The 41,392-nt window shown below is 56.7% G+C and carries 47 protein-coding genes and 7 tRNA genes; 33 read left to right on the top strand and 21 right to left on the bottom strand.

Annotated features, from left to right (window positions below; all coding sequences use genetic code 11):
- From T370_RS0112465 to T370_RS0112435, 7 genes are all read right to left on the bottom strand, one after another.
- Positions 1-1,631, bottom strand: a 1,631-nt coding sequence (locus T370_RS0112465; RefSeq protein WP_029435912.1) for a terminase large subunit, incomplete at its 3' end; no start/stop codon positions are given.
- A gap of 8 nt (positions 1,632-1,639) precedes the next feature.
- Positions 1,640-2,101: a phage terminase small subunit P27 family gene (locus tag T370_RS0112460; RefSeq protein ID WP_029435911.1), complete on the bottom strand. Its 462-nt coding sequence runs from the start codon at positions 2,099-2,101 to the stop codon at positions 1,640-1,642.
- Between the two features lie 95 nt (positions 2,102-2,196).
- A complete protein-coding gene (locus T370_RS0112455) occupies positions 2,197-2,583 on the bottom strand; it encodes an HNH endonuclease (RefSeq protein WP_029435910.1) in 387 nt (128 codons plus the stop codon).
- Positions 2,573-3,073, bottom strand: coding sequence for a phage holin family protein (locus T370_RS0112450; protein WP_034506397.1), 501 nt, complete (start codon positions 3,071-3,073; stop codon positions 2,573-2,575). Before T370_RS0112450 ends, T370_RS0112455 begins: the two co-directional genes overlap by 11 nt.
- A 2-nt stretch (positions 3,074-3,075) precedes the next feature.
- Positions 3,076-3,336 (bottom strand): Rz1-like lysis system protein LysC, encoded by a 261-nt coding sequence (gene lysC, locus T370_RS0112445; protein ID WP_051643834.1) that lies wholly within the window; start codon positions 3,334-3,336, stop codon positions 3,076-3,078.
- Positions 3,269-3,628, bottom strand: a complete 360-nt coding sequence (locus T370_RS0112440; RefSeq protein WP_029435907.1) for a DUF2570 domain-containing protein — start codon at positions 3,626-3,628, stop codon at positions 3,269-3,271. The genes lysC and T370_RS0112440 overlap by 68 nt, the downstream gene beginning before the upstream one ends.
- Positions 3,625-4,200 carry a glycoside hydrolase family 108 protein gene (locus T370_RS0112435; RefSeq protein ID WP_051643833.1) on the bottom strand — a complete coding sequence of 192 codons (576 nt, stop codon included), beginning with the start codon at positions 4,198-4,200 and terminating at the stop codon, positions 3,625-3,627. Before T370_RS0112435 ends, T370_RS0112440 begins: the two co-directional genes overlap by 4 nt.
- A 204-nt stretch (positions 4,201-4,404) precedes the next feature.
- Between T370_RS0112435 and T370_RS0112430 the strand changes: the two genes are divergently transcribed.
- Both T370_RS0112430 and T370_RS0112425 read left to right on the top strand, forming a co-directional pair.
- The gene (locus T370_RS0112430) at positions 4,405-4,593 is read left to right on the top strand and encodes a type II toxin-antitoxin system HicA family toxin (protein WP_029435905.1); all 189 of its coding nucleotides are present in this window, start codon (positions 4,405-4,407) and stop codon (positions 4,591-4,593) included.
- 59 nt (positions 4,594-4,652) lie between these two features.
- A complete protein-coding gene (locus tag T370_RS0112425; protein ID WP_029435904.1) occupies positions 4,653-5,093 on the top strand; it encodes a type II toxin-antitoxin system HicB family antitoxin in 441 nt (146 codons plus the stop codon).
- Positions 5,094-5,105: 12 nt separating this feature from the next.
- On the opposite strand, the gene T370_RS0112420 is transcribed toward T370_RS0112425, so the two are convergent.
- From T370_RS0112420 to T370_RS0112395, 6 genes are all read right to left on the bottom strand, one after another.
- Positions 5,106-5,348, bottom strand: coding sequence for a hypothetical protein (locus tag T370_RS0112420; protein ID WP_051643832.1), 243 nt, complete (start codon positions 5,346-5,348; stop codon positions 5,106-5,108).
- Positions 5,345-5,473 (bottom strand): hypothetical protein, encoded by a 129-nt coding sequence (locus tag T370_RS26095; RefSeq protein ID WP_282705453.1) that lies wholly within the window; start codon positions 5,471-5,473, stop codon positions 5,345-5,347. The genes T370_RS0112420 and T370_RS26095 overlap by 4 nt, the downstream gene beginning before the upstream one ends.
- 91 nt (positions 5,474-5,564) lie before the next feature.
- Positions 5,565-6,740: a hypothetical protein gene (locus T370_RS23650; RefSeq protein ID WP_156034421.1), complete on the bottom strand. Its 1,176-nt coding sequence runs from the start codon at positions 6,738-6,740 to the stop codon at positions 5,565-5,567.
- Between the two features lie 201 nt (positions 6,741-6,941).
- Entirely contained in the window at positions 6,942-7,136 is a 195-nt protein-coding gene (gene nrdD, locus T370_RS0112405; RefSeq protein WP_029435901.1) for an anaerobic ribonucleoside-triphosphate reductase, read from the bottom strand.
- A 10-nt stretch (positions 7,137-7,146) separates the two neighbouring features.
- The gene (locus T370_RS0112400) at positions 7,147-7,497 is read right to left on the bottom strand and encodes a DUF7694 domain-containing protein (RefSeq protein WP_029435900.1); all 351 of its coding nucleotides are present in this window, start codon (positions 7,495-7,497) and stop codon (positions 7,147-7,149) included.
- Positions 7,494-9,155 carry a DNA cytosine methyltransferase gene (locus tag T370_RS0112395; RefSeq protein WP_051643830.1) on the bottom strand — a complete coding sequence of 554 codons (1,662 nt, stop codon included), beginning with the start codon at positions 9,153-9,155 and terminating at the stop codon, positions 7,494-7,496. Before T370_RS0112395 ends, T370_RS0112400 begins: the two co-directional genes overlap by 4 nt.
- Before the next feature lie 339 nt (positions 9,156-9,494).
- On the opposite strand from T370_RS0112395, the gene T370_RS22895 reads away from it, so the two are divergent.
- Together T370_RS22895 and T370_RS0112385 are read left to right on the top strand one after the other, a co-directional pair.
- Entirely contained in the window at positions 9,495-9,878 is a 384-nt protein-coding gene (locus tag T370_RS22895; RefSeq protein ID WP_034506391.1) for a helix-turn-helix domain-containing protein, read from the top strand.
- 110 nt (positions 9,879-9,988) lie between these two features.
- Positions 9,989-10,396 (top strand): hypothetical protein, encoded by a 408-nt coding sequence (locus T370_RS0112385; protein WP_029435898.1) that lies wholly within the window; start codon positions 9,989-9,991, stop codon positions 10,394-10,396.
- On the opposite strand, the gene T370_RS25045 is transcribed toward T370_RS0112385, so the two are convergent.
- Positions 10,375-10,671 carry a hypothetical protein gene (locus T370_RS25045; RefSeq protein ID WP_156034419.1) on the bottom strand — a complete coding sequence of 99 codons (297 nt, stop codon included), beginning with the start codon at positions 10,669-10,671 and terminating at the stop codon, positions 10,375-10,377. The two genes, T370_RS0112385 and T370_RS25045, sit on opposite strands and share 22 nt — an antisense overlap.
- Before the next feature lie 444 nt (positions 10,672-11,115).
- On the opposite strand from T370_RS25045, the gene T370_RS25040 reads away from it, so the two are divergent.
- From T370_RS25040 to T370_RS0112360, 5 genes are all read left to right on the top strand, one after another.
- On the top strand, positions 11,116-11,280 hold the full coding sequence (locus T370_RS25040; protein ID WP_156034418.1) for a hypothetical protein: 165 nt from the start codon (positions 11,116-11,118) through the stop codon (positions 11,278-11,280).
- Between the two features lie 6 nt (positions 11,281-11,286).
- Complete coding sequence (locus T370_RS0112375) at positions 11,287-11,532, top strand: hypothetical protein (RefSeq protein ID WP_156034417.1); 246 nt, start codon at positions 11,287-11,289, stop codon at positions 11,530-11,532.
- A complete protein-coding gene (locus T370_RS25530) occupies positions 11,529-11,693 on the top strand; it encodes a hypothetical protein (RefSeq protein ID WP_169739151.1) in 165 nt (54 codons plus the stop codon). The genes T370_RS0112375 and T370_RS25530 overlap by 4 nt, the downstream gene beginning before the upstream one ends.
- 202 nt (positions 11,694-11,895) lie before the next feature.
- A complete protein-coding gene (locus T370_RS0112365) occupies positions 11,896-12,090 on the top strand; it encodes a hypothetical protein (protein WP_029435896.1) in 195 nt (64 codons plus the stop codon).
- Positions 12,090-12,380, top strand: a complete 291-nt coding sequence (locus tag T370_RS0112360) for a hypothetical protein (RefSeq protein WP_029435895.1) — start codon at positions 12,090-12,092, stop codon at positions 12,378-12,380. The genes T370_RS0112365 and T370_RS0112360 overlap by 1 nt, the downstream gene beginning before the upstream one ends.
- A 357-nt stretch (positions 12,381-12,737) precedes the next feature.
- Here T370_RS0112360 and T370_RS0112350 read toward each other — a convergent pair.
- A tRNA-Sec gene (locus tag T370_RS0112350) sits at positions 12,738-12,831 on the bottom strand.
- Positions 12,832-13,989: 1,158 nt separating this feature from the next.
- On the opposite strand from T370_RS0112350, the gene T370_RS0112345 reads away from it, so the two are divergent.
- Positions 13,990-14,778, top strand: coding sequence for a hypothetical protein (locus T370_RS0112345; protein ID WP_005027623.1), 789 nt, complete (start codon positions 13,990-13,992; stop codon positions 14,776-14,778).
- A 78-nt stretch (positions 14,779-14,856) separates the two neighbouring features.
- Here the strand turns inward: T370_RS0112345 and T370_RS0112340 are convergent, their stop codons facing one another.
- The gene (locus tag T370_RS0112340) at positions 14,857-15,327 is read right to left on the bottom strand and encodes a YbaK/EbsC family protein (protein WP_005027624.1); all 471 of its coding nucleotides are present in this window, start codon (positions 15,325-15,327) and stop codon (positions 14,857-14,859) included.
- A gap of 159 nt (positions 15,328-15,486) precedes the next feature.
- On the opposite strand from T370_RS0112340, the gene T370_RS0112335 reads away from it, so the two are divergent.
- The 10 genes from T370_RS0112335 to T370_RS0112285 all read left to right on the top strand — a co-directional run bounded on the left by T370_RS0112335 (position 15,487) and on the right by T370_RS0112285 (position 28,234).
- Positions 15,487-18,885 (top strand): response regulator, encoded by a 3,399-nt coding sequence (locus T370_RS0112335; protein WP_029435893.1) that lies wholly within the window; start codon positions 15,487-15,489, stop codon positions 18,883-18,885.
- Positions 18,872-20,677 (top strand): sigma-54-dependent Fis family transcriptional regulator, encoded by a 1,806-nt coding sequence (locus T370_RS0112330; protein ID WP_029435892.1) that lies wholly within the window; start codon positions 18,872-18,874, stop codon positions 20,675-20,677. Before T370_RS0112335 ends, T370_RS0112330 begins: the two co-directional genes overlap by 14 nt.
- Before the next feature lie 711 nt (positions 20,678-21,388).
- The gene (locus T370_RS0112325; RefSeq protein ID WP_005027630.1) at positions 21,389-22,144 is read left to right on the top strand and encodes an ABC transporter ATP-binding protein; all 756 of its coding nucleotides are present in this window, start codon (positions 21,389-21,391) and stop codon (positions 22,142-22,144) included.
- Between the two features lie 56 nt (positions 22,145-22,200).
- On the top strand, positions 22,201-22,995 hold the full coding sequence (locus T370_RS0112320) for an ABC transporter permease (protein ID WP_005027632.1): 795 nt from the start codon (positions 22,201-22,203) through the stop codon (positions 22,993-22,995).
- Positions 22,996-23,000: 5 nt separating this feature from the next.
- Entirely contained in the window at positions 23,001-23,843 is an 843-nt protein-coding gene (locus T370_RS0112315) for an ABC transporter permease (protein WP_005027634.1), read from the top strand.
- Between the two features lie 23 nt (positions 23,844-23,866).
- Complete coding sequence (locus T370_RS0112310; protein ID WP_005027636.1) at positions 23,867-24,646, top strand: ABC transporter ATP-binding protein; 780 nt, start codon at positions 23,867-23,869, stop codon at positions 24,644-24,646.
- A 1-nt stretch (position 24,647) separates the two neighbouring features.
- Positions 24,648-25,034 carry a hypothetical protein gene (locus tag T370_RS0112305; RefSeq protein WP_029435891.1) on the top strand — a complete coding sequence of 129 codons (387 nt, stop codon included), beginning with the start codon at positions 24,648-24,650 and terminating at the stop codon, positions 25,032-25,034.
- Positions 25,035-25,127: 93 nt separating this feature from the next.
- Positions 25,128-26,207, top strand: a complete 1,080-nt coding sequence (locus tag T370_RS0112300; protein WP_005027639.1) for an ABC transporter substrate-binding protein — start codon at positions 25,128-25,130, stop codon at positions 26,205-26,207.
- A gap of 104 nt (positions 26,208-26,311) precedes the next feature.
- Positions 26,312-27,391 carry an ABC transporter substrate-binding protein gene (locus tag T370_RS0112295; protein ID WP_005027641.1) on the top strand — a complete coding sequence of 360 codons (1,080 nt, stop codon included), beginning with the start codon at positions 26,312-26,314 and terminating at the stop codon, positions 27,389-27,391.
- A gap of 303 nt (positions 27,392-27,694) precedes the next feature.
- On the top strand, positions 27,695-28,234 hold the full coding sequence (locus T370_RS0112285; RefSeq protein ID WP_005027644.1) for a hypothetical protein: 540 nt from the start codon (positions 27,695-27,697) through the stop codon (positions 28,232-28,234).
- A gap of 61 nt (positions 28,235-28,295) precedes the next feature.
- On the opposite strand, the gene T370_RS0112280 is transcribed toward T370_RS0112285, so the two are convergent.
- Complete coding sequence (locus T370_RS0112280) at positions 28,296-29,231, bottom strand: rhodanese-like domain-containing protein (protein WP_005027646.1); 936 nt, start codon at positions 29,229-29,231, stop codon at positions 28,296-28,298.
- A 290-nt stretch (positions 29,232-29,521) separates the two neighbouring features.
- Here T370_RS0112280 and T370_RS0112275 point away from each other — a divergent pair.
- The 5 genes from T370_RS0112275 to T370_RS0112255 all read left to right on the top strand — a co-directional run bounded on the left by T370_RS0112275 (position 29,522) and on the right by T370_RS0112255 (position 32,080).
- A tRNA-Gly gene (locus T370_RS0112275) sits at positions 29,522-29,596 on the top strand.
- Positions 29,597-29,610: 14 nt separating this feature from the next.
- A tRNA-Cys gene (locus tag T370_RS0112270) sits at positions 29,611-29,685 on the top strand.
- A 5-nt stretch (positions 29,686-29,690) separates the two neighbouring features.
- Positions 29,691-29,765: transfer RNA gene (locus tag T370_RS0112265), tRNA-Gly, on the top strand.
- Positions 29,766-29,784: 19 nt separating this feature from the next.
- Positions 29,785-29,859: transfer RNA gene (locus tag T370_RS0112260), tRNA-Gly, on the top strand.
- A gap of 436 nt (positions 29,860-30,295) precedes the next feature.
- Positions 30,296-32,080: a DEAD/DEAH box helicase gene (locus T370_RS0112255; protein ID WP_029435890.1), complete on the top strand. Its 1,785-nt coding sequence runs from the start codon at positions 30,296-30,298 to the stop codon at positions 32,078-32,080.
- Between the two features lie 469 nt (positions 32,081-32,549).
- On the opposite strand, the gene T370_RS0112250 is transcribed toward T370_RS0112255, so the two are convergent.
- The 4 genes from T370_RS0112250 to T370_RS0112230 all read right to left on the bottom strand — a co-directional run bounded on the left by T370_RS0112250 (position 32,550) and on the right by T370_RS0112230 (position 37,868).
- Positions 32,550-32,795 carry a hypothetical protein gene (locus T370_RS0112250; RefSeq protein WP_005027651.1) on the bottom strand — a complete coding sequence of 82 codons (246 nt, stop codon included), beginning with the start codon at positions 32,793-32,795 and terminating at the stop codon, positions 32,550-32,552.
- A gap of 277 nt (positions 32,796-33,072) precedes the next feature.
- Positions 33,073-34,641 (bottom strand): helix-turn-helix transcriptional regulator, encoded by a 1,569-nt coding sequence (locus tag T370_RS0112240; RefSeq protein ID WP_029435888.1) that lies wholly within the window; start codon positions 34,639-34,641, stop codon positions 33,073-33,075.
- 356 nt (positions 34,642-34,997) lie between these two features.
- On the bottom strand, positions 34,998-36,032 hold the full coding sequence (locus T370_RS0112235) for a TRAP transporter substrate-binding protein (RefSeq protein WP_029435887.1): 1,035 nt from the start codon (positions 36,030-36,032) through the stop codon (positions 34,998-35,000).
- A gap of 255 nt (positions 36,033-36,287) precedes the next feature.
- Complete coding sequence (locus T370_RS0112230; protein ID WP_029435886.1) at positions 36,288-37,868, bottom strand: TerC family protein; 1,581 nt, start codon at positions 37,866-37,868, stop codon at positions 36,288-36,290.
- A gap of 753 nt (positions 37,869-38,621) precedes the next feature.
- Here T370_RS0112230 and T370_RS0112225 point away from each other — a divergent pair.
- The 8 genes from T370_RS0112225 to T370_RS22890 form a co-directional block, all read left to right on the top strand.
- Positions 38,622-38,696 (top strand) — tRNA-Gln (locus T370_RS0112225).
- A gap of 14 nt (positions 38,697-38,710) precedes the next feature.
- A tRNA-Glu gene (locus T370_RS0112220) sits at positions 38,711-38,787 on the top strand.
- Positions 38,788-38,979: 192 nt separating this feature from the next.
- The gene (locus T370_RS25035) at positions 38,980-39,378 is read left to right on the top strand and encodes a hypothetical protein (RefSeq protein WP_156034416.1); all 399 of its coding nucleotides are present in this window, start codon (positions 38,980-38,982) and stop codon (positions 39,376-39,378) included.
- Positions 39,371-39,916 carry a hypothetical protein gene (locus T370_RS0112210; protein ID WP_029435884.1) on the top strand — a complete coding sequence of 182 codons (546 nt, stop codon included), beginning with the start codon at positions 39,371-39,373 and terminating at the stop codon, positions 39,914-39,916. The genes T370_RS25035 and T370_RS0112210 overlap by 8 nt, the downstream gene beginning before the upstream one ends.
- 18 nt (positions 39,917-39,934) lie before the next feature.
- Positions 39,935-40,447 (top strand): hypothetical protein, encoded by a 513-nt coding sequence (locus T370_RS0112205; protein ID WP_029435883.1) that lies wholly within the window; start codon positions 39,935-39,937, stop codon positions 40,445-40,447.
- 185 nt (positions 40,448-40,632) lie between these two features.
- Positions 40,633-40,800 carry a hypothetical protein gene (locus tag T370_RS25030; RefSeq protein WP_156034415.1) on the top strand — a complete coding sequence of 56 codons (168 nt, stop codon included), beginning with the start codon at positions 40,633-40,635 and terminating at the stop codon, positions 40,798-40,800.
- 21 nt (positions 40,801-40,821) lie between these two features.
- Complete coding sequence (locus T370_RS25025; protein WP_156034414.1) at positions 40,822-40,998, top strand: hypothetical protein; 177 nt, start codon at positions 40,822-40,824, stop codon at positions 40,996-40,998.
- Positions 40,999-41,091: 93 nt separating this feature from the next.
- The coding region (locus tag T370_RS22890) for a hypothetical protein (RefSeq protein WP_034506386.1) at positions 41,092-41,392 on the top strand (301 nt) is incomplete at its 3' end.

Here is a 41,392-nt window from a genome sequence, read left to right as displayed (position 1 = left end):
CCAAGCGCCATGATCGCGGCCACCGCGCCGTCGATCTTGTATTCGTAACGGTCTTTCCGGGGATAGATGTTGTCCTTGGCGTCCGTGAAACAGACCGTGTTGGACATGCACCATGTCAGGACGGGATTTCCGTCATGGCGGATTTTCCCGGCATCCACCAGCGCGATCAGCGTCTTGAAGGGATCGGAGAAGTTTTTCACCGTGGCGCCGAACTCCACCATCGTCAGGCCTGAATCCGCCAGATGCGTCACAAGCTGCGCCGCCTGATACGGGTCATAGGGGCATTCCCGCACCTCAAAACGCTTGGCCTGCTCAAGGATGTGTTCCTCTATGGCGTCGTAATCGACCATCCCGCCGGGCGTGAGCGTGATCCAGCCTTCGGAAGCCCACCCCCGGTAGATGTCCGCATTCTGGGTGGATTCAAGCGCGTCTTCGGGAAGGAAAAAGTCGGCAAACAGCGCATACGTCCCGCCGTCTTCCGGGAAGAGGTATACAACGGCGTTCAAATCGCCCTTGCTGGCGAGGTCAAGGCCCATGAAACAGGGTTTCCCGGCGAAGCGTCCCCGCGACAGGCCGGGCTCGGCGCACTTCTCCCAGTTCGTCATGTTGAAGGCGGCGGCGCGGGCGTTGCACCAGATGTTCAGGTGCTTGGTCTTGAACGTGTTCTGCTTCGAGGGGTTCTGGATGGCCTTCAACTGCTGCGCCAGCAGGTAGTCTTCCATGACGGAAACACCGAAATTCGGGTTCGCCTTCCGCAGTGCCTCGGGGCTCTTCCAGTCGTCCTCGGCGTCGATGGTGTAGACGACGGCAAACAGTTCCTCATCCTGAAGCGTGCGATCAAGAACCTTCCCGGCGCGGAGCCGCATGTCATAGCAGGGGCCGCCAAGGTTGAAGCCCGCCGTGGTGATGACGATGATCAAAGGCTGGCGGCGTGCGCCCATGCCGGTGATCATGGTGTCGTACAGGCGCGGGCTGTCGTGCTCGTGGTATTCGTCAACGATGGCGCAGTGCGGCGACGCGCCGTCGCCGGGATCACCGATCAACGGCTCGAATCTGGACGCGGAGCCGATGAGGTTCATATTCTTGGCGCGGACGTCCACGCCGTAGTGCTCCATGAAGCCTTCGGCGCGCTTGGCCATGATCTGCGCGGGGCCGTACACTTCCCACGCCTGTTTTTCCGTAGTGGCGCCGGAGTACACTTCCGCGCCCTCTTCGCCGTCCGCAACGAGCATGTAAAGGCCCATCGGGGCCACGAAGCAGGACTTGCCGTTCTTGCGCGGCACTTCAATATAGGCTTCCCGGAATCTCCGCAGCCCGTCCTTGGCGCGCTTCCAGCCGAACAGCGTTGAAAGGATGAACTTCTGCCACGGCTCAAGTTTCAGGGTCATGCGCTTGCGCGCCCATTCCCCTTTGACGTGGGGCATCATCTCCTCAAACTTGATCACCCGCTCGGCTGCGGCGCGGTCAAAGAAATACGGAGCGCCGTCAACGCCGTCCCACCTTCCCAGATCGTCGAGCTGGCGCTTGCAGGCGAGGATCACCCACTGGCACGCCAAAATCCGCCCGGCGACAACATCGCGGGCGTACCGAAGCGCGGCTTCAACGTGGGGATATGTCGGTTCCTTTGCCATGGTGTTTCCTACAAGGCCGCGAAGCCCTTTTTCTCGCCCGTCTTTTTCTTTGCGCTGACACGGGTACGGCTGCTCGGGGACATGCCGAACTCGGTCAAATACTTGTGCATCAGTTCCAGCGACTTGTTGGCGATACCCACCAGAGGGTTCTGGATGATATTGCCGTTTGATGTCGTTTCCGTGAGCTTCATGGTGCCGTCGATGTTGCGGAGTTGCTCTTCCGCCTCAACCCACCGTCCATAGGCCTGGCAGTAGGCCGCCAGTGCCGCCCGGTCGATGGTGGACAGGATGCCGAGTTCATACAGTTCGAGCGCCAGCCGTTCCCATTCCTCCCGCGCTTCCGGCGACAGGTGCGGCGGCGCGTCGGGGATTTCCGGGTCCGGGGTTGGCTCATCCGGGTTCATCCGGCATTTCTGCAGCGTCCCGCGAACCATTTTCAAATGTGTCGGCAACGGCTTACGTCCCGCCATATCCCGGTTGACCCCCTCCCCCCATTTTGCACAAACAAAAATCCACCTGCCCTATGCGGTCTTCCGGTGGTAGCACCAAACATTTGATCCCCCCCTCATCGTGTCACCGCACGCCCGCCGTTCTCCCGGACGGTCTTGCGACTGTGGCAGGCATGGCAGAGGGGTTGCAGGTTGCTCCGGTCGTCCGTCCCGCCGTCGGCTCTGGCCACAATGTGGTCAACGTCCGTCGCCGGCACGATGCACCCGGCCTTGCGGCACTCCCGGCACAACGGTTCATCCATAAGGATCTGCGCCCGCAGCTTCCGCCACCTCGCACCGTACCCGCGCCGATATGCGCTCTCCCGCTGGCTGTCCTGTTCGGCCTTCCACTTCCTCGCCCGCGCTTCCGCCGCGTCCTTGTGCTTCGGGCAGTAGCCGGACGGATCGCGGGTAAGCTCATGGCATCCGGCATGGCGGCACACCTTGAGCGATCTAGGGGGCATCGTCGTCCCCGCCCACGGCCTCATCCACCCGCCGCTCCACCTTCCGCTTGCTGCGGAGAAGCACCCGCCGCAACAGGTCCGGCACGGGGATGCCGAGCCGCTGCATGTGGGCAATGACGGATACGGCGTCCGTAATGATCAGGTAGGCAATGAAAAGGTTCAGCAACGGCATGTCGAACCCGCCGAAAGACCGGGAAAGGCTGGCGTTGACCACGCCGACAATCAGCAAGTAAAGGCAGTAGGCCGGGAACTTGAGCGCCCCGTGCGCCAGCATCCGGCAACGGAAATGCCTGCGTCGCACGGCGTCCGCCAGCCCAAAGGCAAAGTCGGCCACCAGCATGGCCCCAAGCATCCACAACAGATAGGCGTCCCCGCCGAACAGCGAGACGACGCCGGCGACGCACGAACCTATGACGGCCTTCTCAGGCCACAGGGCCAGCAGGCTTTGCGTGTAGTAGGCAAGCCCCTCCATCGGGGCGGGCGGCTGCATCATCATTCCTTCCCGGCTGCGGCCCGTATCGCCGCCTTGTCCGCATTGCACGCGCCGAGCGCGGCTTGCCAGTCAAACACATGCCCCACAAGGTCGAGGTTCGTATCCCCGGCCAGCACGGGCGCGGGCGTCGGCTCGGTCAGATACACGGGTACTTCCTCCCGTATGACCAACGGAACCGCCGCCACTTCCCGCCTACCGGAACAGCCCGAGAACAGCGGGAGGCAAAGGAGTAGAACCCCAATCGCCAGCCTCTTCGTCATTCCGCATTGCCTCCCGCAGCTTGCGCCGCTGTTCGTCCCTGTCCCGCGTGAGCGCCTTGATCGTGGCGTCCCGTTCCGCCGCCGCAGCTTCCGCCGTGGCCTTCTCCGCCGCCAGTTCCCTGACTGCGGATTCTCCGGCCTGCGCTGCGGCCTTCCATGTAGCGGCGTCCTGCCGGGCTTCCTGCGCTTCCGTCCGGGCCGTGTCGCGTTCCGTTCGTAAGGTGAGGACGTACACACCAAGCCCAATAACGAAGAGGCCCAGCGCCCCGGCCAACACCGCCCGCCGGTTCATTCCGCAATCCCCCACCGCGCGGCCAGCCGTTCGACCAGCGCCCGGCAATCAGAAGTACGGTTGAGCCAGCCGCGCAGGAACGCCGCGGACTTCGGCTTCTTCGCCACGAGTCCGCGGTACCACCGCTCACGCTCCAAGAGCATAAAGGATGCCAGCTCGCGCTGATTGCAGGACGCCGCAGCCGTCAGCGTGTTCCGCCCGACGATGCCGTCCACCCCAACGCGCAGGAGCCGTTGCAGCATCCTCGCCGCACGCGGGACACCCGCATTGACGGCGAAGTCATAGAAGCACACCGCGACCAGCGGGGGCATTTCCCCGGCACGCGGCCTGTCCCAGAAGTGACGCTTGAAGATGTCGCGGGCCGTATCCTTGGTGACGGCCAGCACATCGTCCCGATCAATATCCCCGTCGCCGTCAATGTCCCCTTCCCAGAGATCAAGCTCCTTCAGGAACATGAGGCTGACGCCGTACATGGTGACGCCGCCCGGATCATCCGGATGGTCAAAGTATCCTCCCTCCCACTTGGCGACATGGGCATGGGCGGCTTCAAAGACTTCCTGTTGGTTTGGCATAAAAACGCTCCCGCACTGAAAGATGGCAGGAGCGTAGCACGGGCTTTTGTGAAGCCGCTGGCACAAGCAGGCACAAGCAGGGAGAGGCAGGGGAAAAGGGGGTTGACGAAATTTCCCCCCTTGCATGATGAATAATTTTTATATAATTTTTATTGACAAAAGAATAAAAATTACATAATTTATCTTTAACGAAAGGGGGACGGAATGACCAGTAGGGAAATCATCAAACGGCTTGAAGAAGATGGCTGGTATCATGTGAAAACGACAGGAGATCATTACCAGATGAAACACCCTACCAAGCCGGGAAAAGTCACAATCGTCCATCCGGCAAAAGATTTCAGTATCGGGACGTTAAGAAGCATTGAAAAACAAAGTGGGGTGAAATTGAGGTAGCTGAGGGAGGGGGAAAACCTCCCTCCCGCCACAATTTCAACCCGCACAGGAGAAAATATATGTATTATCCGGCCACATTTACACCGCACACTGACGGAACGGGACGCTATGATGTGACCTTTGCCGATTTGCCCGGCTGCGTATCGCAGGGGGCATCCCTTGAGGACGCTATCCGCATGGCGCAGGAAGCCTTGGGGCTTCACATCGGCAGTATGGTTGAAGACGGCGATACGCTTCCTGAACCCTCAAGCCTTGAAGGGGCACGGAGAAAGGACGAACAGGAAGCAAAGGAAGAAGGATACGCAATCCCTGACGGAACCCTGTATCAGTTCGTAGTCGCTGACGTGAAAAAGAAGGAAGCGGCACCGATCAGACTATCCATTTCACTCAAGCCCGTCATCGTCGAGCGTATCGACAGCGTGGCCGCAGAGCTTGGGCTTACCCGTTCCGGGTTGATCGCCGTCGCTACCCGCGAGTATTGCAACCGTATGCAGGCATAAACCGCCCTGCAATCAATAACCGGAATCCCCCGCACTGCCGGGGGATTCTTTGCTTCTGGCCTCCTGCCACAGATAAAGCCGGTTCAATTCCGCCCTGTATCGGGTGATCTCCCCTTTTTCATCACGATCAACGACTATCGGGGCATCCGCCGCAACCCATTTCCGCACCTGCTCACAACCGACGCCGAACGCCCGGCAGATTTCCGACATGCTCCGCAGCACCACGGGGACATAATTGACGGACACCGGAATCACAGGCCGCTCCCGTACTTTTGGCGGTTCATCCCCTGCTCATAAACCTTGAGGCCTTCCTGCATCCCCCACCTGTACGCCGCCACGCCCACGGCAGCCCCGCACAAAAAGACTATCCCGAAAATCATCCTTGCCTCCTCTTCCCCGCCGACGCGCCGCCACTGGCGCATCAAATTGCAGCGACAGCGCCACCATACGCGACTGGCTTCTCAAAATCCATCATGCCGGAACACATACCGCGCCTTCCATGCTCTCGGCCATATCCAGCAAGAACTGCGGGACGGGCAGGCCCCGCGAACGCCGGATTTGGAAAAGCCCTTTCAAACCATCCCGCCACCGGGAATCCTCCTCGGCGGTCATGCGGGAAGTCCGGCGCGTGGGCGGCATGGCTTCAAGCCTTGCCCGTTCCGGCGTTCCGGGCGGGGGTAGAGGCCTCCCTTCCGGTATGGGCGGCGCGGCGGGCACTCTCACCTTTGCGCCCTGCCCCTCATGTCGGACGGTAGCGCACCTCCCGGCATCAGTACGGGCTCTATCCTCGCCGTCCGCAGGCGGCAGGGAAGAAGCCCCACCAGCCTCAAAATCCTCCCACCGCCGCCCTTGTAACCAGTTCTCGGCGTACATGCGTATCCTGCCTTTCACCCTTGCGGCCAATTCTTCATGCTCCGCAGCCGCAGCACTGGCGGCGCGGATGATGACGGGCACCAACTCAGGGGCCTTGCGCGTAGCCGCAAGCCACATATCCGCCGCTTCCGCCTTCCCGCGCCGGTAGCCGTAGGCATCCCAGAACGCCTCGAAGTCGGCAAGAGCCTGCCCGGAAAGCCGACGCCCTTTTGCCGAGACGTAAAAAGCCTGTCCGCCGTCAACGCCGCTCCGCGACGGGCGACGCGGGACAGGGGCAACGCCCTGAACCGCCGAAGGCTTGCCTTCCGGTTCCGGTACGGCCTCCCTTCCCCCTCCCGATGTGCCGGGCAAAGGTACGGCTTCCCCCTCTCCCATCGCATCGGGGAAAGCGCCCTCACTCACAGCCGCATCGTCCGATGCGGAAGAGAGTTCTTTTCTTGCCTTCTTATATTCTTTGATCGTGTCGGGCGGTTGTAAAGCTGGTTGTTCAGACGGTTGTTCAGCAGATGAACAACCAGCTTTACAACCGGAGGCATCCAATGACTGATACCGCGCCCAGTTCGTCACCGTGATCAGCGTGTACCTGTTCCCAACACTGCGCCGGGTCAAGAATCCATCCTGCTCCAGATCATCAAGGATAGACAAAAGCGTCGTTCGACTGAGCTGGCATTCCTCGGCCAGATACGCACCGGAAAAGGCGAACTGCCCGGCCTTCAGCTCGTCGCCGCGATAGTAGCAATCCTTCCATGCCACTTTGAGCAAAATGGTCAACATGACCCCGCGATGCAAGGCCCCCCGGCTCCACGCCCGGCTATCCTCGGCACATCGCCAACACTTGATAAAGCCGCGATACATCTTACACCGCCTTTCCCTTGACTCTCTGCTGCAGAATCAGCATACTGAACTCCTACGCGATTGGGATGCACTGCATCCCGTATTTCATGGCCTCGCCGTCTGATCCACGGCGAGGTCTTTTCATTCCGCCGGAACAGCCGCGGGCGTCATGCTCATGTGCTTCACCCTGTCCCGCACCTCTGCCCGTTTCGCATTGTTGAACCGCTCCACAGTCCCAACCAGATACCCGGTGATCCGCCGGATGCGCTCAAACTTCACGCCCTCGCCCACCTTGCCGTCGATAATCGGCAAATGGCTCCACTCTTCCCTCTCCATACTCGGCGATTCAGGCATAATTCCCCTCCCACGGTGTCCACAGGTGCATCGTGTATTCGTGCATGTTGATGTGATCGTCGGCACGGGGGATGATGTGAAAGGCGTCCACATCCCGCCCCATGAAAGCCGTCTTCACCCGCTTCAGGTCGTCCCATGATGGAAGGCGTCCCCTGCGGCTCACCGCGACGTGAAGAAACCGCTCCCCACCCTCGAACGTGTCCAACGAAACGGTTACCCTCATGCTGGTTGTGATGTGTGCATAGGCCATCACACCGGCAAGGACTCCCAACCGTTTCCAGCCAGACGGCGCGGGAAGCGATAACGGCCTGAACTCGCGCACGTCCTGTATTTTGCAGATCATACCCTCGCCTCCATTCCCGCCCGGCGCGGCGGCAGATACGCCAGCAACGGCAAATGGGGCTTCGCCTCTTGCGCCCATGTTCCCGGCCCGTTGGCCGTAACCAGCGCGGCGACGAACTGCGGCGGAACGCTGTTCCCGCACATCCTCACCTGCGCCGTTTTGCTGATCGGCTTCCCGCCGCACTCCGGCGCGATGACGTATGTGTCGGGGAAGCCCTGCGCCCGGTACAGTTCGCGGGGGGCCAGCATCCTCATGGCGATGTCGACGATCCGGTAGACGACGCCCCGGATTACGATCTCGGCCTCGGCGTCCGGCCCGATGACGCCCCACCGCCGCAGCCAGTCCAGCGTCTGGGCGTACCGTGCGCCGTCCGCATCCAGTTCGGCGCACACAAGGCCCATGCGATCCTTGGCCGTGACCGTGTGCAGCGGCGCGCCGGCGTCACTCCCGCCGCCTGTCCCGTAGTATTTGATCAGCGTGGCCGTGGTGAGCGCATGGTGCTGGCCCTGCGCTGATACCGTCCTCAGCGGCTCGTCAACCGGAGCGCCGATATTGGCGCCGCGCATCTTGACCATGCTGGCCGTCACCAGCATGTCATGATTGGATTGCGTGATCGTAGGATGCGGCGCTTCTACCGTCTGCCCTACGGAGTTGCCGAACTGCCGGGACAGTATCGGGGCCGTTAGAAAGTGATGGTTCCCGGTGGCCACGGTAGGCACCGGGACGCCCAAACCGCTTGGAGCGTGCCCCGTGGTGTTCGTCATCAACACGGGTGTTGCAACTGCGAACCCCGGCGACTGTGTGACGGTTCCAAGCGGGGCATCAATCGTCTGCCCCCTGAAACAACGGTATGTCCCATCCCGCGTCGTGTGGTTCGCGCTGACGATGAACGGTTCCCCCGCTCCGAGCACATACCGTCGGATGCCTTCGGCGATGCGCCGTTGCGTGGCTTCGGCCAACGGTTTGCTTCGGACGAAAATCGACCGCGCCGGGGCAGTCCAGTCCACGCATTCCGCAGCCGTCCGATACGGCTTGAGTTTTCCGGAGAGGACGCCTGGCGAGTCTTTGGGGCCGTGCGTCGGTTCAGGCCAGACCACCGGGCGGCCGTCACGCCGCGCCACCACGAAAAGCCGTTTCCGCGTCGTCGGCGCGCCATAGTCGCAAGCCCGGAGTTCCCGCCAGTCAACGCGGTAGCCGAGCCGCCGCAGCCGCCGAACCCACGCCCGGAACGTCGCCCCGGCCTGTGCCTTGATCGGCTGGCAGTGGGCATCAAGCGGCCCCCACGTCTGGAACTCTTCCACGTTCTCCAACGTGATCAGCCTCGGGCGCACCTCTTCCGCCCACCGCACGACGACCCACGCCAGATCCCGTATGTGCTGCGAACGTGGTTTCCCGCCCTTGGCTTTCGAGAAATGCGTGCAGTCCGGCGAGGCGTGCAGCACGTCGACAGGCTGGCCGCCCGTCGCGTACAAGGGATTGACCGCCAGCACGTTGGCGCACAGGTGCAGCGTGCCGGGATGGTTCGCGGCGTGCATGGCCAACGCCTCCGCGTCGTGGTTGATCGCAATATCAGGCGAATGCCCCAGTGCCCATGTCAGGCCTGTACTGGCCCCGCCGCCACCCGCGAAGAGGTCGATGATCAGGCCGAGGCCGGACATGGTCGCGCCTCGGTTGATGCGGTTGAGGCATCTTTGCCCTCCGCAGACGGCTGTTGGGAGAGCCGGAGCATCGCGGCGCGAAGGGCATCAGCATTACTCGAGTGCATATCTTGCCTCCGCCCAGTAAGCACATGAGACACCGTAGCAGGAGAAACCCCCGCCTCAAGACAAAGCCTACGGACGGAGCATCCTGTAAGCCGAATGAATTCCGTGAGTTCAGAAACAATTTGTGCTTTCATGAATTTGATAATTACAAAAGTAATCAAAATGGTCAATTCATTTTTTCCACGATTCCACAAGGAAATAGATACGACTGTAGCCATATGATATGGAATAACCATGAAAGAATCATTGTTTGAATCGACCATGCGCCGCACTAAGGAAATTATCCAAAAAAATGGAAGTATCCGAAGTGTTGCAGAAAAATTGGAAACCAACCCGTCTACGATTACTCGTTGGTTTGCCGAGGAAGGCCGCGCCCCTCGCTTTGATGCACTCGCAAAAATTTTTGAATTCTTTTCAGTAGAAATTGTCTTTCCCGGTGAAAATCAAAAAAGAGATGAAGTACGACAACTCGAAGAAAAAATTGAAGCACTGTTGAAAGACCTACATTCTACCGAAAAAGAGCGGGATGCTTTAAAGGCTCAGGTCGAAATTCTAAAAGAAATTATACGCCCAGCTCAACCTACTCTGAATGAAGAACCCAAGGAAAAGAGCGCATAGAATGCCCCTATCTCCGCGAGATAAGGCGCGAACGGCTACCTTCCGGGTGCGTGATCATCTATGTTGAGTACAAATGAAAATCCCCGCCGGAGCGGGGAAAAGGAATAGCGATGGTGGATGTGGTTTCTGGGATCATTGAGCTGGCAAAAGCATCACCAATAACCTTGTTTCCAAAAGTTTTCATTGATATTACAAAACATGAAATAACGAAAAAAGGAACCTCCTGTTTCTATATCGATATTTATAATAACAATGCCTATCCTATTTGTATAAAAGAAGTCAAAACTAATCTAGATATAACTTGGTATGAAATGCTTCCATTTATTGATCTAGATCGTGACTATGACGATCATTTCATTAAAACATCCGCTCCTCAATCATTACCACTCGATATAAATGAAAAAGAAAAAAAGGATATTGTCCTCTTCTTCAAAGGTACAAACAAAGAAGTTTCTTTTGAAGCAAAACCTACCAATATGAGAGAGGGAAATCCCATCTATATTTTACATATTAAATAAATATTTATCAAACCAATAATAATCAAAATTATTTTAATAAAAAATAGCTCTCGTTTAAATAAGTATTGATAAAAACTAGCTTTTGATTGTATTGTATTTAACACTCTATCGCGTTCTATCTTTTCGATTCCAATATTAACGATATTTTTAAATTTCTTTTTTTCATCTTCTGTGAGCTTCCCCCCTTTAGCATGAATACCAAATAGGCTGTAACCGTCTTCTGTAGCGCGGCATATTTTTTCTAGCGTCAATTCAGGATTTTCTTTTTTGCCCATCTCCTTTCCTCCCCGCCCCTCCTCGTGAGGGGCTTTTTTGTGTTCAAATTACGAATATCTCCTTCAGCTAAAAAATTTTATGCTGACTGTTTACTTTTAGCAACATTTTCATTGACATAAATGTTTACTTTTGTAATTATTCACACACGACAAGTAACACCACAAAAAACGCCATTCCCGGCGATCCTTGATGAACACAATGGACAATGATGTGCCTGTCCTCCCGGCGGCGGTCGCCGGGGTTCCGAGGATCGCCGGGAGGGACGACCGATAAACGTTAGGGTGCGTTGGCAACGACAGGCGTTGCCAAGCAATCGGGCTCTCCCGGGCGGCGGGCTGCGTAGCAAAGGCGCAGACAGTCAATCCCGCCGCCCCGTCAAAAAACAAAACGCCCCCGGCGCTGGAGCAACAGCGCTGAGGGCAAACATCCAAGAGAGGACACTCATGGATGCACAAAGACCTTACTCACAGGCTCGGCAGAGTGTCAACACCGGGGATCGGCGCTTTTCCCTCATCTTCAACCGCAGGGAATTTGCCGAGGTCATGTACTGGATCAAAAGCCAGTGTCCCGGCGGCAAGATGGCGGAACTTCTCGAAAAATGGGCGTGATGAAACATGAACGGCAGACCAAAATGTCCTGTTTTGGAAGAAATTTTCCCCGGCCAGCGTTTCTACTACCGGGCGAAAATCGGCGGCGAACGTCAGCTTATCAGCGTGACCGTCGCAACGTTTCCATACTCCAAAGATTACGGGCAGGGCCGCGAAACCCTCTATGTGAACGTCTACGGCTACGGCTGGTCGGGAAGCGTCCCGGTCAAGAAGCTCATGGAACGGAAGAGGATAAATAAGGTGCAGAAATGAAACAGCAGACCAAAGAAAAAAACTTCGCCCAGATCAACGGCTCCTGCAAAACAGCACCACTGGCCGGGAACTTCAAGAAAGAACCCTGCCCCCGGTGCGGCACCGTCCACAGCCTGCGCGAGTGCCCTTTCTGCCGCTTCCGCAGGGGGGCAAACCGATGACGTGGACATGGGCATGGCACTGGCTCCGCTTCCTCGCGCTGACGCTCGGCGGGGCCGCAACCCTTTTCATCGTCGGGCTGATTGCCATTGAAGCCGTCCGGCTGCGGCGGGCGCTCCGTGAAAAGGCACTCACCCGCCGGATAGACCGCCGACAGGAGGCCTATCCCGACCACCATCAACGGCGGAAAAATCGAGGTGAACAATGGCTGAAAAGATCTCTGAATTTACCTGCCTCGTCCGTGATATGCGCGAAGCCCAAAAGCTCTACTTCGATACGCGGGACAAGGCCTATTTGAAGAAAGCAAGGGAGATCGAAAAACGGGTGGATGACGAACTGCAAAAGACTTTCGGGTGGATCAAAAACCGCCAGCCGGCACCACAGGGGAGGCTGCTCTGATGTTCACGCTTCCAATTCCCCGCCGCGTGCGGACATGGCTGATACGGATTAAGGGCGTGGCCAGACTTGAGCACAACCCCACCGTCGACGCCTCGGAACTCTGGAACCGGACGGCCACCCCCGAAACCCTTGCAAAGCTGGCAGGGATGGCGTTGAAGCTGGCCAGCGTCCCCGACTGCCCATACCACAAACAGCATACCCTATGCCGATATGAAACCGGGGACGTCCCGAACTGCACAGAATGCCGCCTGCAATGGGCGTTTAAAAGGAGTGAAGATGGAAGCGAATAGAATTGACAAGGTGGTGCGGCAACTCTCTAAGGAACTCCCGCCTCTTTTTAGTAGAACGGAAGTTCCCAAGCTTATTCCAGGCGTCATCGCTTATCGTTCTCTTTGCAACCTGAGTTCCGAAGGAAGCGGCCCACCCTCTATCATGGTAGGAAAAAACGTCTGCTATGCGCGTGAAGATTTCGTCTCATGGCTAGCGAAGAGGATGAAACCGGGGAAGTCTATTGTAGACGTTTAATAGCATATTACCACACGTCACCTCAGTTTACCGGGCTTCGCGGGATAAGAGCGGGATAAATGTTCCACCAAAGAAAAAAATCCGACTTCATTAACGAAGTCGGATTTTATTTTATTCAATGATGGCGGAAACGTATAGGAGTCGAACCTACCAACGACCTTTCGACCGTCCACCAGTTTTGAAGACTGGGCGCCACACCGGTGACGAAACGTTTCCCTAAAGTTCGCTTATTTTTAAGAGGATATCATATCCTGTTCTTCCGTCAACAGTATCTGTTTTACTTGTAATATCAATATATTAATACAAAAACACAACACTGAAAGGAATTGGAGAGGACCTACTGCACGTTGCCCGAATAAAATGAAGCACTCCAGGCATGAGATCACTGTGCTAACGGGGCAAGCATTGCCGTATGTTTTTTCTTGAACAGTGAAATAATTACATAAAAAACAATGTGACTCGCTCCGTTTTAGCCCCCCAGAATCAGATCTTCTCCTGTCTCCTTCTTGTCAGGCCGCTCTTGTGATTTCCTCGGGCTCCCACCAAAGGGCTGTGATGCTTCTTTGCGCATGAACCGGCGCCGCGTGGCGTTACATTTATCATTCCTCTCACGCATCCCCAATTTGCATCTCTGTCCAACACTTTTTCCTATTCATTACATTTTTTTCATGGTGAAATATAATATGATTTTTTATTTACAACGTAAATAGGCTAAATATGATTTTTTAAAAATAAACAATACTATTTTTAGCATACTAAATACTATTATTAGATTTTATGATTTAAATTTAACATTATTATCTATAAAATAGAAGAATTATTCAAAAGCAAATTTTTTATTGCTTAACATATAACAATAAATCTGTAATATTAAGAATTTTTTACTGCAACTATACCATCTACATTTGTGTGCTCTGTTTACTATATAGAATCTTTTTCTATACAAATGAAATTGCTAACATGCCATGTTCTCCTATTCAAAACGAACACTCCTGATCCGTCATCAAAAAACAATTTTTAGAAAAACGATCTTATGGACAGATATTACTCAATTAAAAGAGTTGTCATTGTGTTTTGCCCTTCATCTTTGATAAGGCAATCATCATTAACATCCTTTGTGGAATACGTATTTCGTCAATACTTATACAGAGATACAATGAAAACAATACGATTTTCAACAAGACACTTTATATAGAATCCTAGTTCTATACATGTTTTATTTAACGTTTTGACAATCCTTTTCCCTTGTTTAATATAAAAAGACTTCTGGAATCACTTCATTGAATACAAAAAAGATTTGAAAAGCAATTTTCTTTTCGTTTTATTAAGATACGAGTTTATACATCTACAGTATAAAAAGACAAAGAGGCGACCATGAACCATACGTCTGAGGAACTCTTTTCCGTTTTTTTTTCGACCGTTTTTGAATCCTCCTGCATATCGGACTTTACGCAGAAAATGGCCTCCTTCTTTAAGCGATACATGCCTGTATCCGCCGTATATATTTCTTTTTTTGAGAAAGATACCATCTTCAAAGTAGCTGAGTATGCTGACTATTCAAAGAACCCCTTCCCAGATCAAATTACCATACCGGAAGACACTCTCAGGCGCATGTATATAGAAGATAATTTCTTTACCGGGGACGTTCATTCCATAAAAAACTTTACGGGTGAAGAAACCTGCGTATTTTCTGAATTCAGGAACAGTATTTTCAACAACGAAGAGTCTTCCAGCATCTATATTCCTCTCAAACATCATGTCCTTGAAGGCATCCATATTTACATGTCCATATACAGCATCGGAAAGAACAGATATTCACAAGAAGCCATCGATATCTGTTCATTCATACAGCCGATGCTTATAGATACCTTCAACAGTATTCTCCTCTATAACGACATGAATGCGCTGAAGCACTCTTTTATTGCGGAAAGACATCCCTCAGCGAACAAGAACATCAAAGAGAAATATGAGCTTTCATCAAGCGGAGATGCCTTCCCCACGCTTGACACGATCATCATAGACCATATCAAGATGGCCATCGCAAAGGCCAACGGGAAAATTGCCGGGCCTGACGGGGCCGCAAACTTGCTTGGGTTGAACACAAGCACCCTGTGGTCCAAAATCCGCAAGTACAATATTGATCCCAAAACGCTTACCGAATAAGCCCCAACCCTGCACACGAGAAAAGCCAATCCATACGGATTGGCTTTTCTCGTGTGCAGGGCCTGCCAACAACGCCGCCTACTCGGCCTCTTGCTTACAGACGTCAACCCATGTCCCGCCGGTTACACGTTCCAAATCGGCGAGCGAAAGGCATACCGCATTGTTCGGGGCCCCCGCTGCCGGATAGACGGGATCGAAGGCCTTAAGGCTGAGGTCAAGAAAAACCCGGACACCTTCGTTTACGGCAAAGGGGCAAACACCGCCGATGGGGTGTCCGATGAGCGATTCCACTTCTTCTCCCTGCGGGAATTTCGCCTTTTCCTTAAACTGATCCTTAAATTTCCGGTTGTCGATCCGTGCCGTACCCATCACCACAATAACAATAGGCCCTTCAGCCGTCTTGAACGACAACGTCTTGGCGATGCGTCCGGGTTCGCATCCGGCTGCGGCGGCCGCCAGTTCAACAGTGGCGCTGGACGTGGCGAACTCGCGGTATCCGTCAAGAACGCCAAAAGCCTCAAGCTGTCTCTTCACTTCATCAATACGCATTGTCTCATCCTTCTTATAGCTATGCCGGGCTTCGGGAAAACACGCTCCCCCGCCACCATAGTCAACCGAAGGCGCAACGACAAGATGCCCTCTCGACCTTACAGCGCATCTCTGCCATACTGGTGTTCCTTCCTGAGCCGTTTTCTCTGCGAGACGTTTATGCGTATTTTTGTTTTCCTCGGCACCATACTCGTCATATTCATCCTGTTTACAGGGCATGTGCTGCTGGTCACGAAGGACGCGCCGGACGACAGCTATCTCCCGTCGCTGGAATCGTCCATCAGTATGCTCTCGCCCATGACGGCCATGCCTCAGCTGTTCACCCCCAAAGAACAGACATGGATAGATGAACACCCCGTCATTACCGTAAGCATGACCCCAGCCTTCATCCCTTTGTCCGATTCCAAGCAGCTCAACGCCTATGCGGGCATCAGCCTTGACTATCTGCGGCTTCTTTCCCGCATCATCGGGATCCAGTTCCGCATAGAGCCGCAATCCAACTGGACAACGGCGCTCGAAGACGCCAAGCAGTGGCGGACGGATTTGTTCGCCATGGTGGAACCGACGCTTGCCGTCGACGCAAACCTGCTCCTTACCCGGCCCCATATTTCCCTCCCCGGCATCATCGTGATCCATGAAAACGCGCAGCACGCCACCAGCCTCAAGGAGCTCGCCGGGAAACGGGTTTCCGTCGTATACAGGCATTACTGGCACAATTACCTTGAAAGCCGTTATCCCGACATCATCCTGGACCCTGTCAGCAATCCCCTGCAGGGGCTGTTCCGGGTCATGTCCGGGCATTCCGACGCGCTGGTCGACTACAAGGCCAGCGTCCTGCCCAAGCTGGAAGACAACACGCATCTGCGGCTTCAGGCGACCTCGACCATCCCCGCCCAGAGCGGCCTGTCCATCGGCGTGCGCTCGGACTGGCCCGAACTGCACAGCATCCTCTCCAAAGCCCTGTACCAGATCCAGCCTCCCGAGCGGGAACTCATCAACAACCGCTGGCTCAGCCGCCAGCCTTCGCTCCACCTTCCCCCGCGCACATTCTGGACCAGCCTGCTCGGCATTGAAGTCGTCCTGTCCGTCCTGCTGCTGATCATTTTCTGGAATTTCCAGCTCCGGCGCAAGGTTGAGGAACGTACCAAGCGGCTGGCCGCCGAACTGGAAAAAAGCGCTAAGGCCGAGGATCTCCAGCGCCTCAACACCGAGCTCCAGCAGGCCATGAAGGCGGCCGACGCCGCCACGGAAGCCAAAAGCCGTTTCCTCGCCAACATCAGCCATGAAATCCGCACGCCGCTGCACGGCATCATTTCCTTTACCGAATTAGCCTACCTGAAAAACAACCCGCTGCCGCGCAACCATCAGCGCACGATTCTGGACCTGTCCTACGCCCTGCTCGACATCGTCAACGACACGCTGGACTTCTCCAAGATCGAAGCGGGCGAAATGGACACGGACACCGCCCCGTTCATGCTTGATGAAGTGATCCTGCGCGTTTGCGATATGACCATGCGCGGCAGCATGGCGCGTGAGCTGGAATGCCTGATCGACATCGATCCCTCCACGCCTTTGGCGCTTCTCGGCGATGCGGGGCGCTTGCAGCAGATCCTGACCAACCTGATGGGCAACGCCGTCAAATTCACGCCTCCGGGCGGGCGCATCCACCTGCAGGTCCGGCACGGCGGCAACCTCCACCTTTCCGAAAACCAGAATAAGGCGCAATTCCTGTTCTTCGTGCACGACACCGGTGTCGGCATCGCCCCGGATCAGCTGCCGCAGCTGTTCCAGCCGTTCAAACAGGCCGACTCCTCGCTGACCCGGCGGCACGGCGGCACGGGCCTCGGCCTGAGCATCGCCCGGTATATGGTCGAAAACATGGGCGGGGAAATCTGGGTCGAATCGGAAGTCGGGCAGGGAAGCACGTTCGCGTTCTCCATACGGCTGGCGCTTCAGGAACAGGTGGAAGTGCTCGGCGGCAATACCTTCATGGATCTGCAGGCGGTCGTGGTCAGCTCGTCGGATACGGGCGTCAGGGTCATGCGCCGCACGCTGGAGGCACTCGGCATCCAGTGCCAGAGCCACATCGCCAGCAGGGTGGGCCCGCTTTCCGTCCTCGCCTCGCTGGGGAAGGAGCCGCTCAGGCCGGATCTCATCATCATCGATCGCCTGCTCGGCGATGGGGACTGCCCCCCGGCCCTGCGCCTTGCGGCGGAGCTGCAGCTGCGCTGCGCCGCCCCGGTCCCGCTTGTGCTTGTGGGCGGCCCGAGGGAAGGCCTCGCCATCTCCGAATTCAAGGACAAGCCCTATCCCGTCGAGGTCATCCCGGCCATCACCGTGCGCTGCGTCCGCTCCACCCTCCGCAAGCTGTTTGATCGGAAAAAAGCGGGCTTCAGGGGGCCACGCCCGGCGCAGTCGCCGGTCACGCCGGATCTGTCGTCCGTGCGCATCCTCGTAGCCGAGGACAACCCCGTCAATCAGGAGATCATGTCCGTACTGCTCGAAGAAACCCGCGCCCAGCTCAAGATGGCCGGCAACGGCATCGAAGCCCTTGCCCTGCTGGAACGCGAGGCTTTCGACCTCATGTTCCTCGATATCCAGATGCCGGACATGGACGGCTACGAAACCATCAAGATCATGCGGGAACGCGGCTATGTCCTGCCCGTCGTCGCGCTCACGGCCCATGCCATGCAATCCGACAAGCAGCGCTGTCTGGATGCGGGGATGGACGCGTACCTTTCCAAACCGTTCAAACAGGCGCTGCTCTTCGACACCATCCATAGCCTGCTCCCCGAGTACTACCGGGTTCCGGAAGCGCAGGCCGAAAGTCCGGCGCGGCCTTCCGTGCCCGATGCGGAATCATGGGCGTTTCTGCCCCCCTGCTTCTCGCTCGAGACCGTGATCCAGACAGGCCTGTCGCCGCAGCAGTACCCCTCCATCCTGCAAAGTTTCGCCAGAAACCACGCGCAGGATGCCGCCCTCTTCCGCCATGCCGTCCGCACCCATGACTGGGAATCCCTCCGCGAACGGGCGCACGCCCTCAAGGGGGCTTCGGCCAATCTGGGAGCGCTGCATTTGCGGGATATGGCGCGCACGCTGGAACTGGAAGCGCAATCGCAACTGGACAAGGGCTACCCCAATGCCGCCTTGTCCACGCTCCAGGGCAGGCCGCTCGCCGCACTGCTCCCCGAGCTGGAAGAGGCCCTCGGCGAGGTCCTTGAGGCCGCCGCGAAGCTGTGCCCGTCCGACAAGGAAACGAAACCCGCGGACGGCCCCTCGGCCATTGCCTCCAAACCCAAACTCGACATCGCCAAACTGGGCACCTATTATAATGATCTGGTCGAGGCCCTCCTCCAGGCCGCGCCCGGGCGCATCCGCATTGCCCTGGGCAGCCTGCTGGTGATTTGCAATGCGGACGAATATCCCTTACTGCACACCCTGAAAATGCATGTGGACAATTATGACTATGAAGCTGCTCTGACCGTTTTGGAAAGGATCCGCCCTTCCCTGTTCTCGAGCAGCGCCCCAAGTACGGAGCCTTCCGATGCAGCCCAATAAACCTGTCGTTCTGGTCGTGGATGACGATCCCGTCAATCTGGACATCCTGGTCCAGACCCTCGAACAGGACTATTTCCTCATCATCGCCAAGAACGGAAAGCGCGCGCTGGATTTGGCCTTCAGCCATCACCCCGATCTCATCCTGCTGGACATCCTCATGCCCGAGATGGACGGCTTCGAAGTCTGCCAGCGCCTCAAGGCGGACAAAGAAACCGAGGGCATCCCGGTGATCTTCCTGTCCGTGATGGAATCGCCCGGCCAGAAGCACCGGGGGTTCGAAGTCGGCGGCGTCGACTATGTGACCAAACCTTTCCATGCCGACGAAGTGCTGGCCCGCGTCCGCACCCACATCACCAACAAGCGCCTCCGGGAGGAGCTCGAAAGCCACAACATGCTCATCGGGATGGAGCTGCACGAGAAAAGCCGCCAGCTTGAAACCCTGATGAACAACCTTCCCGGCCTCGCCTATCAGGGCGAGCACTCGCCGGATCGGAAGGTCCGCTTTGTCAGCCAGGGGGTCACCCGCCTTACCGGGTATACGCCGGAGCATTTCATGGGGCCGGACGGCATGGGGCTGCTTGCCCTCGTCCACCCGGACGACAGGGCGCACGTCTCGGAAACGCTGGAAAACGCGCTCAGGAAGAAAGAGCCGTTCGAACTGACCTACCGGATCATCACCTCATGGAATGAGGAAAAATGGGTCTGGGAGCAAGGCGCGGGCGTCCATGCCGGAGGCGCGGGGGAACAGGCCCCCCTCCTTGTGGAGGGCTTCATCAACGACGTGACCGAAAAGCAGAAGCAGGACAACACGATCCGGCAGGAAAACAAGGAGCTGCGCGAGCGCCTCAAAGCCCGATGTTCAGGCGACATCGTGGGCAATTCGCCGCAGATCACCGCCGTCTTCGATCTCATCGCCAAAGCGGCGGCCGTGGACGACAACGTGGTCGTTTACGGCGAATCGGGGACAGGCAAGGAACTGGCGGCCCGGGCCATCCACGACGGCAGCTCCCGGTATCAGCAGCCCTTTGTGGCGGTCAACTGCGGGGCCATCCCGGAAAGCCTCTTTGAAAGCGAGCTGTTCGGCTACAAGAAGGGCGCGTTCACCGGTGCGGCGGCCGACAAGAAAGGGTATCTGGATCAGGCCGACGGGGGCACGCTTTTCCTCGACGAACTGGGTGAAATCAGCCTTATGGGGCAGGTGAAGCTGCTCCGCGCCATCGAGCACGGGGGTTTTACGCCTGTCGGCGGCGCCCAGATCCACCGCCCGGATGTGCGCATCATCGCGGCTACGAACCGGGATCTCCTCGAACGCGTCAATGAAGGGGCCATGCGCCGCGACTTCTACTACCGCATCCACGTCATCCCCATCCATCTCCCGCCGCTGCGGGAGCGCAAGGCGGACATCCCCCTGCTGGTGGAGCATTTCCTGAAGGCTTACCCGAGCAACAAGCGCTTCGAGTACATGGACAGCGAGATGCTGCACGCGTTCATGCTCTATGACTGGCCCGGCAATGTCCGCGAGCTGCAAAATGTGCTCTACCAATACCTGAGCCTGGGGACGGCGCGGCTGGGCGATACCGTCATCGGCGAGACCACCGCACAGGCGGCCGCTTCCGAAGCCCCGGAAGATTCCCTGACGCTGGCGGAAGCGCTTTCCCGTTTCGAGAAGGTCTACCTGCTGAACGCCTTGAAGAAGAACAACTGGAAACGCGGACCGACGGCGGACAGCCTCGGTATGGACAGGCGTACCCTGTTCAGGAAAATGAAAGATTTCGGCCTGGAAAAAGAATAACGCCCGCACGCTGCAATCCACGCCCCGATCCGAGCGCCTCCCCCAGTAAAAAGGGAGGCGCTTTTCCGTTTGAGGGCCGCAGAAAAAATGTCGCATTTCTGTCCCATTTTTTCGTGCCCTCTTGGGGACTGAACGCTTCCAAAGGCAGTTCCATTCGTTCTTTTTATCTCAATCATGGTTTATTATACGGGATTTTTTTCCCAACCATGACGGGGAGAGTGTTGCCGGCACAGTATTTATACATATATCATATTGGAATACCACGTTTTATAATTTGGGATGTTTTTGTCCCAAAAAAAATCCTCCCCATTCTCTTTTTGGGACATTTTGATCCTATTTTTCCGAAGCCCCAACGCAACCTCTGAGGAAATAGAGCTTTTTTGCTCTTTTTTTCTTTTTTGAGCATCATCCCTATTCCCCTCAAATAAAAGCCTTCTTTACTCCAGAAACGTAGGTAGGAAGCGTTTTTTTGAGGCTAGGGCCCTACCTCTGGCACCATCTTTGCTCATTAGAGAACAAGATTGGAGCCGAAAGCACAACTTGTGAGGGAGCAATCCCTTGCCTACGTGTCCGCCTCCACACAGGGTCCAGAGGCAGCGCTTCAGCCAATGTATGGACCAGCGTACGAGGTCCATGAATTGGCCAAAGCGCGTTCCTCCCTAGGAGGCGGCACCAGCGTGTTCGCCCTGAAAAAAGACAAAGGAGCCACCAGTGCCCACCACCCCAGAATCACGCATCAAGATTCAGGTGAATAACCTCACAAAACGGTTTGGGGATCTGACCGTCCTCGATGGGATCAACTTCAACATCAAAGAAGGCGAGCTCCTTGCCATCGTCGGCCCCACGGGCTGCGGCAAAACCACCTTCTTGAACACCCTGTCCAAGCTGATGCCCGCCACCGAAGGCGAGATCCTCATCGACGGGGAAGAAGCGAACCCCAAGAAGCACAACATCTCGTATGTGTTTCAGGAACCGACCTGTCTGCCTTGGCGTACCGTCCGCGAAAACGTGGCTTACGGCATGGAAGTCAAGGGCGTCGGCAAAGAAGAACGTGAAGCGCGCGCGACCCAAATCATGGATCTCGTCGGCCTGTCCTCCTGCGCCGACCTGTACCCCAACCAGGTTTCAGCCAGTATGATGCAGCGTATCGCCGTTTCGAGGGCGTTCGCCGTGAATCCCGACCTGCTGCTGATGGACGAACCGTATGGACAGCTCGACGTCAAGCTGCGTTTCTACCTTGAGGACGAGCTGGTCAATATCTGGAAAAAGCTCAACAGTACCGTTCTGTTCGTGACGCACAACATCGAAGAGGCGGTTTACGTTGCTGAACGTATCCTGGTGCTGACCAACAAGCCCACCAAGATCAAGGCGGAAATCCCCGTGGATCTCCCCCGCCCCCGCAACCTGATCGATCCCAAGTTCGTGGAGCTGCGCAAGCAAGTCACCGAACTGATCCGTTGGTGGTAACCCAGGTTGGACGAGGCTCGCCTCTCTAACGCAGCACAGACACGAGGATGTGACTCATGGCCTACAAAGAAGTAAGCGTCAAACAGCCATTGCTTCTGACCATCCTTCCCTACGTAAGCATCATCATCTTTTTCGCCTTCTGGGAAGGCGTGGTGCGCTCGGGAATCATTCCAAATACGTTGCTGGCATCGCCCTCCCAGGTGTTCGCCGCGTTCATCGACAAACTCAGCAACCCCAACCCCGACGGCGCCATCATGGCGACGCACGCGTGGACGTCCATTCAGGAAGCCTTCATCGGGTATGTGCTCTCGCTCGTCGTGGGTATCCCGCTCGGTTTGGCCATGGGCTGGTTCAACGTGGTTGAAGGTCTGTTCCGCCCGATCTTCGAACTTATCCGTCCCATCCCCCCCATCGCGTGGATTCCGCTTACCGTTTTCTGGTTCGGCATCGGCCTCGCCGGTAAGGTATTCATCATCTGGATCGCGGGTATCGTGCCCTGCGTCATCAACTCCTACGTCGGCGTGCGCATGACCAACCCGACCCTTATCCAGATGGCCCGCACATATGGCGCCAACAACTGGCAGATTTTCACGCAGCTCTGCATCCCGTCCGCCCTTCCCATGGTGTTCGGCGCCCTGCAGCTTGCCTTGGCTTACTGCTGGACCAACCTCGTGGCCGCGGAACTGCTGGCCGCCGACTCCGGCCTTGGCTTCCTCATCACTATGGGTGGCCGCCTCGGCCGTCCCGACATCATCGTCCTCGGCATGATTTGTGTGGGTCTGTCTGGTGCAGTCATCGGCTTCATCATCGACCAGATTGAAAAGAAACTGCTGGCTGGCATCAGGAGGTAAGCGGCATGACCAGTTCTATCGCCAACGAAACCGTCGACCACTCCAAAAACCGCGAACCGTTCAGCTTTTACAAGTTCATTACCAACAAGTATTTCCTCAACGTGGTTTCCATCGTCCTGTTCCTCGCCTTGTGGGACTACGTGGCGAAAGAGAAGATCTTCCGCGACTCCCTGGCCCGCCCGCTGGAAGTGGTGGATCAGCTGTACCGCCTGACGTACATGAAGTTCGCCGGAACGAACCTTATCGGCCACATCTGGGCCAGCACCCAGCGCGTGCTCATCGGCTTCATCGCCGCCAGCGTCGTCGCCGTGCCCCTCGGCCTGTTCATGGCCCTGAACAAGTACGTCAACGCGATTGTGAAGCCTCTGTTCGACCTGTTCAAGCCCATGCCGCCCATCGCCTGGGTGTCCATCGCCATCCTGTGGTTCGGCATCGGCGAAATGTCCAAGGTGTTCATCATCATCATCGGTACGTTCGTCCCCTGTCTGCTCAATGCATACAACGGCGTGCGCCTCGTTGACCCCGACCTGTATGACGTTATCCGCGTCCTCGGCGGCAAGCGCCGGGATGAAATCTTCCACGTATGCTTCCCCGCGTCGTTCCCCGCAGTCTTCGCCGGCCTCCAGATCTCCCTCAGCTCCGCTTGGACCTGCGTTCTGGCCGCCGAACTGATGAACTCCCGCGACGGCATGGGCTTCCTCATCAAGCGCGGCATGGACACCCACCAGCCCACCCTCGTGCTCGGCGGCATGGTCCTCATCGCGGCAGCGGCTTACGGAACCTCACTGTTGGTCACGCTCTTTGAAGGCAAGCTCTGCCCTTGGAAGCGCACCATTGAAAACCTCTAAGCACAGCTGAGAAAGGAAAGCATATGACCACCTGCAACTGCGAACCGAAACTCAAACTCCGCTGTGAAAACGTCAGCAAGACCTTCATCCAGAAGGGCAATCAGGAAGTCCCCGTCATCCGCGACGTCACTCTTGATGTGTATGAAAACGAGTTTCTGGTCATCCTCGGCCCCGGTCAGTGCGGCAAGTCCACGCTGTTGAAGATCTTCGCCGGGCTGGAAACGCCCGACACCGGATTCGTGACGCTTGACGGCCAGCCCATCACCGGCCCCGGCCCCGACCGCGGCATCGTCTTCCAGGGCTACATGCTCTTTGCATGGAAGAACGTTCGTGATAATGTGGAACTAGGTCTCAAGCTCCGCAATATCCCCGCCAACGAGCGGCATGAGATTGCGCAGCACTACATCGACATGGTGGGGCTGACCGGCTTTGAGAAGCACTACCCGCACCAGTTGTCCGGCGGCATGAAGCAGCGCGTGGGCATCGCCCGCGCCTATGCGAACTCCCCGAACATCATGCTCCTTGACGAGCCCTTCGGACAGTTGGACGCCCAGACCCGTATGTTCATGCAGAAGGAAACCGCGCGCATCTGGGAACAGGAAAAGCGCACCGTTATCTTCGTCACCAACAACATCGACGAGGCCCTGTTCCTCGGCGACCGCATCATCCTGATGGAAGGCAAGCTCCCCGGGAGCATCAAGACCGAATACATGATCGATCTTCCCCGCCCCCGCGAGCACACCAGCATGGAGCTGTTGAAGCTCCGCTCCATCATCACCGACAACACGGCCCTGGTATTGTAATATGGAAACGACCACCGTCAGCCTCATCATCGGATCCCTGTGCGCGGGGCTGGTCTGGTGGTCGGTACAGGGCTTTGTCCGGCGCTGTTCGGGCAAGGCCCAGCCAAAAAACAACGATGCGCAACGCCAATGCGACGACGCTCCCTGGGAACGCACCGGGGAGGTATACAGGAAGCTCCTGTACCTCAGGCTCGCCAGTTTCGCATTGTGCATCCTCGCCGCGGCAGCCTTGTATTTCCATCTGGGAACGGCGCTTGCGGTAGGGTTGGCGGGGATCGGCTGCGGGCTGCAGTTCTGCGCTTTCCGCATCCGCACCCGGCATGTTCAGGCCGTCCGCAAGGCGACGGTTGAAGATGCCGAAAAGGCCGCCGCAGGGACGTCACGCTGACGTCCGGAATACGATCATCGTGCATGCCCCGACATGTATTATGATAAGGGTAGAGGGATTTTCCTCAGTACATTTCAACTTGGAGGAACAGGTATGCGTTTCAAGAAACTCATCAGTGCTTTTCTCGCTGCCGCATTTTGCGTTTCGCTCGCTGGTATGGCTTTCGCTGAAAAGCTCACCAAAGTACCCACCGCTTGGATGGACGAACACGAAACCTTCCTGATCTGGTATGCGAAAGAAAAGGGCTGGGACAAAGAAGCTGGTCTCGACATCGACATCCAGTACTTTGGCTCCGGCATGGATATTCTGAACGCCCTTCCGTCCGGTTCCTGGGTTTTCGCTGGCATGGGCGGCGTCCCGGCCATGATGGGCAACCTGCGCTATGGCACTTCCGTCATCGCCATCGGCAACGACGAATCCATGACCAACTCCGTGCTCGTCCGTCCCGACAGCCCAATCGCCAAGGTAAAGGGCTACAACAAGGATTTCCCCGAAGTGCTCGGCAGCCCCGACACCGTGAAGGGCAAGACCTTCCTGACCACGACCGTTTCCTCCGCCCACTACGGCCTGAGCTCCTGGCTCAAGGTCCTGGGCTTGACGGACAAGGACATCACCATCAAGAATATGGACCAGGCCCAGGCTCTGGCCGCGTTTGACAACGGCATCGGCGACGGCGTGGCCCTGTGGGCTCCCCATATGTACGCCGGCCAGGAAAAGGGCTGGAAGATCGCCGGCGACCTGCATATGTGTAAGGTCGGTAACCCGATCGTCCTGATCGCCGACACCGCGTATGCCGAAAAGAACCCTGAAATCACCGCGAAATTCCTCAGCATCTACCTGCGCGCCGTCAACATGCTGCAGAAGGAACCCCTGGAATCCCTCGTTCCCGAATACCAGCGCTTCTTCCTGGAATGGGCCGGTAAGAACTATTCCCCCGAACTGTCCCTCACCGACCTCAAGACGCACCCCGTCTACAACCTGGAAGAACAGCTCGCCCTGTTTGATACTTCCAAGGGCATGAGCACCGCTCAGAAGTGGCAGAGCGACATCGCGAAGTTCTTCGCCAGCGTGGGCAGCATCAACAAGGACGAACTCAAGAAGGTCGAAAACGGCGCTTACGCTACCGACAAGTACCTGAAGCTCGTCAAGACCCCCATCCCAAGCTACAAGTAAGTTGAGAAATCTGTAGCTTAATGTTGCGGGGTAGAAGACTCTCCAGAGCTTTCTACCCCGCTTTCTGCCTCCCCCTCTTCCCAAAGTACAGGAGAATAGTGCATATGAACGTCAAAAAATGGCTTCGCGGCCTCTGCGCTGCCGTCCTCTGCGTGGCCTATGTGGGCACGGCAGGCGCCGCCGAACTCCAGAAAGTCCCCACCGCGTGGATGGGCGCTCAGGAAACCTTCCCCATCTGGTATGCCAAGCAGAAGGGATGGGACAAGGAAGTGGGCCTCGATGTCGAGCTGCTCTACTTCAGCTCCGGCATGGACGCCCTCAGCACCCTGCCCGCCAAGACATGGGTCTTCGGCGGCATGGGAGCGATTCCCGCCCTCATGGGCGCCTTGCGCCACGACACCTACGTCATTGCCAACTGCAACGACGAGGCGATGGTCAACGCCGTCATGGTCCGCCCCGACAGCCCGATCATGCAGACCAAGGGCTATAACAAGAGCTACCCGAACGTATACGGCACCCCCGAAAGCGTGAAGGGTAAAACCGTCCTCTGCACGACCGTTTCCTCGGCCCACTTCGCCCTGAGCTCGTGGCTCAAGGCCCTTGGCCTGACCGAAAAGGACGTGACCATCAAGAATATGGACCAGGCGTCCGCGCTCGCCGCATTCGAATACGGCATCGGCGACATCGTGACCCTGTGGGCGCCCCTCACCTACGTGGGCGAAAAGCGCGGCTGGAAAGTGGCCAGCACGCCGCATGACTGCTATCGCGGCCTTCCCATCGTCATCGTCGCCGACCGCGAATTCGCCGACAAGAACCCCGAAGTCACCGCGAAGTTCCTGAGCATCTACATGCGCGCCATCGACATGATGAAGAATGAACCGATGGACAAGCTGCTGCCGGAATACCTGCGTTTCTACGTTGACTGGGCCGGTACCGACTACAGCAAGGATCTCGCTGAGATGGATCTTAAGAACCATCCGGTGTTCAACCTGGAAGAACAGCTCCAGATGTTCGACGCCTCCGAAGGCCCCAGCCAGGCCCAGAGCTGGCAGGGCGATCTGGCCCAGTTCTTTGCGGCCATCGGCAGGATCTCGCAGGACGAGCTGAAAAAGGTTGAAAACAGCTCCTATGTCACCGACAAGTTCCTGAAACTCATCAAGACGCCTCTTCCTTCCTATAAGTAGAGGAACAAGGGCTGACAGAAAAGGCCGGAATCCGTTTCCGTTCTTTCCTGTCAGCCTTGCGTTTTCCCCTCCTCCCGCCTCGCTGCGGATTTCCCCTCCCCGCCTTCCCCTTTCTTCTTCCTATCCAGCTTAATCATTTGTATTCACAGAAACTTTCCGTACGCTTGCAACGCCGGGAAAGAGGCGTATAGAAGACGCGCATTCCACCCTGCCGGGGAAGGAGCGCCTTCCGGTTGCGCGTTGCGCACAGCCCGGAAGAACGGCCTTTCTTACAGCACTGATGAGAGGTTTGAGGAAAAAACCATGAAACACACTACATGCCTTTGTGCCGGAACGCTGCTGGCCTGCCTGGCCCTGAGCAACGCCTATGCATCCACTCCCCGTCATTTTCTGCCGTACACGGCGGACGTTTCCGTCCCGGCCCACTCCGCCGGATCGGAGAACCCTCTTGTGGCCGACAGGGACGACCACCGGGAACAGATGCGGCAACAGCGCCAGCTTGAGCGGCGCGAAAGGATGCACCGCGCCGAGGATCGCTACCAACAAGGGAAAATGCGCCAGGAACAGGAACGCATGATCCGCGAGCAGCGCCGCACGGAGAGGGAACAGGCCCGTCGCAACGGCCAGCATTGGGACAACAGGGATCGCAAGGACAGCAAGTGGAACGACCGGGATCGCGATCATCCGGGAAGAAAGCACGATAAGGATCGGCTGGAACGTGAGCGGCGGAAAGACCACCAGTATAACCGCCATCCCCAGCCCCGCCATGATGACGGGCAGTACCGCCCCGAAGAATTGAAGCGCCGCGGCTTTGACGACGGCCAGTATCATCCGGGCCGCTGAAAACAGGAACAGGATCGCCGTGTGACGATCCTGTTCCTGTTTTCATTGCGCAGATCTGAGCTTATGGCCTCTGGGAACGGAAAAACAGCATCGCGCTGAGACTGATGTTGTCGTCGACGCTGTGCATTCCCAGAAAACGATAAAAACGCGCCGAACCATAGCGCACGCCCCAGAGCGTCCTGTCCCAGACCAACTGGCAGAACATGCTGAGCTCCCCATCCGGCAGGTTCCGCAGCTCCGCATCGCATTCGATGGCCCGCTCAGTCCGCAGCACGCTGAGCTGCCCCTGCAAGCGGTGCGTACGCCCCGTCACCGTGGCCCCCGTGAGGGGCATCAGCGACAGGATATCCAGTTGCGCCGTGGGGTAGGCCATGACGTCAAAAAAATCAATGGATTTCAAATGGGCAATCAGGACGGGCAACATCTCGTCCTGTGCGAGATCCCGGCAGGCGATGCCGTTCATGTCCATCGTCAAGAACCCGTTCCCCTCCCCTTGCGGGCCGTGCGGGAAGCGGAGTTCCCCGCCGCTCACGGAAAGCGTCCCGTCATGGCTGTGGACAGTGTTATGGCACGCCCACTGGATAAAGCTTTTTTCGGGGATCAGCATGTACTCCTTAAACATCGGCAGAGGGGACTCATCCCGCACGGGGAAATCCACTCCCTCGCCTTCGAGCGGAAGCCCGGCTTTCCTCCAGGCCTCAAGCCCTCCGGCAAACAGGCTGATATCCGTATAGCCTTCGCGCTGCAATTTTTCAGCGGCAACGGCACTATCCAAAGAGCCTCCAGCTCCGTATACCAAGAGCGGCGCGGCCATATCCGGCACCAGAGCCCGCATCTTCTCCTGAAAAGCCGTTTCGAAGACGCAGACGCCGGATGAGCCGGGAATATGTTGCTGGACGTGGAATTCGGGGGGCAGCACATCGATGAGGAAACCTCCCGGATGGTTTTGGAGGAACGCTTGCACCTCGCCTATGGAAACGGTACGTATCTGTTGCATGTGGCAATCCTTTTTTCCCTTTAAAATACGGCGCGGCCCTCTCCTCCTCAATGATTACCCACGGAAGCCTGATCTTCCGCCTCCAAGACGGGCATTGCAACGGACGACCGCCCGCTCCCCCGCTTCTGATGCCGGATGCGGAAAAAGGCCCCTCCTGAGCGTTCCCGGCAAAGGAATAACATCCTCGACATGTTAAGCGGCATACGGAAAAGATGGAAAAGAAATATGTGTTTTTTGAGAAACAACGCTTGACAGAAGCGGGGTTCGACGGTAAACCTTCTCTTCGTTGAGCGGGAGTAACTCAGTGGTAGAGTGCAACCTTGCCAAGGTTGAAGTCGCGGGTTCAAATCCCGTCTCCCGCTCCAACAAACACGCTCAAGGCGACGTAGCCAAGTGGTAAGGCAGAGGTCTGCAAAACCTCCATCCTCCGGTTCAAATCCGGACGTCGCCTCCATTTGAGCGGGAGTAACTCAGTGGTAGAGTGCAACCTTGCCAAGGTTGAAGTCGCGGGTTCAAATCCCGTCTCCCGCTCCATTTTTCTTTACACCGCATTGCGGGAGTAACTCAGCGGTAGAGTGTCAGCTTCCCAAGCTGAAGGTCGCGGGTTCAAATCCCGTTTCCCGCTCCAGGAATCTCAAGGGGTTACATCGTACGATGTAACCCCTTTTCTTATGCGGCGTTGCCGCTGTGCCACCAATGGTCCTTTTCCGAACCTCGATCAGCCACCCGGCGAAATCCCCAAACCGGAACATCTCCATGGCGTCAGGCCTCGGCCCTCCCTTGTACTGCGGGCGTTGCAGGGTGAAACAGGAAACCCCTTTCCGGTTTATGGCGGAGGCTTCCATACGCGGAAATGCTGGCCAAAAAGGCCAACATCACCATACGCTCCGCCGAAAAACGGACTTGTGCATCACGTTTCCGCACACGGTATTTTTTGCCGCACCCCGGCCCGTACGGGGCGCTCCCCGCTTTCCGAGTATGTATTGGAAATCATGGTTATTGTGCATCAAACGCATTGAGACTGTGTTTACCCCCTTTTTGATATTTTTACCTACAGGAACATCATGACCGCATCGTTTACAGAACTGGGATTGTCCCAGGAACTCTTGAAAGCTGTTGAAGATTTAGGGTTTGAAGAACCCTCCCCCATTCAGGTTTTGGCTATCCCGGCACTGCTGACGGGAAAGGATGCCGTGGGCCAAGCGCAGACCGGAACCGGCAAAACGGCGGCGTTCGGCCTGCCCATTCTGGAAAAGATCGCTTCCGGCAAGAGCGTGCAGGCGCTGGTGCTTTGCCCTACGCGCGAGCTGGCCATTCAGGTATCCGAAGAACTGAGCAAACTGGCTGTACACAAACGGGGCGTTTCGGTTTTGCCGATTTACGGTGGGCAGCCCATCGAGCGGCAGCTTCGGGCGCTTGCCAAGGGCGCACAGGTGGTCGTGGGCACGCCGGGCCGGGTTATCGATCATTTGCAGCGCGGCACGCTGCGCCTGAGCGAGGCGCGGATTGTCGTGCTGGACGAGGCCGATGAAATGCTGGACATGGGCTTCCGCGAGGATATCGAGCTCATTCTGGAACAAAGCCCGACGGACTGCCAACGGGTCCTGTTCTCCGCCACCATGCCCCAGCCTATCCGCGAACTGAGCAAGCGTTTCCTGCGCGAACCGGAGATGCTGACCATCGCCCACAAGATGCTCACGGTCCCCGCCATCGAGCAGGTGTACTACGAGGTCCGTCCATACCAAAAGATGGATGCCCTGTGCCGCGTGCTGGACTCGCAGGGGTTCCGCAAGGCTCTGGTGTTCTGTGCCACCAAACGCAGCGTGGACGAGATAACCGTACACTTGCAGCAGCGCGGCTATCAGGCCGACGGGCTGCATGGCGACATGAACCAGACCCAGCGGGATCGAGTGATGAGCCGTTTCCGTACCGACGGCATTGAGATTCTGGTGGCGACGGATGTGGCCGCACGCGGGATTGACGTGGATGATGTGGATGCGGTGATCAACTATGACATCCCCCACGATGTGGAAGGCTATGTGCACCGGATCGGGCGTACTGGCCGCGCGGGCCGCGAAGGCAAGGCCTTTACCTTCGTCACGGTGCGCGAACAGTACAAGATCCGCGAAATCATCCGCTACACCAAAGCCCGCATCCAGCCGGGCCAGCTGCCGACCCTGCGCGACGTCAGCAACATCCGCACGTCCAAGCTGTTGGATGAAGTCCGCCAGACCCTGGCCGAAAGCTCTCTGGATCGCTGGCGGGTACTGGTGGAGGATTTCCAGACCGAACACTTCCCGGATGGCGACGCTTCCAGCCGGGATATCTCCGCGGCCTTGCTCAAACTGTTGATGCAGCGGGATTTTGGGAATCAGGACAATGTCGGCGAAGTGGATGAACTGACGATGGCTCCGCAACGCCCCGCCAAAAATGCCGAGGCGAAATCAAAGGGCAGGATGCAGCCGCTTCCCCGCAGGCAGGAGTCCGGCCCCATGTCCAGGCTCCACATTGATGTGGGGCAGGCGCATGACGTCACCCCCCGCGCATTGGTGGGCGCCATAACCGGCGAGAGCGGCATCCCGGGGCGGAGCGTCGGCGCTATCGATATCCAGAACAACTTCAGTATCGTGGAGATATCCGCCGAGCTGGCCGCGCATGTGCTGGCCACGCTCAACAAGGGTGTATTCATAAGCGGGGTCAAGGTGTCGGCGAAGGCCGCCGATGAGACGGACAGCCCGCATCCACGCAAACCCTTTGCGCCCGGCCAGCGCCGCCAGCGCCCCGGCAAGTTCGGCAAAAAACCACGGGGAGCCACCTTGGGCAGAAAAGCCTACAGCGAATCGCGGTAAAAAAAGGGCTTCCTCCTTCCGGGGGCAATCCGCTGGCTCGGCAGGTACAACCCCACCCCTTTTTCTGGGTGGGGCCGCCAAGGCCTATGACGGTGCCTCGGAAATCCGGCAGGCGTGGACAAGAGGCAGGAAGCGAAGGGCCGCGCGGCATTTGCTCGTATATGGGCAATAGGCTGTTTCAAAAACAGCCATAGCGCAACTGTCTGCAACTCAACATCCAGCCTTCCCGCAGCCTGGTGCATGTAAAAGGCCCGGAGAAATACCCTCCGGGCCTTTTACATGCATCTTGCCCACCGTGCCTCTTCCAGCGCTTTCCCGTCCGCCGGACGTCCCCGCAGGCACACGGCTTTCATCATAACCCACTGTGGCGCCGTTCAGAAAAGAGAGCGCATCCAGATTCCCGATTGTTCCAGATTCCCGATTGGCGAGCGGAAAACGGGGACAGCGTGGTACACCCGCCCTCACGGTTTTACCCATTCGGCACATCGCAGCCTTCCCATGCATCGGGGAGGACACGGATGAAGAGCTCCCAATCCGTAGCGCTCTTGTCTTCGTCCGTAAAAACATACGCGCGCACATCGGTAAAGCCGGTTTCTCCGATAAAATGCCCATACACGGCCTGCCCTTCCCGAATCGCCGCAAAAGAAACGCCGTATCCGGGCCGGGTGATCAGTTGGCCCTTCCCGGCAAGCAAAAGAGCTTCTTCAAACCGCATGTATCCCCCCTTCGTTTAGCCTTCCCTTACGCGAGGTGCGGGCCGCCTTCAAGCTGCCACCAAGCTGCCAGCCCAGAAAGCAAACGCTTCCCTGACCCAATGCAGCTCCCTCGTAAGGACAATACGGCGCCTCTATCCTCTTGGGGATACCCGCCTCACGGAGGACCTCATGGCACGCAAAAAAGGCGCTCCCGAAAGAACGCCTCCTCAGCTTCAACTGCCCCTTCCCGAGCGGCAACGGCACTTCCCGCCATCCGCCAGCCTGAACGCAATACGGCTAACGGCCGCCTCCCTGCGTTTCGGAAATGCCCGCCGGATTTGCCGTCACCAGCCACGCCAGCTCGTGGCGGCTGCTGATCCCAAGGCGGCGGTGAATATTCCGTATATGGGTCTTCAATGTGCTCGGCGAAATGTTGAGGTTGTCGCAAATGGTCGTATCCGGCGTCTTGCGGGCCAGCAATGCGGCGATCATCGCCTGCTGCCTGGTCAGCCCCAGCTCGCGGAAGTGCGTCTCCAGTTCCTCGATCGGCCAGTCCATCAAGGACATCGGCGTGCTCGGGGCCTGCCCGGCCACCCGTTCCGGAGCGGCCGCCTCCCCCTTCGCCAGACGGAAAAAGCCCACTTTTTCCAGGTAGACGACGAAGATGAAACTCCCCGCCAAAATGGCGAAGGCCTGAAACGCAAACAGTGAATTGAGCGAGTCGCCCCTGGCAATGCTCTCCGTAATCCAGCCGCTGTTATGGCTTCCCATCCATGACGCCAGCGCGATGCCCCCTATCCCGCAAGCCAGCAGCTGCAGCCTGCGCGTACCCTTGCGATACGAAACCGTGTGCAGAAATGCCGTCATCATATAGATGTTCAGCAAGGTATACCCGAACAGCAAACCGCCAAGCGACAGGCCGGGCGATTCCCTGTGCAGCAAAGGCCACGCGGTATAGCCCACGACCAATACCGGGATGACGAGCAAAAAGGCATACCAGATCGGCGAACGGTGGGCTTGCCCCAGCACCAGTAACGCCGACAGCCCTCCCAGCACGACGAGAACAAGCACGCTCAGGCTTGGTCCGGGCATGACCGGTTCAAGCGCCCCATACAGATTGTAGTAAGCGCTTTCGCTAAACGCCGTGAGCAGGCATCCACACCACAGGAACAACGGGATACGGGAAAAGGGATAGGTGTGCTCCCCCTCCTCACCAGAGGCAGTGGGATACACAGAGGGCAGCAAGGCGAACAGGGCGGGGAAAAGCAACGCGGGGATCACCCAATACGGCTCTGGGCACAACAGGACAAGATAATTGCATATCGGCGCAACGATGCTCGCCAGGCCAAGGCTCAGGACGAGCTGGCCTCCGGAAAACCGGCAAAGCGCCAGACCAATGCGGCAGCCTGCGATGCCGGCCCCTATCCCGGCAAGAGCGCTGACGGCCCAGCTGCCGGAGCGTACCCATCCGGAAAATTCGTTGGAAACCGGCGTAACCATCAACACAACCGGCGTCCACATCAGCAGCAGCGTCACAAGCCTGCGCCGTAGGCGCGTGCTCCCAAGAACGGGGAGCACGTATCCTTGGCACGACTCTTGTTCCGTAAAACGGAACCGCAACCGGAGGCCGTAAGCAAGCAATGCGAGCCCCGTGAACAGCGGCAGGTGAAACAGTTCCCCGGCTTCATCGTTGTAAGGCACGAGCCCCGGATAGCTATACAGGCGAAACGCCTGCCAAAGCCATGAAAAGAACAACGCGGACAACAATGCCGTACAGAGCAGCGCCTGCACGGTACGGGCATCCGAAGGCCAAAAACCTTCTTCCGCGGAGCTTCCCACTGATGGGTCAAATATGCCTTTTCTCACATGGACTCCAATACCATGGCATACTCAGGCGTCACCTTCCGGCCTGAACCGACCATAAAAAGGACACTGATCTGCCAAGCAGATTTTTGCCATCCATTTTCACGGAAGACAACGATTTCAACCAAAAACTCAAAAAAACAGATGTAAGGTAAAAAAGAATTTCGGCTTCTTTGTCATACTCTGCAGCAAACGCCCTGGCGATTCATCACCCGCCGGGGCAGTTCCGGGGCATAGCAGCAAACAACGGGGCTCCCCGGCCCCCCGCCTCTCTTTAGAGTAATAGCCTTATGGCTTAAGTACAAGAGCGCAAAAAGGACAAGTCCTCTTTCATACTCTCTCCTGTAAGCAAAACCAGCTTACTGCTGAGTGGCTATCACAAGGTCAATGAGTTCCTGTGACAACGTGTCCGAAAAAAGGTTCCAAACGGGACGCGTTTTCCGTTTCAGCTCCTCAAGCTCGGCCTCCGAAGGTTTGGAAACCTCAAGGCCATCAGCCATAAACCGCTTGACAGCCTCCTCTTCCGACTGCGGGGCCAAGACTTCCCGCTGGTACTTCAATGCCTCGGCGGCCGCTTCACGGATGATGCTCCGGACCTGCGGATCAAGTTCTTCCCACCATTTCTTGTTGGCGCTCAGGATCTGCATACTGTAATTGTGTTGTGATGCGAAGGCGTACTTAAGGATATCCTCATGCTCCGCGTCGAGCAGGAAAGAAAACGTGTTGCCTTCACCCTCTACGATACCTTCCTTGAGCGCGGTATAGGTTTCACCCCACGCCAACGGTTTCGGCTTCATGCCAAGGGCTTTCGCCACTTCGACCTCGACGACGGAAGCCGTCGTGCGGACCTGAATGCCCGCCAGATCCCCGACGGAACGGATCGGCTTTTTAACGCTGAAGAAATCCCGGTAGCCGTATTCGCAGTACATGATCGGTTCTAGGCCGACTTCATTGAATTTTCCCTTGAAATACCGGCCAAGCTCACCGTTATCCAACGCCTCATACAAGTTCTTCTGATACTTGACGCTTGTGATGTACGGCAGATCGAAAACCATGAGCGACGGCACCACCCAAGTCAGGTTCGGGCTGGAGCTGACCGCCATTTCGAGCCCGCCGGTCAGCGCGCCTTTGAGCATGACGACATCGCTCCCCAGAACGGCATTGGGGAAAACATGCACCTTGATCTTGTTTTTTGATTTTTGGGCGACCAATTCCGCGAACTTTTCGAAGGCCAAGCTGGTGTGATGCCCCGGCGGACACGGATGCGCCAGCCGAAAGCGCACTTTGGGGCCGGAATATTCCGCATGAGCGGAAACCAGCGCCCCACATATGAACATCAGAGCCACGGGCAACAGCAGCACCCGGGCCATGCATTGTAAGAGATTCCGTTTCATTCCGATTCCTCTGTGTTGGTGTAGCGTTCCTCTTCACGGCAGCGCCGGACGACACAGTCGCCAGACTCGTTTGAAAAGAAACGCCACGCCGCACAATCCTCCAAAGAGGTATTTTCTCTCAAAAAACAGGATTCCGCGCTTAAAAAGCAATCCGAAGCGCTTGGGAAGGGTTTTCCTTTTTAGAATCGCCCTAACCTAAACTGTTCTCGCAAAGAAATCCATAGTCGTCTCATGGCAAAATCAATCCACGCATTTTTATTCACTTTTTTCCGTAATGTCCCCTGAACGCTGTGGATGAATGCGGATTTGATCAATACGCAGGCCGTCCATGGACGCGACCGTCCACAAGTGCCCCCAGAAAAACAGGCTTTCCCCCGCAGCGGGGATATGCCCTAGACGCTCAAGCAGCAACCCTGCCATAGTGGCGCAGCTCAGCTCCTCTTCCGGCTGGATGCCCAGCGTATGCAACCCCTCGTCCACGGCCATACGTCCGGGAAGCAGCCATGAGCCGTCAGGCTGACGGAAGGAATCAGGCTCGGGGGCCACATCCCCCATATGCCCGGCGATGGCGGACAAGATGTCCATAGGCGTCACAACGCCCACGGCGCTCCCGTATTCGTCCAGAACAATGCCCATCGGAGCCGGATGCTGCCTGAAGGCGTCCAGCACATCGGGAAGCCCGGTATGCTCGAAAACCATGGGGACGGGGACCACGGAGGCCTCAAGCGAAAAACGGCCGGTCTTCTGGTAGCGCCACAACAGCTCGCGCAGATCCACGACGCCGAGCACTTCGTCGGTATCCCCGCACATGACCGGAAGGAATGCGTGTTTCGATGCGCCGACGAGCTTGAGGAGGGCTTCCGGCGACTCGTTGCTGTCGAGCCACTGCACCTTATGGCGGGGCGTCATAATGTACCGCACGGTCCGCCCGCCAAAACGGATGACCCGCGCGACAATGGCCCGCTCTTCCGGCCTGAACACCTTGTCCCGGCAATCGGAGTAGCCCAGCGCGGCCATTTCCATTTCCGTTTCGCCGCCGGGGATCGTGGTTCCGCCCAGCAGCTCCAAAACCGCTCTGGCGGCGGACTCACGCAATCCGCGCGTTGTGATCCTGTTCCTTCGGTTCCGTAGCGCCAGCTGGTTGAAGGCTTCCACAACAATCGAAAAACCGATGGCCGCGTAGAGGTATCCCTTGGGAATATGATAGCCCAGCCCTTCCAGAATAAGGCTCAGGCCGATCATCAGCAAGAAGCCGAGGCACAAAATGATGACCGTGGGATGCCTGTCCACAAACTCCGTCAACGGGCGCGAAGCCAACAGCATCGCCAGAACGGCGATGATGACGGCCAGCATCATGATGGAGAGTTCCTTCACCATGCCTACGGACGTGATGATTGAATCCAAAGAGAATATGGCGTCGAGCACCACGATCTGGGTGATGACCTGCCAAAACACGGCTTGGTGAACGGCTTTCTCTTCCGTGGGCTGAAACCCTTCCAGCCGCTCGTGGAGTTCCATAGTCCCTTTCAACAAAAGAAACAGGCCGCCGATAAGCAGGATAATGTCCCGGGCCGTAAACGAATAGCCAAAAAGGGAAAACCACGGTTTCGTGAGCCCGATCAGCCATGCAACCGTGGAAAGCAATCCCAGACGCATGATCAGGGCAAGGGAAAGGCCAATGGTAAACGCGTGCCTGCGCTTATCTTCCGGTAACCGCGAGGATAAAATGGAAATAAAAACAAGGTTATCGATGCCGAGCACTACTTCAAGCAGGATAAGGGTGCCCAACCCGCCCCAAGCCGTGGGTTCTGCCACCCACGAAAAATCAAGAAACATATACGCTCCTTCCCCAGAATATGGAGAACGCCGTTGCGATTGAACAAAAAGGACTAGACCCGTCTGGACGTTCAAACCGCCGGAGGCGAACGGGGACAAGCGTGACAAGAAACCCAGCCACGGGGGAGTATGGAAACGGCTGATAAAACGCTGCCTCGCCGCAGGAGTATTCCCGGGCAGAAACTGTTGCCCGACAACGCCACGAATGAGCTGAAGGCGTGCCCCCGCTCCAAACGGGACGTACCGGGGGTGGAACGTTCATAAGGAGTATATGCCGCCCTCCCCTGCTCCGGAAGGCTCCAAAACGCTTCCCCCCCGAAGGAAGCCTCCTCAGGCGACAAGACGAGAGGAACCGGGCAAGGCTCTGGGGTGTTTTCCGTACACGGAAACACCGCGGCGGAATAAAACGAATCGGAGGAAAGAGAAGTTCCCTGCGACGGAAAAAAGAGAAAGCCCCCAGCCATGACGATGGCGAGGAGCAAAACGAGGCGTGTTCGTATGGGAATGTCCACCGGGTAATACTGCAATGCCATGCCCGCTGATGTCAAGTGACCTGCCAAATCAGCATACCGGACGTGGCTCCGTACCCCCCTGCGCACTGCCTCCCTATACCCTCATCGACACAAGTTTTTAGGCCAGTATCTAATTATATAAAATAACACATAAAAATATTGTCAGAAAACTTTTTCTTCTGAAGTGCCTCTTTTTTTGTTGACAGTGAGGGGTGTTTTTACTAAACAGCTTTCTGCGCGTTGGGCTATCGTTCAATTGGCAGGACGACGGATTCTGGTCCCGTTAATCGTGGTTCAAGTCCACGTAGCCCAGCCAACACGCACCCAGACGTCCCCATCGTCTAGCCGGCCCAGGACAGCGGCCTTTCACGCCGTCAACAGCGGTTCAAATCCGCTTGGGGACGCCAACAGACATCAAAGGCTGTCGTTTTTTCTACTACTAGGTAGGAAAGGCGACATGCCAAGAGTACCCTTCCTTTTTGAGGCGACAGAGAATATCCCGCACACACCGGGGTCTTTTCTGTCGCCTTTTTTTGTACCGAAAAGGATCGGCTGTAAAGCCCTCGCCCTGCGTCGCCACCCACATCGGGAGGCCCGCAATGCGTAGACCACGCCCGAATCTCCATCCCCAAGCCGCCAGGCTGCTCGGAATCCGCCTGATGTACGCGCCTCCCTACAGGCACGTGCCTCACGTCCCAGCACGGCCTCTGGTCATTCGCTCGTCCCTCCGCTTCCCCGGAGCAATGCGCTACTGCGCCGACATGCGCCGAAACCTGAGACGGCGCATCATCATGGACATTGCCCAACTTCTGTCTGGCCTTGCCCTCATCCCCCCGTTCTCATTTCTTGCCGGCAAGCTCATAGACGATCCCCTCTGGTTCCTGATCTCGATCATACCTCAGTCCTGCATCATCTTCGGTCTGACATATACGAGACCCTTTCGCTCCTTCTACATGGGATTCGCCAACTGGTGGATGAGGAGGTTCCCTCATGCGTGACCTCTCTTTCCTCCTCCGTCTGCACGCCTTTCCGCCGCTGACCCGGTTCTCCAGAACGCCCCGGAAGCCGTACCTTCCTCTCGAAGTGCGCTACCTCATCCGGCCCTCGGAAGAAGTCTTCCTGTATCTTTCAAACAATTCCGACAACAAGACATGGGGCGACGATCTTTCCCTGTTTGGAACTAGGGAAAGAATCGCTACGTTCATTCCCTCTACCGGAAACATCCCCTTATTGCTCAAATTTCTGCCTATGCCCGCAGAAGGCATCTATTCATACCTTACGAATGACTACGTCTTCCTCGGGATGCTTTGCCGCCGTGGATTAGCCTGCCACTATCTGCCTCTTTACGAGGCGAGATGGCGTCCCCTTTATGAGTATCCACCTCAAGAAAATATAGTCTTTCCCCAAACGGAACAGTATGCATTTCTACAACCCATCTTTCTTTTGCTTTCCATACTCAGTGCTTTTGGGGTTGGTTGTCTGGTTTGCTACGACCTTATGGTATCAAACATAGAACGCTTTGGCCTAACGCGATGAACTTGATAAGGAAATATCATGAAACGCTTTTTCCCCATACTCACGGCGAGCTTCTGCATCATAGGCCTCGGCGCTCAGGTCAGCTCCGGAATGATCCTGCCCTTCGAGCAGTTCCCCGACGCTACCGCCGACTACAAGTCTACCGCGACGCCTCCAGTGGATACCCTCTTCCTCACTCCGGACGAGGCTATGGGCCTTCCTCTTGCCAACCTCAAGGAAAAGAAAATCCACTCGCCTTCGGGAAAGCTCATGCTGATCCTCTCCCCCAATGAACATACGTGGTTCCGGGACGGCAAACTTGCCCGCTACCTCTACGTAGCTTCCAAAGGCAGAAAACAGCGGGCAGGCATCTCTTCCCCCGAAGACATGCCCCTCATCATTCCCAACGTGAATGCCGGCATCATCTACGACGTGGATCTCTTTGCCTCAAAAAATCTTCACGACCGATTCATCGACAAAATCGACGGTCGGCCCTGCACCATCAAATATGAAAACGCCCACTACATCATTTCGATGGAGCGGGTCGAATAACCTTTTCACGGAACGTCAGAAGAAAGAAGGATGATAATGCCATAAGACATAGAGAGCGCATAATTATGTTAAAGTATATCATTTCCAAACTCTGACAGTCCGCGAAAACGCCCCTCGGGGCAAGGCGGAACATGGCGTGTTTTTTTCCTTTTTCACGCCATGTCCGCCGATAAGAAGGAAACACAATGTTTGAAGTAGAACGCCAATCAAAAGAAATCTATGACCTCATGAACTGGGCTCAGGAGGGCGTCGATCAAGGAACCCGATACCCCGGCATGAGCTACGAACAGGGCATTCTTGATGCCCTCATGTGGCTCGACGGGTCCTCCGATCACAATCCTATGGACGGTTAAGCTGAACAAGGGACTCATTGTATGAACATCAAAAGCTGGTTCACCCCACCAGAAGGCCCAATAGACATGGAAGCTCTTACCGAAAAAATTCAGAAGACACTGGAACGCCGTCAAAAGACAGCTTTTGGGGCGGGATTCTTGGCTTCCTGTGAAAGTTGGAATGGCGAATATCCATATGAGGGCAACGGAGCCGCCTAGCGTGACGGCGTGAGAAGCGCCTATGCCCGATGGGTGGAAAGCCAACAGAAATAACGCGAAACGCCCCTGTGAAACTGAAGTGAAGGATATCCAATGAAAAACACCGATCTCAGCAAAAAAGGAAAAACTATGAGAAAGACAATACAGACCTATTTATCAGGATTTAAAATTGAAACATTCTCACCAGTTTCGATGGCGCTTTGGGTCAGTGCAATGGCCTTGTCTTTGTACACACCACATGAGGGAAACTTATATAAGGCTCTTTTGCATATTAAGGCAGTCCTCGTTTGCCCACTTCTTGGGATGCTTCTCATCAAGATATTGCTCCTGCGGAAATTAGACACGTTGTTCGATATAGTAACGCTGATTATCCTCATGAGTTCCCTCTACTCTA

It is taken from the genome of Bilophila wadsworthia ATCC 49260 (assembly GCF_000701705.1).
Lineage (GTDB): Bacteria > Desulfobacterota > Desulfovibrionia > Desulfovibrionales > Desulfovibrionaceae > Bilophila > Bilophila wadsworthia.
Note: the sequence above shows the minus strand (reverse complement) of the source record. Positions and strands in the feature narration are given on the sequence as shown.

Excerpts from the sequence above, each read along its gene's own strand:
- T370_RS0112460 (WP_029435911.1), bottom strand. The coding sequence starts at position 2,101 with ATGGCGGGACGTAAGCCGTTGCCGACACATTTGAAAATGGTTCGCGGG.
- T370_RS0112455 (WP_029435910.1), bottom strand. The coding sequence starts at position 2,583 with ATGCCCCCTAGATCGCTCAAGGTGTGCCGCCATGCCGGATGCCATGAG.
- T370_RS0112450 (WP_034506397.1), bottom strand. The coding sequence starts at position 3,073 with ATGCAGCCGCCCGCCCCGATGGAGGGGCTTGCCTACTACACGCAAAGC.
- lysC (WP_051643834.1), bottom strand. The coding sequence starts at position 3,336 with ATGACGAAGAGGCTGGCGATTGGGGTTCTACTCCTTTGCCTCCCGCTG.
- T370_RS0112440 (WP_029435907.1), bottom strand. The coding sequence starts at position 3,628 with ATGAACCGGCGGGCGGTGTTGGCCGGGGCGCTGGGCCTCTTCGTTATT.
- T370_RS0112435 (WP_051643833.1), bottom strand. The coding sequence starts at position 4,200 with ATGCCAAACCAACAGGAAGTCTTTGAAGCCGCCCATGCCCATGTCGCC.
- T370_RS0112430 (WP_029435905.1), top strand. The coding sequence starts at position 4,405 with ATGACCAGTAGGGAAATCATCAAACGGCTTGAAGAAGATGGCTGGTAT.
- T370_RS0112425 (WP_029435904.1), top strand. The coding sequence starts at position 4,653 with ATGTATTATCCGGCCACATTTACACCGCACACTGACGGAACGGGACGC.
- T370_RS26095 (WP_282705453.1), bottom strand. The coding sequence starts at position 5,473 with ATGATTTTCGGGATAGTCTTTTTGTGCGGGGCTGCCGTGGGCGTGGCG.
- T370_RS23650 (WP_156034421.1), bottom strand. The coding sequence starts at position 6,740 with ATGTTGACCATTTTGCTCAAAGTGGCATGGAAGGATTGCTACTATCGC.
- nrdD (WP_029435901.1), bottom strand. The coding sequence starts at position 7,136 with ATGGAGAGGGAAGAGTGGAGCCATTTGCCGATTATCGACGGCAAGGTG.
- T370_RS0112400 (WP_029435900.1), bottom strand. The coding sequence starts at position 7,497 with ATGATCTGCAAAATACAGGACGTGCGCGAGTTCAGGCCGTTATCGCTT.
- T370_RS0112395 (WP_051643830.1), bottom strand. The coding sequence starts at position 9,155 with ATGTCCGGCCTCGGCCTGATCATCGACCTCTTCGCGGGTGGCGGCGGG.
- T370_RS22895 (WP_034506391.1), top strand. The coding sequence starts at position 9,495 with ATGAAAGAATCATTGTTTGAATCGACCATGCGCCGCACTAAGGAAATT.
- T370_RS0112385 (WP_029435898.1), top strand. The coding sequence starts at position 9,989 with ATGGTGGATGTGGTTTCTGGGATCATTGAGCTGGCAAAAGCATCACCA.
- T370_RS25045 (WP_156034419.1), bottom strand. The coding sequence starts at position 10,671 with ATGGGCAAAAAAGAAAATCCTGAATTGACGCTAGAAAAAATATGCCGC.
- T370_RS25040 (WP_156034418.1), top strand. The coding sequence starts at position 11,116 with ATGGATGCACAAAGACCTTACTCACAGGCTCGGCAGAGTGTCAACACC.
- T370_RS0112375 (WP_156034417.1), top strand. The coding sequence starts at position 11,287 with ATGAACGGCAGACCAAAATGTCCTGTTTTGGAAGAAATTTTCCCCGGC.
- T370_RS25530 (WP_169739151.1), top strand. The coding sequence starts at position 11,529 with ATGAAACAGCAGACCAAAGAAAAAAACTTCGCCCAGATCAACGGCTCC.
- T370_RS0112365 (WP_029435896.1), top strand. The coding sequence starts at position 11,896 with ATGGCTGAAAAGATCTCTGAATTTACCTGCCTCGTCCGTGATATGCGC.
- T370_RS0112360 (WP_029435895.1), top strand. The coding sequence starts at position 12,090 with ATGTTCACGCTTCCAATTCCCCGCCGCGTGCGGACATGGCTGATACGG.
- T370_RS0112345 (WP_005027623.1), top strand. The coding sequence starts at position 13,990 with ATGAACCATACGTCTGAGGAACTCTTTTCCGTTTTTTTTTCGACCGTT.
- T370_RS0112340 (WP_005027624.1), bottom strand. The coding sequence starts at position 15,327 with ATGCGTATTGATGAAGTGAAGAGACAGCTTGAGGCTTTTGGCGTTCTT.
- T370_RS0112335 (WP_029435893.1), top strand. The coding sequence starts at position 15,487 with ATGCGTATTTTTGTTTTCCTCGGCACCATACTCGTCATATTCATCCTG.
- T370_RS0112330 (WP_029435892.1), top strand. The coding sequence starts at position 18,872 with ATGCAGCCCAATAAACCTGTCGTTCTGGTCGTGGATGACGATCCCGTC.
- T370_RS0112320 (WP_005027632.1), top strand. The coding sequence starts at position 22,201 with ATGGCCTACAAAGAAGTAAGCGTCAAACAGCCATTGCTTCTGACCATC.
- T370_RS0112315 (WP_005027634.1), top strand. The coding sequence starts at position 23,001 with ATGACCAGTTCTATCGCCAACGAAACCGTCGACCACTCCAAAAACCGC.
- T370_RS0112310 (WP_005027636.1), top strand. The coding sequence starts at position 23,867 with ATGACCACCTGCAACTGCGAACCGAAACTCAAACTCCGCTGTGAAAAC.
- T370_RS0112305 (WP_029435891.1), top strand. The coding sequence starts at position 24,648 with ATGGAAACGACCACCGTCAGCCTCATCATCGGATCCCTGTGCGCGGGG.
- T370_RS0112300 (WP_005027639.1), top strand. The coding sequence starts at position 25,128 with ATGCGTTTCAAGAAACTCATCAGTGCTTTTCTCGCTGCCGCATTTTGC.
- T370_RS0112295 (WP_005027641.1), top strand. The coding sequence starts at position 26,312 with ATGAACGTCAAAAAATGGCTTCGCGGCCTCTGCGCTGCCGTCCTCTGC.
- T370_RS0112285 (WP_005027644.1), top strand. The coding sequence starts at position 27,695 with ATGAAACACACTACATGCCTTTGTGCCGGAACGCTGCTGGCCTGCCTG.
- T370_RS0112280 (WP_005027646.1), bottom strand. The coding sequence starts at position 29,231 with ATGCAACAGATACGTACCGTTTCCATAGGCGAGGTGCAAGCGTTCCTC.
- T370_RS0112255 (WP_029435890.1), top strand. The coding sequence starts at position 30,296 with ATGACCGCATCGTTTACAGAACTGGGATTGTCCCAGGAACTCTTGAAA.
- T370_RS0112250 (WP_005027651.1), bottom strand. The coding sequence starts at position 32,795 with ATGCGGTTTGAAGAAGCTCTTTTGCTTGCCGGGAAGGGCCAACTGATC.
- T370_RS0112235 (WP_029435887.1), bottom strand. The coding sequence starts at position 36,032 with ATGAAACGGAATCTCTTACAATGCATGGCCCGGGTGCTGCTGTTGCCC.
- T370_RS0112230 (WP_029435886.1), bottom strand. The coding sequence starts at position 37,868 with ATGTTTCTTGATTTTTCGTGGGTGGCAGAACCCACGGCTTGGGGCGGG.
- T370_RS25035 (WP_156034416.1), top strand. The coding sequence starts at position 38,980 with ATGCGTAGACCACGCCCGAATCTCCATCCCCAAGCCGCCAGGCTGCTC.
- T370_RS0112210 (WP_029435884.1), top strand. The coding sequence starts at position 39,371 with ATGCGTGACCTCTCTTTCCTCCTCCGTCTGCACGCCTTTCCGCCGCTG.
- T370_RS0112205 (WP_029435883.1), top strand. The coding sequence starts at position 39,935 with ATGAAACGCTTTTTCCCCATACTCACGGCGAGCTTCTGCATCATAGGC.
- T370_RS25030 (WP_156034415.1), top strand. The coding sequence starts at position 40,633 with ATGTTTGAAGTAGAACGCCAATCAAAAGAAATCTATGACCTCATGAAC.
- T370_RS25025 (WP_156034414.1), top strand. The coding sequence starts at position 40,822 with ATGAACATCAAAAGCTGGTTCACCCCACCAGAAGGCCCAATAGACATG.